At 72.6% G+C, this 42,156-nt stretch carries 42 protein-coding genes and 1 pseudogene; 26 read left to right on the plus strand and 17 right to left on the minus strand.

All coding sequences use genetic code 11. From position 1 onward, the window contains the following. The first annotated feature begins 174 nt into the window (after positions 1–174). From ACFWBT_RS16660 to ACFWBT_RS16710, 11 genes are all read left to right on the plus strand, one after another. A complete protein-coding gene (locus ACFWBT_RS16660; RefSeq protein WP_385700601.1) occupies positions 175–462 on the plus strand; it encodes an ArsR/SmtB family transcription factor in 288 nt (95 codons plus the stop codon). A gap of 4 nt (positions 463–466) precedes the next feature. After that, positions 467–1,450, plus strand: coding sequence for an SMP-30/gluconolactonase/LRE family protein (locus ACFWBT_RS16665; protein WP_385700603.1), 984 nt, complete (start codon positions 467–469; stop codon positions 1,448–1,450). Between the two features lie 202 nt (positions 1,451–1,652). Further along, on the plus strand, positions 1,653–2,129 hold the full coding sequence (gene crcB, locus ACFWBT_RS16670; protein WP_385700606.1) for a fluoride efflux transporter CrcB: 477 nt from the start codon (positions 1,653–1,655) through the stop codon (positions 2,127–2,129). Continuing rightward, positions 2,126–2,530: a DUF190 domain-containing protein gene (locus ACFWBT_RS16675; RefSeq protein ID WP_385700609.1), complete on the plus strand. Its 405-nt coding sequence runs from the start codon at positions 2,126–2,128 to the stop codon at positions 2,528–2,530. The genes crcB (ACFWBT_RS16670) and ACFWBT_RS16675 overlap by 4 nt, the downstream gene beginning before the upstream one ends. Further along, a complete protein-coding gene (gene crcB / locus ACFWBT_RS16680; protein WP_385700612.1) occupies positions 2,527–2,901 on the plus strand; it encodes a fluoride efflux transporter CrcB in 375 nt (124 codons plus the stop codon). The genes ACFWBT_RS16675 and crcB (ACFWBT_RS16680) overlap by 4 nt, the downstream gene beginning before the upstream one ends. An 83-nt stretch (positions 2,902–2,984) precedes the next feature. After that, positions 2,985–3,821: an undecaprenyl-diphosphate phosphatase gene (locus tag ACFWBT_RS16685; RefSeq protein ID WP_385700614.1), complete on the plus strand. Its 837-nt coding sequence runs from the start codon at positions 2,985–2,987 to the stop codon at positions 3,819–3,821. 205 nt (positions 3,822–4,026) lie between these two features. Further along, positions 4,027–4,704 (plus strand): FadR/GntR family transcriptional regulator, encoded by a 678-nt coding sequence (locus ACFWBT_RS16690; RefSeq protein ID WP_385700693.1) that lies wholly within the window; start codon positions 4,027–4,029, stop codon positions 4,702–4,704. A gap of 244 nt (positions 4,705–4,948) precedes the next feature. Then, positions 4,949–5,971, plus strand: a complete 1,023-nt coding sequence (locus tag ACFWBT_RS16695; RefSeq protein ID WP_385700695.1) for an asparaginase — start codon at positions 4,949–4,951, stop codon at positions 5,969–5,971. A gap of 174 nt (positions 5,972–6,145) precedes the next feature. After that, on the plus strand, positions 6,146–7,087 hold the full coding sequence (locus ACFWBT_RS16700; protein WP_385700617.1) for a glutaminase: 942 nt from the start codon (positions 6,146–6,148) through the stop codon (positions 7,085–7,087). A 719-nt stretch (positions 7,088–7,806) separates the two neighbouring features. After that, positions 7,807–9,219 carry a polyprenol phosphomannose-dependent alpha 1,6 mannosyltransferase MptB gene (mptB, locus tag ACFWBT_RS16705; protein WP_385700698.1) on the plus strand — a complete coding sequence of 471 codons (1,413 nt, stop codon included), beginning with the start codon at positions 7,807–7,809 and terminating at the stop codon, positions 9,217–9,219. Positions 9,220–9,427: 208 nt separating this feature from the next. Then, complete coding sequence (locus tag ACFWBT_RS16710; protein WP_385700620.1) at positions 9,428–10,897, plus strand: glycosyltransferase 87 family protein; 1,470 nt, start codon at positions 9,428–9,430, stop codon at positions 10,895–10,897. An 11-nt stretch (positions 10,898–10,908) separates the two neighbouring features. On the opposite strand, the pseudogene ACFWBT_RS16715 reads toward ACFWBT_RS16710, so the two are convergent. The 3 genes and pseudogenes from ACFWBT_RS16715 to ACFWBT_RS16725 form a co-directional block, all read right to left on the minus strand. Then, positions 10,909–11,817: pseudogene (locus ACFWBT_RS16715) on the minus strand (D-alanyl-D-alanine carboxypeptidase family protein); the annotation flags it as partial. An 88-nt stretch (positions 11,818–11,905) separates the two neighbouring features. Further along, positions 11,906–13,045 (minus strand): transcription termination factor Rho, encoded by a 1,140-nt coding sequence (rho, locus tag ACFWBT_RS16720; RefSeq protein ID WP_385700623.1) that lies wholly within the window; start codon positions 13,043–13,045, stop codon positions 11,906–11,908. A gap of 500 nt (positions 13,046–13,545) precedes the next feature. Next, positions 13,546–13,995 carry a MarR family transcriptional regulator gene (locus ACFWBT_RS16725; protein WP_385700625.1) on the minus strand — a complete coding sequence of 150 codons (450 nt, stop codon included), beginning with the start codon at positions 13,993–13,995 and terminating at the stop codon, positions 13,546–13,548. A 132-nt stretch (positions 13,996–14,127) separates the two neighbouring features. On the opposite strand from ACFWBT_RS16725, the gene ACFWBT_RS16730 reads away from it, so the two are divergent. The 5 genes from ACFWBT_RS16730 (at position 14,128) to ACFWBT_RS16750 (ending at position 18,767) form a co-directional block, all read left to right on the plus strand. Next, a complete protein-coding gene (locus ACFWBT_RS16730; protein WP_385700628.1) occupies positions 14,128–14,961 on the plus strand; it encodes an alpha/beta fold hydrolase in 834 nt (277 codons plus the stop codon). 77 nt (positions 14,962–15,038) lie between these two features. Then, entirely contained in the window at positions 15,039–16,292 is a 1,254-nt protein-coding gene (locus ACFWBT_RS16735) for a cytochrome P450 (protein ID WP_385700630.1), read from the plus strand. 143 nt (positions 16,293–16,435) lie between these two features. Further along, positions 16,436–17,182, plus strand: coding sequence for a nuclear transport factor 2 family protein (locus ACFWBT_RS16740; RefSeq protein ID WP_385700633.1), 747 nt, complete (start codon positions 16,436–16,438; stop codon positions 17,180–17,182). Further along, positions 17,179–17,520: a YciI family protein gene (locus ACFWBT_RS16745; protein WP_385700701.1), complete on the plus strand. Its 342-nt coding sequence runs from the start codon at positions 17,179–17,181 to the stop codon at positions 17,518–17,520. Before ACFWBT_RS16740 ends, ACFWBT_RS16745 begins: the two co-directional genes overlap by 4 nt. Continuing rightward, entirely contained in the window at positions 17,511–18,767 is a 1,257-nt protein-coding gene (locus ACFWBT_RS16750) for an RNA polymerase sigma factor (RefSeq protein WP_385700704.1), read from the plus strand. The genes ACFWBT_RS16745 and ACFWBT_RS16750 overlap by 10 nt, the downstream gene beginning before the upstream one ends. Before the next feature lie 75 nt (positions 18,768–18,842). Here the strand turns inward: ACFWBT_RS16750 and ACFWBT_RS16755 are convergent, their stop codons facing one another. Beyond that, on the minus strand, positions 18,843–19,331 hold the full coding sequence (locus tag ACFWBT_RS16755; protein ID WP_385700636.1) for a hypothetical protein: 489 nt from the start codon (positions 19,329–19,331) through the stop codon (positions 18,843–18,845). 116 nt (positions 19,332–19,447) lie between these two features. Between ACFWBT_RS16755 and ACFWBT_RS16760 the strand changes: the two genes are divergently transcribed. Further along, positions 19,448–19,813: a MerR family transcriptional regulator gene (locus ACFWBT_RS16760; RefSeq protein ID WP_266755625.1), complete on the plus strand. Its 366-nt coding sequence runs from the start codon at positions 19,448–19,450 to the stop codon at positions 19,811–19,813. Positions 19,814–19,881: 68 nt separating this feature from the next. Here the strand turns inward: ACFWBT_RS16760 and ACFWBT_RS16765 are convergent, their stop codons facing one another. Beyond that, positions 19,882–21,486: an alpha-amylase family glycosyl hydrolase gene (locus ACFWBT_RS16765; protein ID WP_385700639.1), complete on the minus strand. Its 1,605-nt coding sequence runs from the start codon at positions 21,484–21,486 to the stop codon at positions 19,882–19,884. 54 nt (positions 21,487–21,540) lie between these two features. On the opposite strand from ACFWBT_RS16765, the gene ACFWBT_RS16770 reads away from it, so the two are divergent. Then, positions 21,541–22,500, plus strand: coding sequence for a class I SAM-dependent methyltransferase (locus ACFWBT_RS16770; RefSeq protein ID WP_385700641.1), 960 nt, complete (start codon positions 21,541–21,543; stop codon positions 22,498–22,500). Positions 22,501–22,748: 248 nt separating this feature from the next. Here the strand turns inward: ACFWBT_RS16770 and ACFWBT_RS16775 are convergent, their stop codons facing one another. The 4 genes from ACFWBT_RS16775 to ACFWBT_RS16790 all read right to left on the minus strand — a co-directional run bounded on the left by ACFWBT_RS16775 (position 22,749) and on the right by ACFWBT_RS16790 (position 26,651). Continuing rightward, entirely contained in the window at positions 22,749–23,570 is an 822-nt protein-coding gene (locus ACFWBT_RS16775) for an alpha/beta fold hydrolase (protein WP_385700644.1), read from the minus strand. A gap of 72 nt (positions 23,571–23,642) precedes the next feature. Next, the gene (locus ACFWBT_RS16780; protein ID WP_385700646.1) at positions 23,643–24,476 is read right to left on the minus strand and encodes an alpha/beta hydrolase; all 834 of its coding nucleotides are present in this window, start codon (positions 24,474–24,476) and stop codon (positions 23,643–23,645) included. A gap of 141 nt (positions 24,477–24,617) precedes the next feature. Next, positions 24,618–25,343, minus strand: coding sequence for a GntR family transcriptional regulator (locus ACFWBT_RS16785; RefSeq protein ID WP_385700649.1), 726 nt, complete (start codon positions 25,341–25,343; stop codon positions 24,618–24,620). 108 nt (positions 25,344–25,451) lie between these two features. After that, on the minus strand, positions 25,452–26,651 hold the full coding sequence (locus ACFWBT_RS16790; RefSeq protein WP_385700651.1) for a serine hydrolase domain-containing protein: 1,200 nt from the start codon (positions 26,649–26,651) through the stop codon (positions 25,452–25,454). A 231-nt stretch (positions 26,652–26,882) separates the two neighbouring features. On the opposite strand from ACFWBT_RS16790, the gene ACFWBT_RS16795 reads away from it, so the two are divergent. Then, positions 26,883–27,644, plus strand: a complete 762-nt coding sequence (locus tag ACFWBT_RS16795; RefSeq protein ID WP_385700654.1) for a hypothetical protein — start codon at positions 26,883–26,885, stop codon at positions 27,642–27,644. A gap of 274 nt (positions 27,645–27,918) precedes the next feature. On the opposite strand, the gene ACFWBT_RS16800 is transcribed toward ACFWBT_RS16795, so the two are convergent. Both ACFWBT_RS16800 and ACFWBT_RS16805 read right to left on the minus strand, forming a co-directional pair. Then, positions 27,919–28,506, minus strand: a complete 588-nt coding sequence (locus ACFWBT_RS16800; RefSeq protein ID WP_385700656.1) for a histidine phosphatase family protein — start codon at positions 28,504–28,506, stop codon at positions 27,919–27,921. 85 nt (positions 28,507–28,591) lie between these two features. Beyond that, a complete protein-coding gene (locus ACFWBT_RS16805; RefSeq protein WP_385700658.1) occupies positions 28,592–29,557 on the minus strand; it encodes an acetylxylan esterase in 966 nt (321 codons plus the stop codon). 191 nt (positions 29,558–29,748) lie between these two features. Here ACFWBT_RS16805 and ACFWBT_RS16810 point away from each other — a divergent pair, with 191 nt between their 5' ends. Beyond that, positions 29,749–30,651, plus strand: a complete 903-nt coding sequence (locus ACFWBT_RS16810) for a universal stress protein (protein ID WP_385700660.1) — start codon at positions 29,749–29,751, stop codon at positions 30,649–30,651. A 114-nt stretch (positions 30,652–30,765) separates the two neighbouring features. Here the strand turns inward: ACFWBT_RS16810 and ACFWBT_RS16815 are convergent, their stop codons facing one another. Next, positions 30,766–31,530: a ferredoxin reductase gene (locus ACFWBT_RS16815; protein WP_385700662.1), complete on the minus strand. Its 765-nt coding sequence runs from the start codon at positions 31,528–31,530 to the stop codon at positions 30,766–30,768. An 81-nt stretch (positions 31,531–31,611) separates the two neighbouring features. Continuing rightward, complete coding sequence (locus ACFWBT_RS16820; protein WP_385700665.1) at positions 31,612–32,217, minus strand: sulfite oxidase-like oxidoreductase; 606 nt, start codon at positions 32,215–32,217, stop codon at positions 31,612–31,614. Positions 32,218–32,525: 308 nt separating this feature from the next. On the opposite strand from ACFWBT_RS16820, the gene ACFWBT_RS16825 reads away from it, so the two are divergent. Together ACFWBT_RS16825 and ACFWBT_RS16830 are read left to right on the plus strand one after the other, a co-directional pair. Beyond that, on the plus strand, positions 32,526–33,446 hold the full coding sequence (locus ACFWBT_RS16825) for an NADP-dependent oxidoreductase (RefSeq protein WP_385700667.1): 921 nt from the start codon (positions 32,526–32,528) through the stop codon (positions 33,444–33,446). Then, a complete protein-coding gene (locus tag ACFWBT_RS16830; protein WP_385700670.1) occupies positions 33,443–34,156 on the plus strand; it encodes a GNAT family N-acetyltransferase in 714 nt (237 codons plus the stop codon). Before ACFWBT_RS16825 ends, ACFWBT_RS16830 begins: the two co-directional genes overlap by 4 nt. A 42-nt stretch (positions 34,157–34,198) precedes the next feature. Here ACFWBT_RS16830 and ACFWBT_RS16835 read toward each other — a convergent pair whose 3' ends face one another. Continuing rightward, positions 34,199–34,699, minus strand: coding sequence for a MarR family winged helix-turn-helix transcriptional regulator (locus ACFWBT_RS16835; RefSeq protein ID WP_385700673.1), 501 nt, complete (start codon positions 34,697–34,699; stop codon positions 34,199–34,201). Between the two features lie 372 nt (positions 34,700–35,071). Between ACFWBT_RS16835 and ACFWBT_RS16840 the strand changes: the two genes are divergently transcribed. The 4 genes from ACFWBT_RS16840 to ACFWBT_RS16855 all read left to right on the plus strand — a co-directional run bounded on the left by ACFWBT_RS16840 (position 35,072) and on the right by ACFWBT_RS16855 (position 39,553). Then, on the plus strand, positions 35,072–35,866 hold the full coding sequence (locus tag ACFWBT_RS16840; RefSeq protein ID WP_385700675.1) for a putative protein N(5)-glutamine methyltransferase: 795 nt from the start codon (positions 35,072–35,074) through the stop codon (positions 35,864–35,866). Positions 35,867–35,980: 114 nt separating this feature from the next. Further along, a complete protein-coding gene (locus ACFWBT_RS16845) occupies positions 35,981–36,784 on the plus strand; it encodes an alpha/beta fold hydrolase (protein ID WP_385700678.1) in 804 nt (267 codons plus the stop codon). Positions 36,785–36,892: 108 nt separating this feature from the next. Next, a complete protein-coding gene (locus ACFWBT_RS16850) occupies positions 36,893–38,908 on the plus strand; it encodes an FAD-dependent oxidoreductase (RefSeq protein WP_385700680.1) in 2,016 nt (671 codons plus the stop codon). A 99-nt stretch (positions 38,909–39,007) separates the two neighbouring features. Continuing rightward, positions 39,008–39,553: a PadR family transcriptional regulator gene (locus ACFWBT_RS16855; RefSeq protein WP_385700682.1), complete on the plus strand. Its 546-nt coding sequence runs from the start codon at positions 39,008–39,010 to the stop codon at positions 39,551–39,553. A gap of 57 nt (positions 39,554–39,610) precedes the next feature. On the opposite strand, the gene ACFWBT_RS16860 is transcribed toward ACFWBT_RS16855, so the two are convergent. The 3 genes from ACFWBT_RS16860 to ACFWBT_RS16870 all read right to left on the minus strand — a co-directional run. Beyond that, a complete protein-coding gene (locus ACFWBT_RS16860) occupies positions 39,611–40,168 on the minus strand; it encodes a hypothetical protein (protein WP_385700685.1) in 558 nt (185 codons plus the stop codon). 326 nt (positions 40,169–40,494) lie between these two features. Then, a complete protein-coding gene (locus ACFWBT_RS16865) occupies positions 40,495–41,424 on the minus strand; it encodes a LysR family transcriptional regulator (RefSeq protein ID WP_385700688.1) in 930 nt (309 codons plus the stop codon). Positions 41,425–41,556: 132 nt separating this feature from the next. After that, positions 41,557–42,156: fibronectin type III domain-containing protein (locus ACFWBT_RS16870; protein WP_385700690.1), on the minus strand; the 600-nt coding region annotated here is incomplete at its 5' end.

Here is a 42,156-nt window from a genome sequence, read left to right on the forward strand (position 1 = left end):
TCTTTTTTTTGTATACGAGACCGCCGCTGAGCGCGCCGGGGCCCGGCCGCCGGGGCGGCCGGGCCCCGTGCGCTTTCGGAGCCGTTCGGCTCCGGCCAGGGTCGTGGAAGGCCGTGCGTGCCGCCCCGGGCTGCGGGACAGTAGCGGGAGACCGTCACGACGGAGGGGGACGAGATGCTCAAGGGGCCCGTCAATGGGCAACGGCTGGACATCCTGGAGTGGTTGCGCGACCCCGCGGTCCACTTCCCGCCGCAGCGTCGCGGCGACCTCCTCCAGGACGGCGTCAGCCCCGAGGCCCTGGCCGTCAAGCTCGGAGTGAGCCGGGGCGTGGCACGCACCCACCTCGACCTCCTCACCGGAGTCGGACTGCTGCGTGCCAAGAAGGTCGGACGGCGGACCTACTACCGCCGCGACGAGTTCCGCATTGCCGAAGTCAGCCACTACTTCGAGAAGGGCTGGTAGGCGCGTGGGACACCGGTCCACTACGACGGGGGCTCCCAACGCGCTCCTTCCCCGGCGCCTGGTGGAGCTCGGCGGCCGCGGCCCCGAGGACGTGGTGGCCGACCCCCGGGGCGGGGTGCTGACCGGTCTGGAGGACGGCCGCATCGTCCGCGTCGACGGGCTCGGCGATCCCGCCCGCACCGGCGTCCGGGTCGTCGCCGAGACGGGCGGCAGACCGCTCGGCCTCGAACTCCTCCCGGACAACGCCCTGTTGGTGTGCGACGCCGAGCGCGGGCTGCTGCGGATCGGGCTCGACGACGGAGTCGTCCGCGTCCTCGCCGACCGGGTCGCCGGTGCGCCCCTGCGCTTCTGCAGCAACGTCGTCGCCCTCGCGGACGGCACCGTGTACTTCACCGTCTCCAGCCGCAGTTACCCCCTTGAGCACTGGATCGGCGATCTCGTCGAGCACACCGGTACCGGTCGCCTGCTGCGCCTCGCACCGGGAGAGACGGAACCCGAAGTGCTCCTGGAAGGGCTCCAGTTCGCCAACGGTCTCGCCCCCTCGGCCGACGAGTCGTTCCTCGTCCTAGCGGAGACCGGTAGGTCGTGCCTCACCCGCTACTGGCTCACCGGGCCGTCGGCGGGCCGTGCCGAGACCTTCCTCGACGACCTCCCCGGCCAGCCGGACAACCTCTGGCGCGCCCCGGGCGGTCCGATCTGGGTGGCGCTGGCGGGACCCCGTGTCGGCGCCCTGGAACTCCTGCACCGGCGCGGCCCGGCCGTCCGGCGCGCCGCGGCCCGCATCGCCGTGCGCGCCCCCTTCCGCCCGCCGGGCACCATGGGCGCCCTCGCGGTCGACGACGCAGGCCGTGTCCTGCACCATCTGGAGGGCCGCCGTGCGCGATTCCGCATGGTCACCAGCGTCTGCGAGGCCGACGGCCGGCTGATCCTCGGAAGTCTCTGGGAGCGCGGCCTCGCCGTCTGCGATCTGCCCGCCGCCCCCGGCTGAGCCGCCGCGCGAGGCCTGTCACGGCTCGGTCCGCGTATGCGCGGCCCGCACCTCCGGCGTTACCCTGTTGACCGGCCGCGATCTTGCGTCGTGGCGCGGCGGTGGGGCCCGCCGTACCCGAACCGCGGCACGGATGCCGCCAACGGTCCCTGCTTGCGATGCCGTGCGCCCGCACCGGCCCGGCGAGTAGGAGCCCAGGTATATGACAGTCCCGCATCCCGAGCGCGTCGACGACTCCGGCACTCCCGTGCGCGCGACCGCGCGGGGGGCGTCCCCCTGGCGCGGCCAGGGGCCGGTCGTCGCGATGGTCTCCCTCGGCGGAGCCGTCGGCGCCACGGCCCGCTACGGAGCGGGACAGCTGTGGCCCACGCAGACCGGCACCTTCCCCTGGACCACCTTCGCGATCAATGTCGTGGGCTGTGCCGTGATCGGCGTCTTCATGGTGCTGATCACCGACGCGTGGCCGGCGCACCGCCTCGTACGGCCCTTCTTCGGCACCGGGGTCCTCGGCGGCTTCACCACCTTCTCGACGTACGCCGTCGACATCCGGACACTGGTCGGCGCGGGCCACCCGGGCACTGGGCTCGGCTACCTCGCCGCGACCCTGTGCGCGGCCCTCGCGGCGGTGTGGCTCGGGACGACGGCGGCCCGCCGGGCCCTGGCACGGAGGCGGCGATGACGAGGCTGACGGGCAGCGCCCTGCGGGTGACGATCTTCATCGGCGAGAACGACACCTGGCACCGCAAGCCGCTCTACGCGGAGATCGTGCACCGCGCCCATGCCGCGGGCCTCGCGGGCGCCAGCGTCTTCCGGGGCATCGAGGGGTTCGGCGCGTCCTCCCTCATCCACACCTCGCGGCTGCTCTCGCTGAGCGAGGACCTTCCGGTGGCGGTGATCGTGGTGGACACCGAGGAGCGCGTACGGGCCTTCCTGCCGCAGATCGATGAACTCGTCACCGAGGGGCTGGTGATCCTCGACGAATGCGAGGTCATCCGCTACGTCGGGCGGGACGGCACACCTGAGGACACATCCGGCGCCGGCGGTGGCGGAACGCCCGGGAAAAGTGAGAAGTCGTCGTGAATTGGCTGCTGGTGATCCTCGGTGCCGCGGTCGGCGCGCCCCTGCGTTATCTGACCGACCGGGCGGTGCAGCTGAGGCACGATACGGTCTTCCCCTGGGGCACCCTCGTCGTCAACGTGACAGGGTGCCTGGTCCTGGGCCTGCTCACCGGCGCCGCCTCGGCCGGTCAGGTCTCCGAACACCTGCAACTGCTGATCGGGACCGGTCTGTGCGGTGCGCTGACCACGTACTCGACGTTCTCGTACGAGACCCTGCGGCTGTCCGAGGCCGGTGCGGGGTTCTACGCTGCCGCCAACGTGATCGTGAGCGTGACGGCGGGCCTCGGCGCGGCGTTCGCCGGGGTCTCGTTCGCGCACGCTTTGTGGACGTAGGTGCCGGGCGCCGCCGCGCATAGGCGACACTGTCTCCTGCACCGTCTACAGCACTGTCGACCAACTCCTCAGAACTGGATCCCATGAGCGTCATCAACGTCGGTCAGGCCGTCGTCCTCGGAGCCGTCGAGGGGGTGACCGAGTTCCTCCCCGTCTCCTCGACCGGCCACCTCAAGATCACCGAGGGGCTGATGGGGATCCCCGTCGACGACAACGCCGTCGTCGGCTTCTCCGCGGTCATCCAGGTCGGCGCGATCGCCGCCGTGCTCGTGTACTTCTTCAAGGACATCGTGCGGATCGTCTCCGCCTGGGGGCGCGGGCTGCGCGACAAGGACGAGCGGCACAGCCACGACTACAAGTTCGGCTGGTGGGTCATCTACGCGACGATCCCGATCGTGGTCGTGGGCCTCGCGGCCAAGCCGCTCATCGAGGGTCCGCTGGCCTCCCTGTGGGTGGTCGCGGGCTCGCTGATCGCGGGCAGTGGCGTGATGTGGGCGGCCGACCAGATGGGCCGCCACAAGCGCGGTGAGGACGACACCTCGTTCAAGGACGCGATGCTGGTCGGCAGCTCCCAGATCCTCGCCCTGCTCTTCCCCGGCTTCTCGCGCTCCGGCGCCACCATGTCGACGGGCCTCATCCTCGACCTGGACCGGGTCGCCGCCACCCGGCTCTCCTTCTTCCTCGGCATCCCGGCCCTGACCGGCGCCGGCCTGTACGAGCTCAAGGACGCCCTCGGCACCGGTGTGGGCGCCGCCCCACTGCTCGCCGGCACCCTGGTGTCGTTCGTGGTCGCCTACGGCTCGATCGCCTGGCTGCTGAAGTTCGTCGCCAAGCACTCCTTCAACGCCTTCGTGATCTACCGGATCGTGATCGGCGTGGCACTGTTCGGGCTGCTCGGCGCGGGAGTTCTCGACAGCTGAGACCGCCCGCGGGCGCCGGCGCGAGCAGGCCCCCGAGGACACGAACCAGCCGCTCCCAGGGGGCGCGAAGCCGAATTCCGGCCTTCGCGCCCCCTGTGCGCTTTCCGTGCTCTGCTTGACATCCCCGCAGGCCACCCGGAGTATCGCGTCCGTGAACCTGTCAGACAGCCAGACAGGTGGGGCGATGCCGCGGCGTGTCAGTGCCATGGAAGCGGTGCTCACCCACCTCCGTGACGCCATCGAGCGCGGCGACCACGCCGTCGGCGACAAGCTCCCCTCCGAGGCGGAGCTCTGCCGCCGTCTCGAGGTCAGCCGCCCCGTGCTGCGCGAGGCACTGCGGGCCCTCCAGGTGATGGGCCTGACCGTGTCCCGTACCGGCAAGGGCACCTTCGTGGTCGCCGACGCGGTCCAAGACCCCACCTTCGGCGACTACGCGGCCGGCGACCTGCTCGAAGTGCGGCGCCATGTCGAGATCCCCGTCGCGGGCTACGCGGCCCTGCGCCGCACCGTGGAGAACCTCGACCACCTCGCCCATCTGCTCGACCGTATGGAGCGGGAGACCGACACCACGGCCTGGGTCGCCATGGACACGATCTTCCACATCGCCATCGCCGAGGCCTCCCAGAACCCGGTCTTCCGCCGTGTCATCGAGGAGATCCGCGACGCGCTGGCACGTCAGTCGGCCTTCCTGAACAACCTCGGCGGCCGTCGCGAACAGTCGAACCGGGAACACCGGGCGATCGTCGAAGCACTGGTCGACGGCAGCGAACACGACGCCACCGAGGCCATGGCCCACCACCTCGACCGTGTGGACACCGCACTCACCTCCATCGTGCGCCCCGAGCGCACGGACACCCTCACGAAAGGCGGCCCCGAGGCATGAGCGCGCACTCCCCGCGACACGACATTCCAGCGGCGTCCCGTACGTCCGCGGCTGACCACCCGGTGACCTCCCGGACGTCCGCGCAGGACATCCGGGCGGCGTTCCGGGCGTCCGCGCCCGTCGGCTCCCCCCGGTCGGCCGGGCCGCGCCGTGCGCCCAGCGCCTTCGCGCCGGCCGCGGGCCGGTACAGCACGTGCCGCCCGCACGCCCGGATACGGGTCGGGGCCGACGCGTGAACCCGACCATGACGTACGGCGGTCCGCTCGCCGTCGAGGCCCCCGTGATCCGCGAACCCCTGCACGCCCCCGTCGCCCACCTGGTGCGCGGCGGCGTGATCGAGGGCATCCACTACGGTTCCGTCGTCGTGCTCGCCGCCGACGGGAGCGTGGAGCTCCAGATCGGCGACATCGAGGCCGCCTTCTACCCGCGCTCGGCGCTCAAGCCCGTGCAGGCCGTGGCGATGCTGCGCGCCGGCCTCCCGCTGGACGGCGAACTGCTCGCGCTCGCCGCGGCCAGCCACTCCGGCGAGGAGCGGCATCTCGCCGGCACCCGGCGCATCCTGGAATCCGCCGGGCTGCCCGAGGAGCGGCTGCGCAACATCCCCGACCTGCCCTTCGACCCGGTCGTCCGGGAGACCTGGGTACGCGAGGGCCGACTGCCCTCCCGGCTCGCCCAGAACTGCTCGGGCAAGCACGCGGCCATGCTGTACACCGCCCACCTCAACGACTGGTCGCTCGACGACTACCTCGACCCGGCCCACCCGCTCCAGCTGACGATCGCCCAGGCCGTCGAGGACCTCACCGGACAGGCCGTCGCCCAGGTCACCGTCGACGGCTGCGGCGCGCCCCTGTTCTCCGTCTCGCTGCACGGCCTCGCGCGCGCCGCCGTCCGGATCGCGGGCGCCGCGCCGGGCACCCCTGAGGCCCGGGTGGCCGACGCGATGCGCGCGCACGCCGAGATGGCCTCCGGGTCCGGGCGTGACGTCGCCGCGCTGATGAGGGCCGTGCCCGGGCTGCTCGCCAAGGACGGCTTCGAGGGTGTGCAGGTCGCGGCGCTGCCCGACGGCCGCGCCGTCGCCGTGAAGATCGCCGACGGCGCCGACCGGGCACGTGTCCCGGTGGCCGCCGCGGCCCTGGCACGGGCCGGGGTCGACCCGGCCGCCCTCGCCGAGTTCGCGGGCGCGCCCCTCCTCGGCGGTGGCGCGGTGGTCGGCGGCATCCGCCCCGTCCGCGCCCTCGACCCGCTCGCCCGACCGGCGTACGCCTGACGCCCGCGGAAATCCACGTGCCCCTCTGCGGGGTGCCGAACTCGCGCTGAAGAGAGCCCTGTTGCGGCCCGAGCGGCGGCTCGCCGGGCCTCCGCGGTCCGAGGCCGTCGCGCGTACGCCCGGGACCGCCCGAGCGTTGAGCGGCGGGACCGGGCGGGCGGCACAATGGCGATCATGCCCGCGTATTCGTCGTATCCCTCCTCCCTGACCTTCCAGCCGGTCCTGGAGCGCATCGCCACCGAGATCGCGCAGACGCCGGGACGGGGGCGGCCCGCCGACTACATCCCGGCGCTGGCCGCCTGCGACCCGCGCCGCTTCGGCATGGCCGTCGCGGAGCTCGACGGCACGGTGTACGGAGTGGGGGACTGGCGGAAGCCGTTCTCCACGCAGTCCATCACCAAGGTCTTCACGCTCGCCCTGGACCTGGCCCGCGAGGGCGACGCGCTGTGGGAGCACGTAGGGCGCGAGCCCTCCGGCAACCCGTTCAACTCCCTGGTCCAGCTGGAATACGAGAACGGCATCCCGCGCAACCCGTTCATCAACGCCGGAGCCCTCGTCGTCACCGACCGGCTGCAGACCCGGACCGGGGACGCGGCCGGCACCCTGCTGGAGTTCCTGCGGGCCGAGAGCGGCAACCCGGAACTGTCCTTCGACAAGGACATCGCCGCCTCCGAGGCCGCGAACGGCGACCGCAACGCGGCGCTCGGCCACTTCATGGCGTCCTACGGCAACATCGACAACCCGGTGCCGGTCCTGCTCGAACAGTACTTCCGGCAGTGCTCGATCGCGGCGTCCTGCGCCGACCTCGCCCTCGCCACCGGGTTCCTGGCCCGGCACGGCATCCGCGCCGACGGCGGCCGGCTGCTCACCCAGAGCCAGGCCAAACAGGTCAACGCCATCATGCTGACGTGCGGTACGTACGACGCCGCGGGCGACTTCGCCTACCGGGTGGGGCTTCCGGGCAAGAGCGGGGTGGGCGGCGGCATCATCGCCGTGGTGCCGGGCCGCTGCACGTTGTGCGTCTGGAGCCCGGGTCTCGACGAGCGGGGCAACTCGGTGGCGGGCGTGGCAGCCCTGGACCGCTTCACCACCCTGACCGGGGTGTCAGTGTTCTAGCCCCACCTGGCTCACCCGCTGCCCAAGTGCCCGCAGGCTTGGCCCACCCGCTGCCTGCGTGCCCGCAGGTCCGGGGCGCCCGCCCGCCGGCCGCGTGACCCGCTGGTCCGGGGCGCCCGCCGATCGTCGTCATCCGCAGGCCTGGCCCGCCCACCGACTGCCGACCCGCAGGTCGGGGGCGCGCGCCGACTGTCGTCATCCCGCAGGCCTGGCCGCCCGCCCGCCGGCCGCGTGGCCCGCAGGTCCGGGGCGCCCGCCGATCGTCGTCTCGCGCCGACCGGAGCCCCGCGGAAAACGCGACGCTCACCGACGCGCCAAGTGCCGTCCCACGCCCGACCGCCGTCCGACACGGACTGCGAGTCCCGCACGGATGGTGGGTCCCGCCCAGATAGTGCGTCCGGCAGGGATGGTGCGTCCCGCACGCATGGTGGGTCCGGCACGGATGGTGGGGTCGGCACGGGTGGTGCGTCCCGCACGCATGGTGGGTCCGGCACGGATGGTGGGGTCGGCACGGGTGGTGCGTCCCGCACGCATGGTGGGTCCCGCGCCGACTGCGCGCCCCGCACCGACCGTGTGCCAACGGTCCCAGACCCAGCGCCCAGTGCGCCATCCGCACGGCGTTGGCGCCACCACGCGGAGGTCATACGCCTGACCCCGCCAGGAGAGCGCCACGTCGCCTTCCGGCCACCCGGCGTTGACACGCTTGCGGCGTGTTGGCCGTGGCTTTCCCCGTCGACCTCCGCCGCTGCCAGGCTCTGGGCCTGGCCGGAACCGCCTTTCTCGCGCTGGGCGGCGAGACCGCGGGGGCCCTGCCCGCGCGCGAATTCCTCGCCCCCGAGTCGGGGCGTGCCGTACTCGGCCTGGTCGGGGTGTACTTCGGCGTCGTTCTGCTGATCGCCGCCTGGGCGCTGCTCGGCACCGTCGTACGCGGGCCCGAACCGCCCACTCCGCGCTCCCTGTTGCTCGTTCTGGCCGTTTGGGCGGCGCCGCTGCTGCTCGCGCCACCGCTGTTCAGCCGGGACGTCTACAGCTACCTCGCGCAGGGCGCCATGGTCGACGCCCACATCGACGTGTACGCGTACGGACCCGCGCGGCTCGGCGGCCCGCTCGCCGACGAGGTGGCGCCCGTCTGGCAGCGGACGACGACGCCGTACGGCCCGGTCTTCCTCGCCGTCGCGTCCGCCCTGTCGGCGCTGACCCGCGGGGAGATACCGGCCGGACTGCTCGGCATGCGCCTGGTGGCTCTGCTCGGCGTCGCCCTGATGGCGGCGGCCCTGCCCCGCCTCGCCCGGCACAGCGGCGCCGATCCGGCCGCCGCGCTGTGGCTCGGCGCGCTCAACCCCCTCGTCCTGCTGCACCTGGTGGCCGGTGCGCACAACGACGCCATCATGCTCGGTCTGCTCGGTGTCGGCCTGGTGGCCGCGCGCGGCCGCCGGCACCTTCTCGGCGTCGTGCTGATCACCCTCGCGGCGCTGGTCAAGGCGCCCGCCGCGCTCGGCCTGCTGGCGGTCGTCGCCCTGCGCGGGCGCGGGCGCGGAAGAGGGCGCCGGGGGACGGTACGGGCCACGGTGACGACCCTGGTGGTCGCCGCCGCCACGACGGTCGCCGCGACGGCGGTGGCCGGTACGGGATACGGCTGGATAGCCGCCCTGAAGACGCCGGTCTCGCCGCACAACTGGTCACCCACCAGCGTGCTCGGCCGCGCCACCGGCGCCGTGCTCCAGAAGCTCGGCAGTGGCCTCGCTCCGCTCGCCATGCCCGCCTGGCACGTGGCCGGACTCGTGGCGACCGTGTGCCTGCTGCTGTTCATCTGGCTCCGGCTGCGGCCGCACCCGGTCTACGCGCTCGGCCTGAGCCTGGCCACGGTGGCGGTGTTCGGGCCCGCCATCCGGCCTTGGTACGCCCTGTGGGGCCTGTTCCTCATAGCGGCGGCGGCCCCCACCGGTTCGATGCGGGGCCGCGTCGCCGCCGTCAGCGCGGTGCTCGCGCTCGCGGTGCTGCCGAGCGGGGCACCGGCGGACGTGGAACAGGTGGTCCTCGCCGTCTCCGGGGGAGTGCTCGCCCTGGTCGTGCTCTGGCAGGCCCACCAGGCGGCGCAGCCGGACGCACCGGTACTGGAGCGCACGGCATGACAGAAGACCCGAGGTCCGGGACGGGTCCGAGCGGGTCGAGGGGGGGACGACGGGAGTGAAGATGCCGGGCGGTGTACGAGGTTCGAGCGGTGTACGGGGTCCGAGCGGCGACGTGTCGGGCGGCGTGCGGGGTCCGGGCGGCGACGTGCCGGGCGGCGTACGGGGTCCGGGCGGCGAGGTGCCGGGCGGGCCGAGGGGGCGCGGGGGCATGGCGGCGGTGCTGGGCACCGATCGCCGGCGCCTCGCCCTCGTCCTCGGACTGGCCGTCGGCGTCGGCGTGTTCACGGCCACCGTGCCGCTGCTGCGCGACTGGTTCGACCTGCGCGTGTACTACGGGACGGTCGACACCTGGGTCCACCACGGCGGCCGGATCTACGACTACCGGGTGCCGGGAACGACGTACGGCTTCACCTATCCGCCGTTCGCGGCCCTCGGCATGCTGCCGATGGCCCTGGTCGGGCTGCCCACGGTGATCGTCGTCGCCCTGCTGCTCAACCTCGCCGCGCTGGCCTCCGTGGTGGCGATCCTGGTCGGACCCGCTCTGCGCCGCTACGGCTGGTTCGGCTTCGCCCTGACGGCCTGTCTGCTGGCCCTGTTCGAACCGGTCCGCGACACCTTCAGCTTCGGTCAGGTCAACCTGGTGCTGCTCGCGCTCGTGCTGAGCGACGCCTGGCTGCTGGCGGGCGGGCGCGGCCGCTGGGCGGGCGTCGGGATCGGCCTCGCCGCGGCGATCAAACTCACGCCGGCGCTCTTCATCGTGCTGCTCCTGCTCGGCCGCCGTCGGCGTGCCGCCGGTGTCGCGACGGGCGTCGCCGCCCTGGCCACCGCGCTGGCGGCCTGGGCGGCACCGGGCGCGTCGCGCTTCTACTGGACCGACGCGCTGTGGGACACGGCCCGTGTCGGGCGCCTGGCCTACGTCTCCAACCAGTCGTTGCAGGGCGTCCTGGCCCGGCTCACGGCCCCTGAGGACCCGAGCCGGGCCCTGTGGGCGACGGCTTCCCTGCTGGTCCTGTGCGTGTGGGCCCGGCGGGTCTCGCGGGCTCTGGCCGACGAGGACTGGACGGCGGCGTTCGCCCTCACCGGCCTCGCCGCCTGTCTCGTCAGCCCGATCACCTGGGTGCACCACTTGGTGTGGCTGCTGCCGTCCTTCGCCGTGCTGCTGCACAGGCGCCGGCCGCGGGTCGCGGCGGCTCTGTACGCGGTGCTGTGCAGCAGCGTGGTGTGGCTGTGGTTCGACGACGCGTCGGGCCTCGACGGGTTCCTCGGCAGCAACACCTATACGTGGGTCACGCTCGGGCTGCTGTCGTGGCTGCCCGCCGGTCAGCCGCGCGGGGGCCGGGCCGCCTTGATCCGCAGGGCCAGAGCGACGCTCGCGGCACCCAGACCGGCGGCGCCCGCGATTCCGGCCGCGGCGGACCAGTCGAACCCCTCGTCGTCCGGGAGCGCGGCGGCCACGGGCCGTGCGGTGGCCTCGCGCCGTGCGGTGGCACCGGGCCGGGCGGCGGAACCGGCCGGGGTGGACGGACCGGCCGGGGTGGACGGGGCGGCGGGACCGGCCGCGGGCACGGCACGTGTGTCGAGCAGTGTCCCCACGGGCTCGACACGGCCGGCCGCCTCGAAGCCCCAGTCGAGCAGCGAGCGCGCCTCCTCGTACACGGCGAACCCGCCGCCCGCCTGAGGGTTCATCACCGTGACGACGAGGGTGCGCCCGTCGCGGCGCGCGGCGGCGACCAGGGTGTTGCCGGCGTTGGTGGTGTAGCCGTTCTTGACGCCGATCAGACCCGGGTAGGGCGCCACCCCGTTCGCGCCGGTCAGCAGCCGGTTGGTGTTCTGGATGCCGTACGAGGACCCGCCGTCGCCGGGGAACATCGATTCGGCGGTGGCGCAGTACCGCGCGAAGTCGGCGTTGCGCAGCCCGGCCCGCCCGAAGACCGCCAGGTCGTACGCCGACGAGACCTGCCCGGGCGTGTCGTACCCGTCGGGCGAGACGACGTGGGTGTCGCGGGCGCCGAGCGAGCGGGCCTTGGCCTGCATCTGGGCGGTGGTGGCCGCCCAGCCGCCGTTCATCGCGGCGAGTACGTGCACGGCGTCGTTGCCGGAGTTGAGGAAGACCCCGCGCCACAGGTCCGCCACGCTGTAGGTGTGATTCTCGGCCACGCCGACCAGGCTGCTGCCCGCGCCGATGCCTTCCAGCTCCTCCTCCTTGACGGTGTGCCGGATGGTGCCGGGCAGCGACGGGAGGACGGTGAGGGCGAACAGGGTCTTGAGGGTGCTGGCGGGCGGCAGCCTGCGGTGGGCGTTGTGCGCGGCGAGCACGTCGCCGGTGCGGGCGTCGGCCACCAGCCACGACAGTGCGGAGATGTCCCCGGGGACCGCGGGCGCCCCGGTTTGGGGGCGTACCTGCGTCCCGGTCCGGTAGAGCGCCGAGGACTGCGACGCGGCGGGCCGGGGCGCCCCGGGGCCCGCACCGGCGAGTGCGGCGGCGGGGCTCGTCGCGGCGGCCAGCACACCGACCACGCAGACGGCTGAGCAGGAGAGGGCGGCGCGCGTGACGGAGGAGCGAGAAACGGCGGCCCGGAGCGAGAATCCGATGGTCATACCGCAAACGTAGGAACGGACTCGCGACACGCCGGGCTGCCCGGGCCGAGTGGCGACGTCGAGCACCCGGATGCCACAGGCGCGGGGGTCAGGAGGGCAGGGTGGGGTGAACCTGGCGCAGGAAGGCGGCGTTGTCGGGGGTGGCGCGCAGCCGTTCCAGGAGCGTTTCCAGGCCGGCCTGCCCGTCCCGCGTGCCCAGGGCGCGCCGAATCCCTCGGGCGGCCGCCAACTCGGGTGCGGGCAGCAGGAGTTCCTCGCGTCGGGTGCCGGAGGGAGTGATGTCGACCGCGGGGAAGACCCGTCGGGCGGCCAGGGTCCGGTCGAGCCGGAGCTCCATGTTGCCGGTGCCCTTGAGCTCCTCGAAGAAGAAGTCGTCGGCGCGGGAGCCGGTCTCCACGAGGGCGGTGGCGAGGATGGTCAGCGAGCCGCCCTCCTCGGCGAGACGCGCCGCTCCGAAGATGCGCTTGGGGCCCTGCAGCGCGGCGGCGTCGACACCGCCGCTGAGGGTGCGCCCACCGGCGGCGGCCGCGTTGTTGTGCGCACGGCACAGCCGGGTGAGGGAGTCGAGCAGGATCACGACGTCCTGGCCCGCCTCGACGAGCCGCTTGGCCCGCTCGATGACGAGCTCGGCGAGCGCGATGTGCTGCTTGGGCGACTGGTCGAAGGTGGAGGCGAAGACCTCGCCGCGTACGGAGCGCCGCATGTCGGTGACCTCCTCGGGCCGCTCGTCGAGCAGCACCACCATCAGGTGGCATTCGGGGTGGTTGCCGGCCACGGCGGCGGCGATCTGCTGGAGTAGTACCGTCTTGCCGGTCTTGGGCGGGGCGACGATGAGGCCGCGCTGGCCCTTGCCGACCGGCGAGACCAGGTCGACGACGCGTCCGGTCAGTCCGCTCGCCGGGTGTTCCAGCCGGAGCCGGTCACGTGGGTGCAGCGGGGTGAGGTCGGCGAAGTGCGGGCGGCGGCGCAGCTCTTCGGGCGCACGGCCGTTGATCCGCTCCGCCTCGGTGAGGGTCCGGGGTCCGCCGCGCACACCGTGCACGGTGTCGCCCTTGCGCAGGCCGTGACGGCGGATCAGCGCGGGGGAGACCTGAAGGTCGGTGGGCGAGGGCAGGCAGTTCGCGGAGCGCAGGTACCCCTTCCCGTTGCCGTCGATGTCGAGGACACCGGTGGCGACCTGGGTCTGGGGCCGCTGCTGTACAGGGGGGCGTTCGAGTGTGGTGGTCATGGGATGTCCTTTCACGGACGGGAATTGCATGGGTCATGCGGAAGGAAGGGGGGGGAGAGGCCGCGAACGGAGGGCGCGGGGCGCGCCTCGGTGCGGCGGGAACATCACCTCGGGTACGACGGGAGCGATCCCCGGCCGTGCTCGGGAGGTGGTGCTGAGAAGCTGGTCCGCCGGTCGGAATCGACGGCGTGGCAGCGGGAGAAGGAACTGGCACCGGCGCCTGGAACAATCGGCGTACACGAGTGCTGGTGCGACTGTACCACTGGAGGGGCCCGTTCGGCTGTGATCCGCCTCTCAGCGGCCCGCGAGGGGGCTTTCGGAAGGCGGACCCTTGCGTCCGGCGGTAACGGTCGGCCGGACACTGTCCGGACCATCCGGCCCCGGTGTGGCCCCAGTTGCGGCCAGGGAAGTCGGCCGCGCTCCGGTCGCCGCGGGATCCGCAGCCTCAGTACCTCAACGCGTTCTCGGCCTCGTCCATTCCGGCAGCTGACGCTCCGGCGTCAGCGCAGGCGCCCGAGGACGTCCGGCGACAGCCGTTCGGCGAGCTGTTCCAGCAGAGCGACCGTCTCGGCGATCGTCGAGCTGTCCTCGGTGTCGAGGGCGGCGCCCAGCGCGTTGTCGATCGGGCTCGCCGCGACCTCGGCCCGGCGGCCGGTGATCTCAGGGTTGCGCCGGATCAGGGAGCGGCGGCGGTCGGCGGGGTCGGTCGCGGTGAGGATCGAGCCCGCTTCCCTGAGGCGTGCGACGCACGCGGACACGGCGCTCTGCGGCAGGCCGGTCCGCAGGGCGACCTCGCCGACCGTCGTGTCGGTGTGGGCGTACACGTCGAGCATCACGATCAGCATGGACCGGGTGCTCGTGGACCGAGGGCCGACCCCCTCGGTGGGGATGGCCTCCTCGCCGATCTTCATCAGGGTCCGGCCCAGAAGGAAGAGTTCCGCTCCGTTCATGACCGCAGATCATATCAAGGAAGATGCATCAGAAATAATGCATCACTCTTGATGCATCAAGAATGATGGAGTACGTTCGATGAGGGAGGGGCGCCGAAGGGCGTCCGCGTTCATCCACGTGAGGAGCCCGCCATGCATGTCACCCGTACCGGCGCCCTGCCCGTCCCCGGCGCCACCCTCCACTACGAAGTGCGCGGCACGGGACCCCTGTTGCTCGTCTCGCAGAGCGGAGAGGGGGACGCCAACCGCAGTGACGCGATGGTCGACCACCTCGTCGACGCGTACACCGTCGTGACGTACGACCGGCGAGGCCTGTCCCGCAGCGTCCTCGACGATCCGGCCCGCGGTGCCACCCTCGACGAGCACGTGGACGACGTGCACCGGCTGCTGGCCCACCTCACCGACGAGCCCGCGCTCATGCTCGGTTGCAGCATGGGTGCCGTCATCGGACTCCGCCTCGCCCGGCGCCATCCCGAGCGGCTGAGCGTCCTGGTCGCACACGAGCCCGCCATCCCCGGCATGCTGCCCGAGGCCGAGAAACTCCGCGCCTGGCGGGAGCTGGACGAGATGCGCGAGGTCTTCCGTCACGAAGGATGGATCGCCGGTGTACGCAGGATCGCCGAGATCCTCGGCATCGACCCGAGCCGCCAGGAAGTCGAACCCGGCGCCGGAATGGCCCCGTTGGACGCCTCCCGCGAGGCGAACTTCACGTTCTTCGTCGCGCACGACGCACTGACGATGAGCCGGGCCGAACTCGGACCGGACGAGATCGGTGCGCTCAAGCGCGGGCCGGTCCGCGTCGTGCCGGCGGCAGGACGCACCACGCCGCGCCAGATGTTCGACTACCGCTGCGCCGAGGAACTGGCCGCCGGACTCGGTGTCGCACCGATCCACTTCCCGGGCGGCCACAACGGCAACCTGACCCACCCGAAGGGCTTCGCCGAGCTGCTGCGCACGCTGTTCTGAGCAGGCAGAATCGATCGTCGTACGGCGCCCGACGGTGTCGTACGACCGCCAACTCGGCCCGTAGCAAGGAGAACCCGGTGGACACCTCTCCCGTCACTCCGCACCGCATGGACCCCGCGGGCGGCTGCCCGCACGCCGACAACGAGCGGTTGCTCGCGCGGGGCGCCGTCGCTGCGGTGGAGCTGCCCGGTGCGGTGGAAGGCGTGGCGGTGCTCGGGCACGACGCGTTGAAGGAGTTCCTCGCCCACCCGGATGTCGCCAAGGGGGCCCGGCACTTCACGGCCCTGCGCGAGGGACGGATAGCCGAGGGCTGGCCACTGCTGACCTTCGCCACCGTGCAGGGGATGACGACCGCCGACGGTGACGACCACCGGCGGCTGCGCTCCCTCGTCAGCAAGGCGTTCACCGCGCGACGTGTGGAGCAACTACGCCCCCGCATCGAGGAGTTGACGTCCGGACTGCTCGACGGCCTGCACGCGGCGGCACAGGAGAGCGGGGGAGTGGCCGATCTGCGGCGGCACTTCGCGCTTCCCCTGCCGATGAGCGTCATCGGCGAACTCCTCGGCGTCGAGGCCGAGTACCTCGACCGGCTCCACCATCTGTCGAACCAGGTCGTCGCCACCGACATCGGTCCGGAGCAGGTCGTCGCGGCGAACCGCGAACTGGTGGCCGTGCTGGTCGCCGTCGCGACCGCGCGCGCGGAGAACCCCGGCGACGACCTCACCAGCGCCCTGATCGCCGCCCGGGACGAGGAGGGCGACCGGCTCAGCCAGCAGGAACTCATCGGCACCCTGGTGCTCATGATCATCGCCGGGCACGAGACCACACTGAACCTGATCACCAACGCCGTACGGGCGCTGTGCGGGCACCGGGACCAGTTGGAGTCCGTCCTCAAGGGCGAGTCGAGCTGGGCGGACGTCGTCGAGGAGACCCTGCGCTGGGACGCGCCCGTCAGCTACTTCCCGTTCCGCTACCCGGTGCGGGACCTGACCGTCGACGGGAGCGTCATTCCCCAGGGCACCCCGGTCCTCGCCGGCTACTCGGCCGCGGGCCGCGACCGGGCCGCTCACGGACCGGACGCCGACCGCTTCGACATCACCCGCCCCGGGCGGCCCGGTGCCGTCCGGCACCTCTCCCTCGGGCACGGTGCCCACTACTGCCTCGGGGCCCCGCTCGCCCGGATGGAGGCCACCATCGCCCTGGAGCGGCTGTTCACCCGCTTCCCCGACCTCGACCTTGCCCTGCCCGAGGCGGAGCTCACCCGGCACGCCAGTTTCGTGGGCAACAGCGTTCGGGCCCTTCCCGTGCGGCCGGGAGCCTCCCGCCGCTGACGGCGCGCGGGCGCGCAGGCGCCCGCACGGGCCGCGCGTGCCCCGGGGCGCCCACGGGCGAAAGAGATCACCGCCGCGTGTCGATTCGCCGTTCCGCCGTTCGTCGGTGGGGTGTAGGAAGCTCATGAGCACCGGGAGGAACCATGAAGTACATGCTGCTGGTCTGCGGCGACGACACCGCCGACGCCTCCGGGATGGCGCCCGTCGAACCCTGGGTCGAGGAGCTGGGCGCCGAGCGCGGCGTACGGCTGCACGGTCACCGGCTCCGGCTGCCCGCCGACGCGGTCACCGTCCGGGTGCGGGACGGCGAGGTGCTGCGCACCGACGGCCCCTTCGCCGAGACGAAGGAGTACGTCGCCGGTTTCGACATCCTCGACTGCGCCGACATGGAGGAGGCGATCCGGGCCGCGGCGAAACACCCGGTCGCGGCCATCGGCGCCATGGAGGTCCGCGCGTTCTGGGACGAGGAGGACGCCGAGCCGGAGATCCGCCGCCTCGACGCGGAGCTCACCGAGGCCGCCCGCGAGCGTGACATCGACCGGGCGATGGCCTGCTACGCCCCGGACGTCGAGGTGTTCCACCCCGTGAGCGGCCTGGAGCAGAGCGGTGTCGACGCCCTGCGCAAGGCGGAGGAACTGTGGTTCTCGACGCTCGCCGGACCCGTCGACCGTGAGGTGCTCGACTTCCGCCTGCGCGTCGACGAGAGCGTCGCCTTCAGCCACGCCCTGGTGCGTACGCGCGGCACGCTCGTCGACGGCGGAGTGCTGGACACCACCGCACGCGTCACCACGGGCTACCGCGCGGCCGGCGACCGCTGGCAGATCGTCCACCAGCACACGTCGGTGCCGGTCGTCGCCGGCATTCCGGGAGCCGAGAAGGTCCCGTCATGAAGTACGTCCTGTTCATCTGCACACCCGTCGGCGGCGAGGAACGCGGTCCCGCGGAGATCTCCGACGACGCCCGGTTCACCTCGTACGTCCAAGAGGTGCGCGACCGCGACATCGTGAGGGGCGGCGCCCGGCTGCGGCCCCCCACCGACGCCACCACCGTCCGGGTCCAGGGCGACGAAGTCCTGCTCAGCGACGGCCCGTTCGTCGAATCGAAGGAGTACGTCGCGGGTATCGACATCGTCGAGGTCGCCGACCTCGACGAGGCCATCGCCCTCGCGTCCCGGCATCCGGCGGCGCTGAGCGGCGGTTCGGTGGAGGTGCGGCCGGTCTGGGAGTGAACGACGACGTCGAGGAGGCGGTCGCGGCCGCGTTCCGCGAGGAGTGGGGCCAGGTCGTCGCCACCCTCATCAGGGTGACCGGCGACTGGGACCTCGCCGAGGAATGCGCGCAGGACGCCTTCGCCCAGGCCCTCGACCGGTGGCGGCGCGACGGAGTGCCGCGCCGCCCCGGCGCCTGGCTGACCACGACCGCGCGCCACCGCGCCCTGGACGTGCTGCGCCGTGAGGCCGTCGGGGCGCGGAAGCTGCGGGAGGTGGCGGTGCCGACGCGCGACGAGGGTCCGTACGACCCGGAATTCGACGAGGACGGCGGAGTCGGGGACGACCGGCTGCGGCTGATCTTCACCTGCTGCCACCCGGCGCTTCCCATCGAGGCCCGGGTGGCGCTCACCCTGCGCACCCTGGCCGGACTGACCACGCCCGAGATCGCGCGCGCCTTCCTCGTCCCCGAGGCGACGATGGCGCAGCGGCTGGTGCGCGCCAAACGGAAGATCCGCAACGCGGGCATCCCGTACCGCGTACCGCCCGCGCACCTGCTGCCCGAACGCACCACGGGCGTACTCGGCGTGCTCTATCTGCTCTTCAACGAGGGGTACGCCGCCACGGCCGGGGCCGATCTGGTGCGCACGAACCTCTGCGCCGAGGCGATCCGCCTCGCCCGCGTCCTGGCCGGCCTGATGCCCGACGAGACCGAAGTCCTCGGTCTGCTAGCACTGTTGCTGCTGCACGACGCCCGGCGCGGCACGCGCGTCGACGCCGGGGGCGACCTGGTCACCCTGGAGGACCAGGACCGCAGCGCCTGGGACAGGCCGGAGGCCGACGAGGGCGCCGCACTCCTGGAGACCGCCCTGCGCCGCGGGCGCCCCGGGCCGTACCAGATCCAGGCCGCGATCGCCGCCTGTCACACCACCGCCGCCACGGCCGACGAGACCGACTGGGCCGACATCGCGGCCCTCTACGGCGAACTCCGGCGCTTCGTGCCCTCCGCCGTGGTCCGGCTCAACCGGGCGGTCGCCGTGGGCATGTCCGCAGGCACCGACGCCGGGCTCGCCCTGGTCGCCGAACTGGAGGAGGAGGGCGAGCTGGCCGCCTACCACCTGCTGCCCGCCACTCGTGCGGACCTGCTGCGTCGCGGCGGTCGTACCGCGGAGGCCGCCGAGGCGTACGAGCGGGCGCTCGAACTGGTGGAGAACGCGTCCGAGCGGAGATTTCTGGAGAAGCGGCTCGCCGAGTGTCGATCGGCGTAGGGGCCCGAGGGCGGTTCCCGGCCCCGGCCCTCTGCCAGGACGTTCAGGAGGATTCCCGGAGGCCGGCGGGACCTGTCAGTTCCGCCAACCTCCCTTTGCGAAGGCGGAATTCCGGTTCGCCGGTCCGGCGGTGTCGTTCGCCGGGTCCGTGCGTCGGCGTCGCCACCACGGCGCGAGCTGGAGGACGCCGAACACCACCTCGACGGCGAAGAACGGCCACAGAATACGAGAGACTCCCTGGGCCAAGGCGTACGCCTGCCACGCCGCGAACAAGGTGCGCGCCATGCCGTCGAACAGCCCGTGTTCCGGCTGCGTCCGCACGATGCGCAGAAGCGACCAGACGACCACGACCGAGCCCATCAGGTTCGCGAACAGGGTCTGCCACGGGTCGGGTTCGGGCAGAGCGCCCATGCCGAGCGCGTCGCCCCACGACGACAGCGCGTCGTGCACCAGCGTGTAGGTCCACGGCGTCGCGAATCCCGCCGTGACGACGAGGTCGTACCAGGCACTGGCTCGTACGAGGCGGAGATAGGCGGGTTGCCCGGGGTCGGGAAGACGGATCACGGCGAGGCTCCTACTGGTCCGGTGGCAGCGACGCCTCACGCTAAACAGTGGAGTACGGTCCAAGGTCAAGCCCGTACCCGGGCCCGAACCAGAGCCCCGATCTCCGACGGAGGGTCATGCGCATCGGTGAACTCGCCGCGCAGGCGGGCATATCCAGAGACACGATCCGCTTCTACGAAAAGGTCGGTCTGGTCGAAGGCCGCCGCCTGGCCAACGGATATCGCGACTTCCCACCCGAGGCGGTGCCCTGGCTGCACTATGTCCGCACCGCGCAGGCCCTCGGGTTCTCCCTGGCCGAGATCGCCCGGCACGGCGAGGAGTTGCGTGAAGCGCCGGACACCGCGGAATCACTGTCCGCGCTGTTCGAGGAGAAGATCCAGGTCATCGACGCCCGCATCGCCGAACTGGTCACCCTGCGGACCGAACTGACCACACGCGTCGGCACCGGCTGCCCGCTGCGGACAGCCGGCCGGCTCGCCTGAACCCCCCTGCCGCGACCGTCGACCGGGGCAGGGCGCGCCCAACACGACGGGCGGAGGGGAACCGTTCCTCAGCGCCCGGCACTCGGCCCGGTGAGTTCGAAGACGCCGTAGCCGAATCCCTGGGCGTCGATACCGCCGTCGGCGACACGGACGCCGTCAACTTCCAGAGAGCGGGCGTCGACTGCGCCGTCGTAGCGACAACTCGCCTGCTCCCGGCGTGGATTGATCACGACGAGATAGCGGTCGCCCCGCACGTACACGAACGGGTACCCGGCGTGCACCACCTCCACCGAACCGCCCGGCCCCAGCTCCGGGGCGCCGGTGCGCAGGGCGACGAGGCGGCGTACGAGATGCAGGAGCGAGGTGTCGTCGGCCAGTTGGGCGGCGACCGTCGGGCGGTCCGGGGACGGGTCGACGGGGAGATAGAGGCGGTCGGCGGGGGCGGTGGAGAAGCCGGCGTTGGGGCTGTCGTCCCACTGCATCGGCGTGCGGGAACCCGCGCGGTTGTAGCGGGGCCCCAGCACGCTGCCCTCCTTCTCAGGCAGTCCCGGCAGGTAACGCATGCCGATCTCGTCGCCGTAGTAGATCGCCGGAAGGGTCGGCCAGGTCAGCTGAAAGGCGAACACGGCGGGGAGCTGAGCGGCCGTGCGGGGGCCGCAGTTGAGGCGGGAGAAGTCGTGATTGGCGGTGGGGAGCGCGATGAATCCGTCCTCGCCGAGCGCGGACACCGCCCTGCTCCACGCGTCCACGAAGGGGCGCGGGGAGCCCCGGCCCTCGGCGTCGAAGAAGCAGTCGAGCGGATCCCAGGCCTCGTTGACCGTGCCCTCGCCGTTGCTCCACAGCGAGCGCAGGGCGAGTCCGTCGGTGGGCCCGCCGAACTGGAGGAAGAAGTCCGTGTGGAACCCCGCGGGGACGGACACCTCGGGGTCGCCCCACTCCGAGAGCAGCACGGCGTCCGGATGCGCGCCGTCCAGCCAGTGGCGCAACTCCGTCCAGACCGCTGCCGTCTCCTTCTTGCCCGGGTCGTCCTTCACGAGCGAGGCGGCCATGTCCACGCGGAAGCCCGACAGACCGAGGCCCAGCCAGTGGTCCATCACGGAGCGCAGCGCGGCACGGTTGGCGCGCGGGCCCTCCGCGTCGACCGGTCCACGCCACGGCTCGTCCGGACGCGTGCGCGCGTAACCGAAGTTCAGGGCGGGCTGGAAGGCGAAGAAGTTCGGCAGATACGCCCCCGGGCGGGTTCCGGGGGAGGGGACGAAGCCGTCCGGGGAGCCCCCGGGCGCCCAGATGTACCGGTCGTCGGCCGGATCGTCCATCGCGGCCCGGAACCACGGGTGCTGGTCGGAGGTGTGACCCGCCACGAGGTCGAGGAGGACGCGGATGCCGCGGCGGCCGGCCTCGTCCACGAGTCGGGCGAGGTCGTCGGAGGATCCGTATCGGGGTGCGACGTCCAGGTAGTCGGCGACGTCGTATCCGGCGTCTCCGAACGGTGACACGAAGCACGGGTTGAGCCACACGGTGTTCACGCCCAGCCACGCGAGGTGGTCGAGGCGCTCGGCGATGCCGTCGAAGTCGCCGATGCCGTCGCCGTTGGAGTCGGCGTACGACTGCGGGTAGATCTGGTAGAAGACGGCGTCGGCCAGCCAGGCGGGGGCGGGGCGGAACGAGGTCATGCCGGGGACGATAGATCAGCGCACCCGACGCCCGCTGCCCCTAAGCTCGGCCAGATGTTCACGCCGCAAGGTCCCACTCTCCGCGAACTGGCCGTGCAGGGCCTCTCGTCCATCGAACACGGTTACGACCTGCTCGCCCCCAAGTTCGATCACACGCCGTTCCGGACCCCGGACGCGATCCTCGACGCGGTCGGACGGGCCCTCGCGCCGCTGGGACCGTTCACCGCGGGACTCGACCTGTGCTGCGGCACCGGCGCGGGCATGGAGGTCCTGCGGGAACTGTGCCGGGAGAGCGTCACCGGCGTCGACATCAGTAGGGGCATGCTGACGGTCGGACGCGAGCGGTTCGACACCGACGCCGACGGTTCGTCGTCCCTGGTGGGGACGCGCGAGGACGGCTCACCGTCCCCGGCGGAGGCGCGTGACGACGGGCCACTGCCGGTCGCCCCGACGCCGGGAGGCAGGCCGCCGTCCGTCACTCCGGCGCGGGGCGGCACGCTGCCTTCCGTCGTCGGCGTACGGGGGGCCGGGTCACCGTCCGTGCCCCCGGTTCGCGGCGACGGCGCACCGTCGGTCGCCTGGGTGCGCGGTGATGCCCGCGCCCTCCCGTTCGAGCCCGCGTTCGACCTGGTCGTGAGCTTCGGCGCCTTCGGGCACTTCCTGCCGCGCGAGCTGCCCGGCGTGTTCGCCGGGGTCCACGCCGTACTGCGCCCCGGCGGACGCTTCGCGTTCCCGATCATGGCTCCGCCGCGGCCCAGCTCGCCGTGGTACTGGGCCCTGCTGGGCTTCGACACGGTGATGTGGGTGCGCAATGCCGTCCGGCGTCCGACCTTCGTCATGTACTACCGCGCGTTCCGGCTCGGTGACGTGGAGCGGGAACTGGATCGGGCCGGCTTCCGGACGGAACTTCACGCGCTGCCCGAGTTCGGCCGCCGACGGGACGGCAGCCCGCGGGCCCGGATGGTCGTGGCCACGCGCGAGGACACCTCGGTGAGGTCCTCCGGCGCCGTATGACGGGGGCGCCCAAGGGAAGGCTCCCTGCCGGGGCTGCCGGGGCCGAGTCGTTTCCTCGGCATCCGGAGCGCGGACGAGCCTCCGCCGCCCACGGTCCCTCGCCCTCGGACGGTCTCCCGAGCGCTGACGAGAGTCCCCCGGGCCCCGCGGACCCGGGGGACTCTCCTGCCTCGGCGGACGCCGGCCCACGCCCCCGTCGGCGGACTCGCCGAGGCCGGTCACGGCGTCCGGGTGGGCCGCGTCGCCCGTCAGGCGCGGATGAAGTCGAGCAGATCGGCGTTGAAGGCCTGCTCGAACTCGCCCACCAGGCCGTGCGGGGCGCCCGGGTACACCTTCAGCGTCGCGTCCTTGACCAGCTGAGCCGTCTTCAGCGCGGCGGCGCCGATCGGCACGATCTGGTCGTCGTCGCCGTGCGCGATGAGCGTCGGAACGTCGATCTTGGCGAGGTCCTCGGTGAAGTCGGTCTCCGAGAACTGCTCGACGCAGTCGTACGCCGCCTTCAGCCCGGCCTGCATGCTCTGCAGCCAGAACTCGTCGCGCTTGCCCCGCGAGACCGTGGCACCCTCGCGGTTGGCGCCGTAGAACGGTGAGGCCAGGTCCTGGTAGAACTGCGAGCGGTCCGCCTCGACCCCGGCGCGTATGCCGTCGAAGGCGTCGATGGGCGTGCCCTCCGGGTTGGTGTCCGACTTCAGCATGACCGGGGGAACCGCGCCCAGCAGGACCGCCTTGGCGACCCGCCCGGTGCCGTGCCGGCCGATGTAGCGGGCCACCTCGCCGCCGCCCGTGGAGTGCCCGACCAGGATCACGTCGTCGAGGCCGAGCGACTCGATGAGCTCGGCCAGGTCGTCGGCGTACTGGTCCATGGTGTTGCCCTGCCACGTCTGCGCCGAACGGCCGTGCCCGCGGCGGTCGTGCGCGATGCCGCGGAAGCCGTTCTCGGCGACCAGCCGCAGCTGACCCTCCCAGGCGTCCGCGTTGAGTGGCCAGCCGTGGCTGAAGACGACCGGCTGCCCACTGCCCAGGTCCTTGTAGAAGATGTCGGTGCCGTCGGAGGTCGTGAACGTGCTCATGGGTTGTTCCCTTTCGAGAGGTGGCGCGATGGTGCGGTGCGGCGTGCGGGCGCCGCACGGCTGAGGTGGTGGTCAGACGAAACGGCGGACGAACTCCAGTGCCGTGTCGGCGACTTCCTTCCAGCCGTGGTCGATGGTCAGCGCGTGGCCGCGGTTCTTGATCTCGGTGATCTCGGTGACGCCGGGGTTGCGCTGCTGCTTCTTGTACGACGCGTTGGCGATGGCCCACGGGACGGTGTGGTCCTTCTCGCCCGAGATGATCAGCAGGGGGCCCCGGTCCGGGTTCTCGGTGTCGACCTTGACCTCGGTCCAGGGGTTGAAGTTGGCCGTGGCCGCCTGGAAGAGCGGGGCGCCCGGCGCGGGCACGGCGAAGGTGTCGTACAGCTCCTTGGCCTCCTCCTCGCCGACCGCGTTGGCGAAGCCGTAGCGGAACTGCTCGTAGGTGAGCGGGACGGCCCGGTTCCGGTTCGCCGGGTTGCCGAGCACGGGCGCGGCGGAGCGCAGGGACGAGATCGGGAGGGGCAGCACGCCCCGGAACGGAGCCGGGTCGATCGCCACCGAGACGGCGGACCGGCCGCGGCCGGCCAGGATCTGGGTGAGGAGGCCACCGAAGGAGTGGCCGACGACGGCGGGCTTCTTCTCGAGGCCGCCGATGAGGCTCTCCAGGTGGTCGGCGACCTGACCGACCGTCTTGCCGGCGAAGACCTCGGGATGGGCCTTGGCCTCCTCGACCGTGTCGGGGTCGTCGGGCCAGGACAGCGAGACCGGAGCGAACCCGGCCTGCTCGAAGTGGGTCGCCCACCGGTCCCAGCTGCTGGGCAGCAGCCACAGACCGTGGACGAAGACGACCGGTGTCCGACCCGTCGCGTTGGCCCGCTCGATCTGCTGTGCGTCGTTGGAGGTCATGTCTCGACGCTAGACGTGAACAGCCCCGCTGGGATCGGTCAGATGACTGCATTCCAGCTCCGGACGGGTGGGTGACCCCGGACGAAGTCCCCACCCCTCCCGTCGTGTTCGCCGTCCCGACCGTCTTTCGTCACTCGGAGTTCACTCGGCCGCCGGAAGCGTGAACTCGTAGACCAGGGCGTCCTGTTGCGCGTCCACGGTCAGATCGGTGATCTCCAGAGGCCGGTCGTACTGGTCGTGCACGCGGCGGGTGACCCGCACCGACTGCGGGAGCCGGGTGATCGCGTCCCGGTGATGCAGGGTCAGACCCGCCTTGCGCATCCAGTCGTAGGCCCGTGACAGCTGCGCCGACGCGTGGCCGTCCGCGCGGTCGCGGTAGCGGGCGAGTTCCTCGACCTCGGTCACCGCGATCGCGGAGAAGGACGTCACGGCCGTGCGCAGCCCGCTGCCGTCGGCGGCGGCCGACTCGTAGCGGTGGACCAGTGTCGCCCGCCGCGGGGCGAGTCCGAGGGCCTCGGCGTGTTCCGGTGGGGGAGTCTCCCAGGTCACGGAGGTCCGTTGGCGTGCGCACGGTTCACTGGTGTGCGCGCCGACGGGGAAGTCGAGGGACGGGACGGGTTCTGCGCCGGTGACGGGCAGCGTCGCATGGCTGCCACGCCGGTCGGTGGAGACCTGGCCGCCGCGTCGCAGCATCTGCAACGCCTGCCGTACGGTCTCCCGGCTGACGCCGAAACGACCGGCCAACTCGCGCTCTCCCGGCAGGCGTTCGCCGGGCGGGATGGCCCCGTCGCGCAGCTCGCCGAGCAGTTGTACGGCGATCCGCGCGTAGAGCGGTTCGTGGTCGGATGAAGGGGTGGTGCGGGCCATGTCCGCTCCTGCGTGGTGACTAGGCGTAGCCGTGCGGGCTCATTGCGCCACCACATCTAGCATTGGTCTAAACCACCAGGAAAGGGCGGCCGGAGACTTCGGCCGAATTCAACCCGCGTCCAGGGCGGTCGCGGTGCGCTCGTGGAGGGCGCTGTACAGGGCGTCGACGAGCGCCATCTTCCTTGGGTCGTCTGCGATGTGCGGGCCCATGCGGTTCATCACGTACCCCAGTGAGACCCCCGCTTCCGGGTCGGCGAGACCGCAGGAGCCGCCGAACCCGTCGTGTCCGAAAGCCCTGGGGTTGGGTCCGTACGATCCGTTGACCCCGCTCAGCCACAGCCCGAGTCCGACCTCCGTCTCCCGCGCGAACCCGGCGCCCAGCACCAGGTCGCGGCAACGGCCCTGCCCTTCGCGCACCCGCTCGACCGCCTCCGGGGACAGCACGCGCCGGGATCCGTAGGTGCCCTTCAGTGCGAGGATCCCGTACAGCGCGGCGACCGCGCGCGCCGTCCCGTGACCATTGGCGGCCGGTATCTCGGCGGCCCGCCATCGCGGTGTGTTCGCCTCGACGGCACCGACCGACGGGTTGGCGAGCGCCGCCAGCGCCGCGGGCGCCAACTCTGCGAAGACCGCCGCCTGTTCGCTGCTCGACGCCGCCGGAGGATGGACGAGCTCGGCCACCCGCTCGGCCTCCTTCTCCGGCAGTCCGATGGTGAAGTCGATCCCGAGCGGCCCGGTCACCTCCCGCTCCAGGAACGCGCCCGGCAACAGCCCCGACACCCGGCGCACCAGCTCACCGACCAAGTGCCCGAACGTCAGCGCGTGATAGCCGGACCGGGTCCCCGGCTCCCACCAGGGCTCCTGCTCCGCGAGACGCCGGACGGTCAACTCCCAGTCGCAGAGCTGCGCGAAGGTGTGCGGCTCCCGCAGCCCGGACAGCCCCGCCCGGTGGGACAGCAGATGCCGTACGAGAATGCCGCCCTTGCCCGCCGCCGCGAACTCCGGCCAGTACGCGGCCACCGGGGCGTCGAGGTCGAGCAGTCCCTGGTCGGCCAGGATGTGCGCGCACAGCGCCGTCGGCCCCTTCGAGGTCGACCACACATTGACCAGCGTCTCCCGCTCCCACGGGCGGGTGCGGGCCGCGTCGGCCCAGCCGCCCCACAGGTCCACCACCGTCTCCCCGCCGAGCGTGACGCACACCGCCGCGCCCAGTTCCCCGCGGTCGCGGAAGTTCTCCTCGAACGCGGCGCGCACCGCGGCGAAGCGCGGGTCGCAATGGCCTTCTGCCAGGGGGTTTTGCTGGGTCATGAGCCCTCCGTGATGCGTCCGCGGGTGGTCGGGAAGAGGCCGGGCCCGTCGAACATACCGACTGGTCGGACCGGAGGGAAGCGGTGTGACGACAACGCGCGTTGGCCGCCTCCGGCGCCCGCCGCCGGCTCAGTTCCCCACTGGGTGAGGCCATGGGAGACAACAGTGCCCGGTGGAGCCCCGACCCCGAGTGCCGCACGGACTGTCATAGGCGGGTGAGAGTCTGGGCCGGTGCTGATAGAGGGATTCGAGAACGCCCCTGTTGTGGTGGGGGAGGAACTGCTGGCATTGCCGGGGTTCTGGGCGGCCTACCTGATGTGGCTGAGCCAGACAGAGGGCTACGACCCCGTTCCGGAGTGGTTCGGTGTCGACGGGGCCGATGCCGACGCGGCCTGGGACGCGCTGAGCGACGAGGACCGATGGCCCGTCTTCCGGATCCCGTTCGCGGGCGGTCACACCGTGATGGTCCTCGGCTGCAACATTCCCGAGGATCCGGGAACGGAGTACTTCATCACCCACCCCGGATGGGGACGGCACGGCCACCTGACCACCGTCGGCGGCCACCACGCCGGCCCCGGACTCTCCTGGCGAGAGCTCCACCACATCGCCCGCACGCCCGACCTCGACGCCCCGGGAGTCCACGCCGAACACGCGCGCCTGCTCCTGCTGCTGCCCACGCTCGGCGACCAGGACATGCCCGCGGACGCCGCGGACATACTCGGCGACGCGCTGGCGCATGCGGGGCTTCCCGCGACGGAGGCGCGGGGCACCGCGGAAGCGCTCCTGGTGGACCACCCCCTGTGGGAACCGGCTGAATGGACGCCTTCTGGCGCCTCCCCGCTCTCGGGAGGACAGGACCCCTTGCCCTTCCACGGAATCCTCCACTGCGACGGGCCCATGAGTCCCCGGTTCGGTACTCGCCTCGCTCAGGGCATCACCCGAGAACAGAGCGACCGGCTGGCCCACGCGCTCGGCACCTGGCCCGCCGCATGAACAGCCCACCCACAGGACGCACGTCAGTGCGTTCAGGGTCTGCCGCCGGGACCATCGGCATGCCAATCCGGTGAGTGGACAGTCGGCCGCCGCGATCACTGATCGTGGGCGACCGGGGCCAGCAGCACTCGCCGTACCCGCGCACCCAGGCAGTCACTCGGGGGTCAGGACGCATACGAACGGTCCGTGCCGTCCGTACCACCGGGAATGGGCCGGCCGTGCGGGCCACGGCCGCGAACCGGCCCTGCTCGGTATCGGGCGGAGCGGGCCGCCGCTACGGGACGTTCCAGGCGGCGATGAAGGGCTGTTCGTCCTCGGTGGCCAGGAAGCTGAGCGTGCCTGGATGCGGGTGGCCGAGCAGTCGGCCGGCGGACGCGTCGAGGCCGAGCCAGCGCATGGTGAGCACGCGTGCCAGATGTCCGTGGGCGACGACGGCGACGTCGCCGTCGTCCAACAGCGGCCAGATCCGGTCCAGCACCGCGTCCGTGCGCGCGGCCACCTGCTGGAGTTCCTCGCCAGGGTGGGCGGCGTCGCCGGGAATGACGCCGTCCCGCCACAGGTCCCAGCCCGGCCTAGTCTCCTGGATCTGCGCCGCGGTCAGTCCCTCGTAGCCGCCGTAGTCCCACTCCAGCAGGTCGGAATCGGGTCTGACACCGGTCAGGCCCGCCAGCTCGGCCGTCCGTACAGCGCGGGTCAGCGGGCTGCTGAACACGGCGACCGGATGGCGTCGGGCAAGCCTCGGAGCGAGCGACTTGGCTGCGGCCTCACCCGCGTCAGTGAGCGGAATGTCGGTGCGGCCGGCGTGCCGGCCCGACAGGCTCCATTCGGTCTGGCCGTGCCTGATCAGTATCAGTTCACCCATGGTTGCGCACGCTAGCTGGTGATGCGGCACGGCACGGCTGGAACAACCACCGGTGTCGGCCCGGGTGGCGTGCCCATCGTCGGTGTCAGAGGCGGGCGGGCAGCCAGCGCAGCTGCTCTGCCTGCTGGTAGGGGCCGCCGCCCTCGTGGTCGTTGAAGTCGTACACCTCGATCTGCTTCTCCTCGTGGGCCCACGCGTTGAACGCCGCGAAGACCGTCGACGGCGGGCAGGTCTGGTCTTCCAACGCCGCCGAGAACAGGGCGGGCGCCCGGCCGCGCGCGGCGAAGTGGACCCCGTCGAAGTAGGAGAGGGTGCGCAGAACCTGCTCGGTGCGGCCGCGGTGGGTCTTGAGGTAGCTGCCGATCTCCCGGTAGGGGGTACGGTCCGTGATCGTCGTGGCGCGCGGGAAGTCGCACAGGAACGGCACGTCGGGGGCGATCGCCGCCAGGTCGGGCACCAGGCCGCCCACCGCGATGCTGATGCCGCCGCCCTGGCTCCCGCCCAGCGCCGCGACGCGCGCGGAGTCGACGAGGGGATGCGAGCGAGCCGCCTCCACCGCGCGGACCGCGTCCGTGAACAGGCGCCGGTAGTAGTAGTTCTCGGGGTCCTCGATCCCTCGCGTCATGAAGCCGGGGAAGGCGGGCGCGCTGCCCACCGGGTCCGGGGTCTCGCCGCCGCCCCAGGCGCTCGCCTGGCCGCGTGTGTCCATCACGAAGTGCGCGAACCCGGCCGACGCCCACAGCAGATGCGTGTGCGGGAGCCCGCGCCCGCCGCCGTACCCGATGAACTCGACGACGGTGGGCAGCGGCGAGTTCGCCCGCGCCGGTACGGTCAGCCAGCCCTTCACCGGATGGCCGCCGAACCCGGCGAACGTGACGTCGTGGACCGAGACCGTCTTCAGCGGGGTCTCGAACGGCTCGAAGCGGGCCGACAGGTCGTGCTCTCGGACTTCCTGGAGAGTCTTGGCCCAGAAGGCGTCGAAGTCCTCGGGCTCGATGGACGCGCTGCGGTAGGTGCGGAGTTCGTCGAGAGGGAGGTCGAACTGGGCCATCAAGGACCACCTTTCGGCATGCGGCGTGCGGTGATCACACCGTACGTGCGCCTTCGGGAACCCGTCATGCCTTCTCCGGGGAGTCGCCCCGGGCCAGAGGGCCGTTCGCACCGACTCCGGCGCCGGGCGACTGATCCCCGCCCGCCGTGGAACCCGCGCAGCACTGCATCGGCGAACAGGAGACATCAGCCATGAACTCCGGCACCGGCACCATCACCGCGGGAATCGACGGCTCGCGCGCGAGCCTGGACGCCGCCGACTGGGCGGCTCGCGAGGCCGGCCGACGGCGTCTCCCGCTGCGTCTGCTGCACGCGGACATCCGGCACCGCGTACCCGCGCGTGTTCCGGACGTCGACGTACCCGCCGGGTGCACCAGGTCGGCGCTCGACCTCGCGGCCGTCCAACTGTCCTACGCTCACCCGGCGTTGGACATCGCCGGGCGCGACACCGAGACACCCGCGGTGCCCGCGCTGCTCGCGGCGGCCGACGAGTCCGAGACCCTGGTCCTCGGCTCCGGCGGCCGCACCGGCCACACCGCCCTGGCCGGCTTCCTGGCGGGCTCCGTCGCCCTGGCCGTCGCGGCCGCCGCCGCATGTCCGGTCGTCCTCGTCCGTGCGGGCGAACTTCCCGAGGACGAAAGGGAGTCCACCCTCGGCGGCACGCCACCGAGCGCCGCGCCCTACCTCCCCGTGGTCCTCGGCGTCGACTTGGAGTACCCCGCCGACGACCTGATCGGCTACGCCTTCGACGCCGCCGCGGTCCGTTCGGCACCGCTCCTCGTGGTGCACGCCTGGACCCCGTCCGCGTACGAGGGTGGTGCGCTCTCCGTTCCGTCCGACGGCGACGCGTACGACCTGGAAGCCACCCGGCGACGTGCCCTGACCGGCACACTGCGGTCCTGGCGCCACAAGTTCCCGGAGACCGCGGTCTCGGAACAGGTCGTCCACGGCCACCCCGGAGACCAGCTGCTGAAGGCGTCCACCGGCGCGGGTCTGCTGGTCGTCGGCCGCCGCGCGGGCGGGCGCCTGGGCCGCGCCGCGCGGACTGTCATCCAGCAGGTGACCTGTCCGGTCGCCGTGGTGCCGCACGGCTGACTCCGCTCCGGCGGCACTCGGCGGCTCCCGCGACCCACGTCGGCCCACGGGCACAGCTCGCCCGACGCGCCCGAGGCCGGTCGTCCCGGCCGTCCGCACCTACGGGAACACGCTCTAGCCGAACCGCTCGATCCGGATCCGGTCCACCGGCTGCCCCGCCTCCACCAGCAACCGCGAGGCGTGCTCGGCGAATCCGTTGGAACCGCAGACGTAGGCCTCCCATCCACCAGGCGGCTGCTCGGCCAGGAGCGGCGCCACATGTGCGGCAGCCATACGTCCGACCCGCCCACCCTCCGGGGCACTCCGCGTGAAGACCGCTGTGGTCTCCTCGCCGTACTCCCTTGCGTAGATGAGCTCTTCGGGGCTCCGCGCGGAGACGAGAAGCCGCACGGGTACGTCCAGGGCCTGCGCGCGGTGGTGACGCAGCATCGACATCAGCGGGACGACACCGGAGCCGGCGCCGACGAGCAGTGCGGGCCGGTCCCCGGGCCAGGCGAAGAAGCCACTGAGCGGGCCGCGCACCTCGATGGAGTCGCCGGGCCGGGCGACGGTGTGGAACCAGCCGGAGACCTCGCCGCCGTCGACGTGGTCCAGGGTCAGTTCGATGTGACCGGTGTCGTCGGGCGAGGACGCGATGGAGTAGTGGCGCTGCGCCACATACCCGTCCCCGGCGGTGAGCCGCAGCATCAGATGCTGGCCGGGCAGATGCCCCTCCCACGCGGGCACGGCGAATCGGAAGGTCGCCGCGTGCGGGGTCTCGCGGCGGATTCCGGTGAGGGTGGCGGTCTGCCAGGTGGTGGCCGTTCGGGTGTTCACGGCGATCCGTCCGGGCACGGCGAACCGTGTCGGCGGCACGAAGGTCGTCGTCGCTGCTGTCACCGGGTGGCCTCCCTCATCCTGTTCGTCCCCGCCCCTGTCCCTGCCCCTGTCCCCATCCCTGTCTCCGTCGCCGGGATCGTCTCAGTCACCGGAGTAGCGCTGCTCTTCCCAGGGGTTGCCGCGGGCGTGGTAGCCGTTCTGCTCCCAGAAGCCCGGTTCGTCGTGGTCGAGGATCCGGATGCCCGCGATCCACTTGGCGCTCTTCCAGAAGTACAGATGCGGCACGATCAGCCGTGCGGGGCCGCCGTGTTCGGCGGGCAGCGGTTTGCCGGCGTAGTCCCACACGATCCAGGCGCGGCCGCCGGTGAGGTCGGCCAGCGGGAGGTTCGCGGTGTACCCGGTGTGCGCGTACGCGACCGCGTGGGTGGCGGCCGGGTCCGGTCGTACGGCCTCCAGGAACGCGTCCAGCGACACGCCCCCGAACCGCACCCCGAACTTCGACCAGCTCGTCACGCAGTGGATGTCTCCCTCGTACGCAGAGGGGGGCAGCGCGTGCGCCTCGTCCCAGTCCCAGGTGCGCGGCTCGGCCACCAGGCCGTCGATCCGCAGGGTCCAGTCGGCGGGGGCCAGGTCCGGGGTGACCTCGGCGGACAGGACGGGCCAGTCGTCGCCGGCGTCGTACTGGCCGGGCGGCAGGCCGGGGTCGTGGGCGCGCGGGCGCCCGGTGAAGCCTCGCGTGACGTTCATACGGGTGGTGCCTCCAGGACCGCCGGGGACGACGGCCCGCGGATCGAGCGTGATCGGCGCGCACCCGCGGGTCGGTCTCGCGGGTGCGCACCGGTGCTTAACCATTCAACCGTACGCGCAGACGGACCGTTCTCCGAGCCCGTGCGGAGCGCTGATCATTGCGGCCGTATGAACTCTCCCGGCGCCCGGGAATAGTCGCGCCGCGATCTTCCTTGCTGCTGATGCCGACTCCGGTGGCCCGTACACGCACAGCCGGTGAGCGGGGCCGCGGCGACCGGTGACGACAGCGAAGGAGAGTGAGGGACCAGATGCCCAAGGCGTACGTCTTCACAGGGTTCGGGGGTCCGGAGACCGAGGCCCTGGTGGAGCGGGACCGCCCGAGCCCCGGCCCCGGCGAGATCCTCGTCGCGGTGCGCGCGGCCGGTGTGAACCCCGTCGACTGGAAGCAGCGCACCGGCCACCGCCGCCCGGGCGGTCCCCAGCGTTCGTTGCCCGCCGTGTTCGGCAACGAGGTCGCCGGGGTCGTCGTGGAGACCGGCACCGGGGTGACCGGCCTGGCCGTCGGGGACGAGGTCTTCGGGAACCCGGTGGACGGCGGATACGCCGAGTACGCCGTGCTGCCCGTCGCCGTCACGGCGCACAAGCCCGCCGGGCTGTCGTTCGCGGACGCCGCGGCCCTGCCCGTCGCGGCGGCGACGGCGTACGACGGAATCCGTCAGCTCGGCCTGCCCGAGGGCGCGACCCTGCTGATCACCGGCGCGGGCGGCGGAGTCGGGGTCGCCGCTGTCCAGATCGCGCGGTCCGCCGGGCTGCGGGTCGTCGGGGTCGCGAGCGACGGCAAGCAGGACTTCGTCGAGTCGCTCGAAGCCGTGCACGTTTCGTCGGGGCCGGGCCTGGAGGAGCGGCTGCGCGCGACGGCGCCGACCGGGGTGGACGCCGTGTTCGACCTCGTCGGGGGAGAGGTGCTGGAGGCCGCGGCGACGCTGCTGGCCGACCGGACGAAGCTGATCACCGCCGCCGACCGCGAGACGGTGGCGAAGCTGGGCGGCGCGGGCGTCGAGCGGGCGCGTACGGCCGCCGTGCTCGACGAGGTGGGCCGGCTCGCCGCCGACGGCAGGCTGCGCCCCTTCGTGACCCGGACGTTCCCGCTCGACCGCGCCGCCGAGGCGCTGCGCACCGTCGAGGACGGGCACGTCCGCGGCAAGATCGTGATCGAGGTGACCTCATGAGCGCCCATCCGCTGGACAACCCGGCCCTCGGCTCGCTCACCGGGCCCCACGCCCACTTCGCCGAACGCCGTGGACGCGTCCTGCGCTACCCCGTGGACGTGTCGCCCTGGCTGGCGCTGCCCGACGATCCCGGTGCCGAGGACTGGGCGGATCTGGCCGCTCTGGTGGGGCCCGGCGGCGAGGCTCCGCTGGCCGGTTTCGGCGGGCTGACCCCGGACGGCTGGGAGGTGACCTTCAGCATCGACGGCGTCCAGCTCGTCGACGACGGACTCGCCGCGGCGCCGGACGCCGAGGCGGTGCCGCTCGGCCCCGCCGACGTGCCGGAGATGCTCGACCTGGTGGAACGGACCCGGCCCGGTCCCTTCCTGTCGCGCACCGTCGAGCTCGGCACATATCTGGGGATCCGCCGGGACGGCGTCCTCGTCGCCATGGCGGGGGAGCGGCTCCATCCGCCGGGCTGGACCGAGATCAGCGCGGTCTGCACCGACTCCGCCCACCGGGGCGAAGGCCTGGCCAGTCGCCTGATCCTGGCCGTCGCGCACGGCATCCGGGAACGCGGCGAGACCCCGTTCCTGCACACCGGCGCGGGCAACACCAACGCCATCCGCCTCTACGAGTCCCTCGGGTTCACGCTGCGCCGCGGGACCCGCTTCATGGCCGCGCGGGTGCCCGAGCACCTGGGCGACGAGCGGACCGTGGGTGTGGGATGAGACCGCGCCGCTGAGTTCGCGGCCGGCCGCGGGGACGTCGGTTCAGTCCCTCGGCGACCTGCCGTCCGGCGTCTCCGGGGCGGTGGCCGTGGCGTTGTAGCGCATCAGATACGAGGCGAAGCGGGCGAGGTCCTCCTCGGACCAGCCCGTGAGCCGCTCGCGGAACGCCACACGGCGGCTGCGGGTCACCTGGGCGAGGATCTCCGTGCCCGCCTCCGTCAGATGCAGCACCTGGACGCGGTGGTCCTCGGGGTCCATCCGGCGTTCGATCAGTCCGGCCCGCTCCAGCGCGGCCACCTGACGGCTCACCGTGGACTTGTCCAGCGCGTAGTGCGCCGCGAGGTCCGTGGCACGGCAGCCGCCCATCTCCTCCAGATGGCCGAGGAGCGTGTACGAGACCAGGGACAGCTCGGGATGCATGCGTCCCGCCGAGGCCCGGGCCCGCCGCGCGAACACCGTCATCTCCCGCTGGATGGTCTCCACGGAGGCGGCGGCCGTCGTGCCGTCCACCGTTCCGGCCTCACCGGCCCCTTCGGACGTCATCGCGGGACCTCCCTTCGCCGCCCTGGTTGCATAGTACAACTCGGTCGGGTGCGGAGAGCGTCGCGCATGTCGGCCGCAGAGGGCGCGACGGTCACCCGCCCCGGGCTCACCGGCGCGTGCGACGGCCCGCGCGCCGGGGCCTCGCGCCGCGCATCGGTTCCCGCGACGGAGGGCCGCAGTGGCCCGTCGCCCACTGGCCGTTCCTGTAAAGTGGCCGTCCCGGCCGTGGACTGTCTCGGCCGATGAGTTGCCGAGGAGGTGAGACCCATCAACGCTGTGTCAGGTCGGGTGCTCTCCTCTCCAGGCAACGCGGTCACCGTCTCCGGGTGACCGTGGGAGCGCCCTTCGGATCGTCGAAAGGCTCTCGGCTTCATGCCTCCCTTTTCTCCTGATGTCCCTGATTTCGCAGATCCCGTGGTCGCCGCGCTCCGCTCCGCCGGTTGTGTCTTCGCCGAGGACGAGGCGGAGTTGATCCTCTCCGCCGCCCGCACCCCGGACGAGGCCGCCGCGATGGTGGACCGGCGCGTCGCGGGGCTGCCCCTCGAACACGTCCTCGGCTGGGCGGAGTTCCACGGACTGCGCATCACCGTCGAACCCGGGGTCTTCGTGCCGCGCCGGCGCACCGAGTTCCTCGTCGACCAGGCCGTCGCGCTCGCGCGGGGCGCGGCCCTCGTCGTGGACCTCTGCTGCGGTTCGGGCGCGGTCGGCGCCGCGCTCGCCGTGTCCCTCGGCGGGCCCGAACTGCACGCCGTCGACATCGACCCGGCCGCGGTGCGCTGCGCCCGCCGCAATGTCGCGCCGTACGCCGGCCAGGTCCACGAGGGCGACCTCTTCACCGCGCTGCCCGACACCCTCCGGGGCCGCGTCGATGTCCTGGCCGCCAACGTGCCGTACGTCCCCACCGACGAGGTCGGCCTGCTGCCGTCGGAGGCCCGTGACCACGAACCCCTGGTCGCTCTCGACGGAGGCGCGGACGGACTCGACCTCGTGCGCCGGGTCGCCGCCGAGGCGCCGCAGTGGCTGGCCCGCGGCGGCTGTCTCCTCGTGGAGACGAGCGAACGCCAGGCGCCCCTGGCCGTCGAGGCCTTCGCCCGTTGCGGCCTGATCGCCCGGCTGGCCGTCTCGGAGGAGGGGTACGCCAACGTGGTGATCGGGGTGAAGCCCTGACCCCGGGGGCGGGGCGACACGGCCGACATGCCGCGTTCGGGTCCTGATCGGCTGATTGTCCCGCCCCGCGCGCCACACTCTGGCTGACCGCAGACGCCGGAGGAAGGCCCGAACATGAGCAGTGCCCCCGAGAAGTTCGACGCATGGGACATCAAGGAGTGGGGGCCCGCCGATGCGGGCACGAAGGTGCTGCTGCTGCCCGGCGGCCTGTGCAGCACCGCCTTCTACGACGACCTGGCCGCCGCACCGCCGCTCGCCTCGGCGCCGGTGCGGCTGGTGGCCGCGACCGTTCCGGGGCATGCGGGCACCACGCCGCCGCGCGATCTCGGCATGGAGAACTACGCGGCACTGGCCGGTGCCCTGGCCGCCGAGCGGGGCTGCGCCGTCGTGGTCGGCCACAGCATCGGCGCCAACATCGCCCTGGAGATGGCGGCCGGCGGGCACTTCACCGGTCCCGTCGTCCTGCTCTCCCCCACGTTCTCGGCATCCGACGAGGACAAGGCGCTCACGATCGCCAACAGCCTCGGGCGGGTGCCCGGCATCGGGGCGCTGACCTGGTCCGGTCTGGTCAAACTGACGCCCCGCGTCATGGTGAGCGAACTGCCCCCGGCCCGCCGCGAGGCGCTGACCGCCGAGTTCGAGAAGAACGATCCGGCGTTCTGCCGCACCGCGATGCGGCACTACTTCGACTACCTGGACCGGTACGGATCCCTCGTCCCCCGGCTTCGTGACTCGGGCGTGCCCGCCTGGGTCGTGCGCGGCGACCACGACGACGTCGGACTGGCGGAGGAGGAGCGGGTCGGGCTCGAAGCCAGCCCCAACGTGACGATGGTCGCGGTCCCCGACGCGGGCCATCTGGTGATGGTCGACCAGCCCGTCGCGGTCGCGGAACTCGTGGCCCGGGTGGCTCTCGGCTGAGTGGACCTCCGGCTCCGGGGCGAGTGATCCTCGTCATTGTGCAACTAGTTGCATAAAGCGCGTCGCGTCGTCTACAACAGTCGTACGACACCGCGCACGGAGGGCCAGATGAGCCGTTACCCGCACCTGCTGAACCCGCTCGACCTGGGCTTCACCACCCTGCCCAACCGCGTGCTCATGGGCTCCATGCACGTGGGTCTGGAGGAGGCCGAGCGCGGCTTCGAGCGCATGGCGGAGTTCTACGCCGCCCGCGCGCGAGGCGGCGTCGGCCTGATCGTCACCGGCGGCATCGCGCCCAACGACGCGGGCCGGCCCTACGAGGGCGGCGCCAAGCTGACCACCGAGGCCGAGGCCGAGCGGCACGCCGGGATCACCGCCGCGGTGCACCGCGAGGGCGGGAAGATCGCGATGCAGATCCTGCACTTCGGGCGGTACGCCTACCACCAGGACCTGGTCGCCCCCAGCGCGCTCCAGGCCCCGATCAGCCCCTTCGTGCCGCACGAGCTCAGCGACGCCGCGATCGAGCAGACCATCGACGACTACGCCCGCGCCGCCCGGCTCGCCCGGCAGGCCGGCTACGACGGCGTCGAGATCATGGGCTCCGAAGGCTACCTCATCAACGAGTTCATCGCCCTCCAGGCCAACCGGCGCGACGACCGCTGGGGCGGCTCTTACGAGAACCGGATGCGCTTCCCCGTCGAGATCGTCCGCCGCGTACGCGAGGCCGTCGGCGACGACTTCATCATCATCTACCGCCTGTCGATGCTCGACCTGGTGCCCGGCGGCTCCTCCCTCGACGAGGTCATCACGCTCGCCCGCGCCGTCGAGGCCGCCGGAGCGACGATCATCAACACCGGCATCGGCTGGCACGAGGCCCGTATCCCCACGATCGCGACCTCGGTGCCGCGCGGCGCGTACGCGTGGGTGACCAAGAAGGTCATGGGCTCCGTCTCGATCCCGCTGGTGACCACCAACCGCATCAACACCCCCGAGATCGCCGAGCAGTTGCTCGCCGACGGCCATGCCGACATGGTCTCGCTCGCCCGGCCGATGCTCGCCGACCCCGACTTCGTCGCCAAGGCCGAGGCCGGACGCCCGGAGGCCATCAACACCTGCATCGGGTGCAACCAGGCCTGCCTCGACCACACCTTCAGCGGCAAGATCACCTCCTGCCTGGTCAACCCGCGCGCCTGCCACGAGACCGAGCTCGTCCTCGCGCCGACCCGGCTGCGCAAGACCGTCGCCGTCGTGGGCGCCGGGCCGGCCGGACTGGCCTGCGCCGTCAGCGCCGCCGAACGCGGCCACGACGTCACCCTCTTCGACGCCGCGGGCGAGATCGGCGGCCAGCTCAACGTGGCCCGCAAGGTCCCCGGCAAGCAGGAGTTCGACGAGACCATCCGCTACTTCCGCACCCAGCTCGAACTGCACGGCGTGGACGTCCGGTTGAACACCCGGGCCACGGTGGACATCCTGGAGGCGTACGACGAGGTCGTCGTCGCCACCGGCGTCAGCCCGCGCACCCCGGAGATCCCGGGCGTCGACCACCCGAGCGTCGTCGGCTACCTCGACGTCCTGCGCGACGGAGCCCCCGTCGGGGACCGCGTCGCCGTCCTCGGCGCCGGCGGCATCGGCTTCGACGTCGCCGAGTACCTCACCGACAGCGGCGACAAGGCGAGCGAGGACCCGTCGACGTACTTCCGGAGCTGGGGCGTCGACATGGACTACCGGGCGCCGGGCGGTCTCGCCGCCCCCGAACGCCCCGCCCCGCCGCGCACCGTGCACCTCCTGCAGCGCAAGACGTCCAAGGTCGGAGCCGGACTCGGCAAGACCACCGGCTGGATCCACCGCACCGAACTCAAGCACCGGGGCGTCACCATGGTCCCGGGCGTCCAGTACGACCGGATCGACGACGCCGGACTGCACGTCACCGTCGACGGGCACAGCCAGGTCCTGGAGGTCGACACGATCGTGCTCTGCACCGGACAGGAACCGCGCCGGGACCTGTACGAGGCACTGCGCGCCACCGGCCGAGGCGTCCACCTCATCGGCGGCGCCGACGTGGCCGCCGAACTGGACGCCAAGCGGGCCATCAAGCAGGGCACCGAACTGGCGGCGGCACTCTAGGACGCCGGAAGCAACGACTCACGGAAGGGCTGTCGCGGTGTCCGGCGGATCAGGGGCCGGGCACCGGGCGGCACTTCAGGCCCTCCCTAGGATGACCCCATGTCACTCCCGCACGCGATCCTCACCGCCCTGCTCGAGAAGCCCTCGTCGGGCCTCGGACTGACCCGGCGGTTCGACAAGTCGATCGGCTACTTCTGGTCGGCGACGCATCAGCAGATCTATCGCGAGCTGGGAAGACTGGAAGCCGAGGGGTACATCCGGGCCCTGGCGCCGGAGCAGCCCGCCCGGGGCCAGAAGAAGAGCTACGAGGTCCTGCCCGCGGGCCGTGCCGAACTCGCCCGCTGGACCGCCGCCTCGCAGGACCCGAAGCCGCTGCGCGACACGATGCTGCTGCGCCTGCGCGCCGCCGCGGTCGTCGGCACCGAGGGCGTCGAGGCGGACCTTCGCCGCCATCTCGACCTGCACCGGCGACAGTTGACCGAGTACCAGGAGATCCAGGAGCGGGACTTCCCGCCGGGAAAGGACACCCCGGAGGACCGTCTGCGGCACCTCGTCCTGCGGGCCGGCATCGACCTGGAGACCTTCTGGACCCAGTGGCTCACCCACGCCCTGGCGGAGCTCGAAGCACTCCCGGGGCGTGACTAGGCGGCCCTCCCGCGACCGGAGTCGACGGAACGGCCGCCCGACGTGACGGACTCCGGCTCAGAGCCGGTGGGGCTTGGACCGGCGGCGCAGGAACCACGCCGCCGCCACCGTGCCGGTCACGACCAGGGCCCCGCCGCCCACGACGGTGGCGGTGCCGTAGTCCTTTACGGCTCCGCCGAGCCCGCCCATGACGCCGCGCGACGGGGTAGCCGTCGCCGTCGGCGTGGTCGTGGCCGAGATCGTGGGGGTCGCCGCGGGGGCCGAGACGATGATCGACTGGGTGCCGGCCGTCGAGCCGTCCTGGCAGACCACGATGACCGTGTAGGTGCCGGGGCCCACGCCCGTCCAGGACGCCGACTGACTGGTGCTCGTCCCGGTGAGCGACATCTGGCGCCCCTGGGCGAAGTTCGCCTGCCCGTTGGACAGCAGCGAGGCGTCGCCGAAGCTGCTCCCGTTGCTCGGGCAGGCACTGGTGGTGACCGAGACCGTGGTGCCGCTGGTGCTCACGGAGATCCCGGAACCCCAGGCGACGGCCGCCGGGGCGGCCAGGGCGAGCGGAAGCGCAGCGGCGGCCACGGTCAGGCCGGATCGGAGAAGTGTCTGAGTGGTACGCATAGGAACTGCCCTCCAGCGGCACGGTTGGCGGTACATCCCATGCGCCGCCGAGGATTGGAAAGGCCCGTGCTGCCTCAGAGCGAGCCAACGTGCCCCGGGCCGGGCCCGCATGCGGACGGGGACCGGGCAGGTGACGAATTCCATCGTCCGGCGCATTGCCGACGGACGCGGCGGGCCTGACGGCGCGGTGTGACGGTGGATCCGCCGCCGCCGATCCGGGTCGCGTGCGCCGCAGCGGTCACCGGATGAGGGCCGTCCCCGCGAGGAGCCACCCGGCGGGGCGGCTCGCGGCGGAAGTCACCGGGTCCGGGCCGCCCCGGCCGCGGTCACCAGGTACGGGCCACGCGCAGCAGCCGGTCCCGGACCAGGGCGACGTGCGGATTGTCCGAGGGCCCGGGGCGCTGGGTGAGATAGCCGGTGTTGATCGGCGGATCCTCGGGCGTCAGCAGCGCGACCAGGGCGCCGGAGGCCAGCTCGTCCTGGCAGAGATAGCGGGGGAGCACGGTGATCCCGGCACCGGCGACGACCGCCGCCAGGACGCCGCGCAGATCGGGCACCGTGATCGCGGCCTGCCCCGACAGCCGTACCCCGAACACATGCCGCCAGTAGCGGCGGGCGATGGGCAGATCCTCGGCGTACGTGACCAGGGGCAGTCCGTGCACCGCCGCGGCCCCCTCGGCCGCCACCCGGTCGGGGCCGATGCGCTGGGCCCAGGCGGGGGAGGCGACGAGCACGAACTCCTCGTCCATCAGCGGCACCGACGCGAGGGTACGACCACGCGGCCGGCTCGTGGCGATCACCAGATCGAAGCGGCCGCCGCGCAGGCCCTCCAGGAGTTCGTCGGTCAGCCCGGTGCTGATCCGCAGCCGCACGCCCCGGGCCGTCAGCGGCGCCAGCGCGGGCAGCACCCGCGCGCACAGCAGCTCGGCCGGGCCCGCCACCTGGACCGGGTCCGGCGGCTGGCCGGCGCCGAGACCGCCGCGGTCCGCCACCGTCGCCAGCGCGTCCAGCGGCGCCGCCACCTGCGCGGCCAGCTCGTCCGCCACGGACGTGGGAAGCACACCCCGCGGCCCCCGCTCGAACAGCTCCCGGCCCAACTGCTCCTCCAGGGACCGCATCTGGGTGGTCACCGTCGGCTGGGAGAGGCCCAGCAGCCGCGCGGCGGCCGTGAACGAACCCGCCCGGTGCACCGCGAGGAACGTGCGCAGCAGAGTCAGGTCGAGCGGCGCGCCGGCATTGGATTCCCTATGGGCCATACGCCCAACCCTATGCGGGCCTATGGCCGGGCCCGCCTGCCGGGCCGGTCGCCGTCCGACCACCCGGCCCGTGGCCCGCTGCGGCGCACGCGACCCGGTCCGGCGGCGGTGGCCACCGGTCCGCCGCATGCCTCACCGCCGGCCCGTCGTCACGGAACGCTCCGCTGAGAACCCTCCCCACGTCCCGTCGGGCAGCTTCGCCCGGATCCGCACCCGGTGCGCCGCGTCCGCCTCCCGGCCGACGTAGAAGCTGTAGGTGGAGGTGCCGCGGGGCGGGTCGGCGCCCCAGACGAGCGAGGTCGCGGGACGCCCGTCGAGATGGACCTGGTACTCCGTGATCACTCCGTCGACCTCGGGCGCGATCCACCTCAGGTCGATGTAGTAGGCGCCTTCGCTGCGGTGGGTCGTCGCCCGGAAGTCGGTCGGCGCCGTGCCTCGGCCGTCGTCCGAACCCGCTGCCGTGGTGATCGGGACGGTCGCGCTCGGTGGCGAGAGGTTGTCCGCCGCGTCGCGCGCCCGCACGGTGAAGGCGTACACGGTGCCGGGTCGCAGCCCCGTGACGACGGTGGCCGTCTGCGCGCCGCCGACGCTGTGGATCTTCGAGGTGCCCTGGTAGATGTCGTACGACGCCACGCCCCGGGCGTCGGCAGACTTCGCCCACGACAGCTGGGCCGCCCGGCTGCCGACCGCCTTGCCGTGCGGGCTGCCGGGGCGCGTGGGCGGTGTGCGATC

The organism is Streptomyces sp. NPDC060027 (assembly GCF_042737005.1).
Taxonomy (GTDB): domain Bacteria; phylum Actinomycetota; class Actinomycetes; order Streptomycetales; family Streptomycetaceae; genus Streptomyces.

Bases quoted from the DNA above. Each gene is read 5' to 3' on its own strand.
- ACFWBT_RS16730 (WP_385700628.1), top strand. From the start codon at position 14,128: ATGCATGTCACCCGTACCGGCGCCCTGCCCGTCCCCGGCGCCACCCTC.
- ACFWBT_RS16840 (WP_385700675.1), top strand. From the start codon at position 35,072: ATGCCTCCCTTTTCTCCTGATGTCCCTGATTTCGCAGATCCCGTGGTC.
- ACFWBT_RS16685 (WP_385700614.1), top strand. From the start codon at position 2,985: ATGAGCGTCATCAACGTCGGTCAGGCCGTCGTCCTCGGAGCCGTCGAG.
- ACFWBT_RS16805 (WP_385700658.1), bottom strand. From the start codon at position 29,557: ATGGCCCAGTTCGACCTCCCTCTCGACGAACTCCGCACCTACCGCAGC.
- ACFWBT_RS16790 (WP_385700651.1), bottom strand. From the start codon at position 26,651: ATGACCCAGCAAAACCCCCTGGCAGAAGGCCATTGCGACCCGCGCTTC.
- ACFWBT_RS16860 (WP_385700685.1), bottom strand. From the start codon at position 40,168: ATGCGTACCACTCAGACACTTCTCCGATCCGGCCTGACCGTGGCCGCC.
- ACFWBT_RS16740 (WP_385700633.1), top strand. From the start codon at position 16,436: ATGAAGTACATGCTGCTGGTCTGCGGCGACGACACCGCCGACGCCTCC.
- crcB (WP_385700606.1), top strand. From the start codon at position 1,653: ATGACAGTCCCGCATCCCGAGCGCGTCGACGACTCCGGCACTCCCGTG.
- ACFWBT_RS16865 (WP_385700688.1), bottom strand. From the start codon at position 41,424: ATGGCCCATAGGGAATCCAATGCCGGCGCGCCGCTCGACCTGACTCTG.
- ACFWBT_RS16830 (WP_385700670.1), top strand. From the start codon at position 33,443: ATGAGCGCCCATCCGCTGGACAACCCGGCCCTCGGCTCGCTCACCGGG.
- ACFWBT_RS16855 (WP_385700682.1), top strand. From the start codon at position 39,008: ATGTCACTCCCGCACGCGATCCTCACCGCCCTGCTCGAGAAGCCCTCG.
- ACFWBT_RS16835 (WP_385700673.1), bottom strand. From the start codon at position 34,699: ATGACGTCCGAAGGGGCCGGTGAGGCCGGAACGGTGGACGGCACGACG.
- ACFWBT_RS16800 (WP_385700656.1), bottom strand. From the start codon at position 28,506: ATGGGTGAACTGATACTGATCAGGCACGGCCAGACCGAATGGAGCCTG.
- ACFWBT_RS16710 (WP_385700620.1), top strand. From the start codon at position 9,428: ATGGCGGCGGTGCTGGGCACCGATCGCCGGCGCCTCGCCCTCGTCCTC.
- ACFWBT_RS16825 (WP_385700667.1), top strand. From the start codon at position 32,526: ATGCCCAAGGCGTACGTCTTCACAGGGTTCGGGGGTCCGGAGACCGAG.
- ACFWBT_RS16700 (WP_385700617.1), top strand. From the start codon at position 6,146: ATGCCCGCGTATTCGTCGTATCCCTCCTCCCTGACCTTCCAGCCGGTC.
- ACFWBT_RS16745 (WP_385700701.1), top strand. From the start codon at position 17,179: ATGAAGTACGTCCTGTTCATCTGCACACCCGTCGGCGGCGAGGAACGC.
- ACFWBT_RS16660 (WP_385700601.1), top strand. From the start codon at position 175: ATGCTCAAGGGGCCCGTCAATGGGCAACGGCTGGACATCCTGGAGTGG.
- ACFWBT_RS16770 (WP_385700641.1), top strand. From the start codon at position 21,541: ATGTTCACGCCGCAAGGTCCCACTCTCCGCGAACTGGCCGTGCAGGGC.
- ACFWBT_RS16695 (WP_385700695.1), top strand. From the start codon at position 4,949: ATGACGTACGGCGGTCCGCTCGCCGTCGAGGCCCCCGTGATCCGCGAA.
- ACFWBT_RS16760 (WP_266755625.1), top strand. From the start codon at position 19,448: ATGCGCATCGGTGAACTCGCCGCGCAGGCGGGCATATCCAGAGACACG.
- ACFWBT_RS16820 (WP_385700665.1), bottom strand. From the start codon at position 32,217: ATGAACGTCACGCGAGGCTTCACCGGGCGCCCGCGCGCCCACGACCCC.
- ACFWBT_RS16810 (WP_385700660.1), top strand. From the start codon at position 29,749: ATGAACTCCGGCACCGGCACCATCACCGCGGGAATCGACGGCTCGCGC.
- ACFWBT_RS16850 (WP_385700680.1), top strand. From the start codon at position 36,893: ATGAGCCGTTACCCGCACCTGCTGAACCCGCTCGACCTGGGCTTCACC.
- ACFWBT_RS16765 (WP_385700639.1), bottom strand. From the start codon at position 21,486: ATGACCTCGTTCCGCCCCGCCCCCGCCTGGCTGGCCGACGCCGTCTTC.
- ACFWBT_RS16690 (WP_385700693.1), top strand. From the start codon at position 4,027: ATGGAAGCGGTGCTCACCCACCTCCGTGACGCCATCGAGCGCGGCGAC.
- ACFWBT_RS16675 (WP_385700609.1), top strand. From the start codon at position 2,126: ATGACGAGGCTGACGGGCAGCGCCCTGCGGGTGACGATCTTCATCGGC.
- ACFWBT_RS16775 (WP_385700644.1), bottom strand. From the start codon at position 23,570: ATGAGCACGTTCACGACCTCCGACGGCACCGACATCTTCTACAAGGAC.
- ACFWBT_RS16845 (WP_385700678.1), top strand. From the start codon at position 35,981: ATGAGCAGTGCCCCCGAGAAGTTCGACGCATGGGACATCAAGGAGTGG.
- ACFWBT_RS16725 (WP_385700625.1), bottom strand. From the start codon at position 13,995: ATGAACGGAGCGGAACTCTTCCTTCTGGGCCGGACCCTGATGAAGATC.
- ACFWBT_RS16780 (WP_385700646.1), bottom strand. From the start codon at position 24,476: ATGACCTCCAACGACGCACAGCAGATCGAGCGGGCCAACGCGACGGGT.
- ACFWBT_RS16785 (WP_385700649.1), bottom strand. From the start codon at position 25,343: ATGGCCCGCACCACCCCTTCATCCGACCACGAACCGCTCTACGCGCGG.
- rho (WP_385700623.1), bottom strand. From the start codon at position 13,045: ATGACCACCACACTCGAACGCCCCCCTGTACAGCAGCGGCCCCAGACC.